The sequence below is a fragment of the Umezawaea sp. genome (genome assembly GCF_036375055.1).
In the GTDB taxonomy this organism is placed as follows: Bacteria; Actinomycetota; Actinomycetes; order Mycobacteriales; family Pseudonocardiaceae; genus Umezawaea.
On the sequence record NZ_DASUSQ010000038.1, the window covers coordinates 1 to 56394 of the forward strand.

The 56394-nt window shown below is 71.8% G+C and carries 54 protein-coding genes (1 of these 54 only partly in view); 14 read left to right on the forward strand and 40 right to left on the reverse strand.

Translation table 11 applies throughout. The features are described from left to right. Window positions 1-864 precede the first annotated feature (864 nt). Window positions 865-3117: a SulP family inorganic anion transporter gene (locus tag VFZ92_RS11365; RefSeq protein ID WP_330875816.1), complete on the forward strand. Its 2253-nt coding sequence runs from the start codon at window positions 865-867 to the stop codon at window positions 3115-3117. 200 nt (window positions 3118-3317) lie between these two features. Here VFZ92_RS11365 and VFZ92_RS11370 read toward each other — a convergent pair whose 3' ends face one another. Next, window positions 3318-3818 (reverse strand): winged helix-turn-helix domain-containing protein, encoded by a 501-nt coding sequence (locus tag VFZ92_RS11370; protein WP_330875817.1) that lies wholly within the window; start codon window positions 3816-3818, stop codon window positions 3318-3320. A gap of 56 nt (window positions 3819-3874) precedes the next feature. Between VFZ92_RS11370 and VFZ92_RS11375 the strand changes: the two genes are divergently transcribed. Continuing rightward, complete coding sequence (locus VFZ92_RS11375; protein WP_330875818.1) at window positions 3875-4756, forward strand: S41 family peptidase; 882 nt, start codon at window positions 3875-3877, stop codon at window positions 4754-4756. A gap of 42 nt (window positions 4757-4798) precedes the next feature. On the opposite strand, the gene dacB is transcribed toward VFZ92_RS11375, so the two are convergent. The 3 genes from dacB to VFZ92_RS11390 all read right to left on the reverse strand — a co-directional run bounded on the left by dacB (window position 4799) and on the right by VFZ92_RS11390 (window position 8826). Further along, window positions 4799-6352: a D-alanyl-D-alanine carboxypeptidase/D-alanyl-D-alanine endopeptidase gene (gene dacB / locus VFZ92_RS11380; protein WP_330875819.1), complete on the reverse strand. Its 1554-nt coding sequence runs from the start codon at window positions 6350-6352 to the stop codon at window positions 4799-4801. 380 nt (window positions 6353-6732) lie between these two features. After that, window positions 6733-8169: an NADP-dependent phosphogluconate dehydrogenase gene (gndA, locus tag VFZ92_RS11385; protein WP_330875820.1), complete on the reverse strand. Its 1437-nt coding sequence runs from the start codon at window positions 8167-8169 to the stop codon at window positions 6733-6735. 57 nt (window positions 8170-8226) lie between these two features. Further along, window positions 8227-8826 (reverse strand): LysE family translocator, encoded by a 600-nt coding sequence (locus tag VFZ92_RS11390; RefSeq protein ID WP_330875821.1) that lies wholly within the window; start codon window positions 8824-8826, stop codon window positions 8227-8229. 59 nt (window positions 8827-8885) lie between these two features. On the opposite strand from VFZ92_RS11390, the gene VFZ92_RS11395 reads away from it, so the two are divergent. Beyond that, entirely contained in the window at window positions 8886-9392 is a 507-nt protein-coding gene (locus tag VFZ92_RS11395; protein ID WP_330875822.1) for an Lrp/AsnC family transcriptional regulator, read from the forward strand. A gap of 7 nt (window positions 9393-9399) precedes the next feature. Here the strand turns inward: VFZ92_RS11395 and VFZ92_RS11400 are convergent, their stop codons facing one another. The 3 genes from VFZ92_RS11400 to pyk are packed head-to-tail and all read right to left on the reverse strand — an operon-like array spanning window position 9400 to window position 12410. Then, window positions 9400-10050, reverse strand: coding sequence for a 50S ribosomal protein L11 methyltransferase (locus VFZ92_RS11400; protein WP_330875823.1), 651 nt, complete (start codon window positions 10048-10050; stop codon window positions 9400-9402). After that, window positions 10047-10976, reverse strand: a complete 930-nt coding sequence (gene tesB / locus VFZ92_RS11405) for an acyl-CoA thioesterase II (RefSeq protein ID WP_414719867.1) — start codon at window positions 10974-10976, stop codon at window positions 10047-10049. Before tesB ends, VFZ92_RS11400 begins: the two co-directional genes overlap by 4 nt. A gap of 9 nt (window positions 10977-10985) precedes the next feature. Then, window positions 10986-12410: a pyruvate kinase gene (gene pyk / locus VFZ92_RS11410; RefSeq protein ID WP_330875824.1), complete on the reverse strand. Its 1425-nt coding sequence runs from the start codon at window positions 12408-12410 to the stop codon at window positions 10986-10988. A gap of 106 nt (window positions 12411-12516) precedes the next feature. Between pyk and VFZ92_RS11415 the strand changes: the two genes are divergently transcribed. Beyond that, window positions 12517-12858 carry a VanZ family protein gene (locus VFZ92_RS11415; RefSeq protein ID WP_330875825.1) on the forward strand — a complete coding sequence of 114 codons (342 nt, stop codon included), beginning with the start codon at window positions 12517-12519 and terminating at the stop codon, window positions 12856-12858. Here the strand turns inward: VFZ92_RS11415 and VFZ92_RS11420 are convergent. After that, the gene (locus tag VFZ92_RS11420; protein WP_330875826.1) at window positions 12836-13489 is read right to left on the reverse strand and encodes a DUF2461 domain-containing protein; all 654 of its coding nucleotides are present in this window, start codon (window positions 13487-13489) and stop codon (window positions 12836-12838) included. The two genes, VFZ92_RS11415 and VFZ92_RS11420, sit on opposite strands and share 23 nt — an antisense overlap. 93 nt (window positions 13490-13582) lie before the next feature. On the opposite strand from VFZ92_RS11420, the gene VFZ92_RS11425 reads away from it, so the two are divergent. Further along, on the forward strand, window positions 13583-15586 hold the full coding sequence (locus VFZ92_RS11425; RefSeq protein WP_330875827.1) for a helicase-associated domain-containing protein: 2004 nt from the start codon (window positions 13583-13585) through the stop codon (window positions 15584-15586). Window positions 15587-15701: 115 nt separating this feature from the next. On the opposite strand, the gene VFZ92_RS11430 is transcribed toward VFZ92_RS11425, so the two are convergent. The 3 genes from VFZ92_RS11430 to dctA all read right to left on the reverse strand — a co-directional run bounded on the left by VFZ92_RS11430 (window position 15702) and on the right by dctA (window position 23645). Beyond that, complete coding sequence (locus VFZ92_RS11430; RefSeq protein ID WP_330875828.1) at window positions 15702-17207, reverse strand: glutamate synthase subunit beta; 1506 nt, start codon at window positions 17205-17207, stop codon at window positions 15702-15704. After that, entirely contained in the window at window positions 17200-21738 is a 4539-nt protein-coding gene (gene gltB / locus VFZ92_RS11435; RefSeq protein ID WP_330875829.1) for a glutamate synthase large subunit, read from the reverse strand. The genes VFZ92_RS11430 and gltB overlap by 8 nt, the downstream gene beginning before the upstream one ends. A gap of 524 nt (window positions 21739-22262) precedes the next feature. Next, complete coding sequence (gene dctA / locus VFZ92_RS11440; RefSeq protein ID WP_330875830.1) at window positions 22263-23645, reverse strand: C4-dicarboxylate transporter DctA; 1383 nt, start codon at window positions 23643-23645, stop codon at window positions 22263-22265. 156 nt (window positions 23646-23801) lie between these two features. Here dctA and VFZ92_RS11445 point away from each other — a divergent pair, with 156 nt between their 5' ends. After that, window positions 23802-24728: a TAXI family TRAP transporter solute-binding subunit gene (locus VFZ92_RS11445; protein WP_330875831.1), complete on the forward strand. Its 927-nt coding sequence runs from the start codon at window positions 23802-23804 to the stop codon at window positions 24726-24728. Between the two features lie 21 nt (window positions 24729-24749). Here VFZ92_RS11445 and VFZ92_RS11450 read toward each other — a convergent pair whose 3' ends face one another. The 11 genes from VFZ92_RS11450 to VFZ92_RS11500 form a co-directional block, all read right to left on the reverse strand. Continuing rightward, window positions 24750-26108, reverse strand: coding sequence for a HAMP domain-containing sensor histidine kinase (locus tag VFZ92_RS11450; protein WP_330875832.1), 1359 nt, complete (start codon window positions 26106-26108; stop codon window positions 24750-24752). Further along, window positions 26108-26773 (reverse strand): response regulator transcription factor, encoded by a 666-nt coding sequence (locus VFZ92_RS11455; RefSeq protein WP_330875833.1) that lies wholly within the window; start codon window positions 26771-26773, stop codon window positions 26108-26110. The genes VFZ92_RS11450 and VFZ92_RS11455 overlap by 1 nt, the downstream gene beginning before the upstream one ends. An 18-nt stretch (window positions 26774-26791) precedes the next feature. Continuing rightward, the gene (lgt, locus tag VFZ92_RS11460) at window positions 26792-27928 is read right to left on the reverse strand and encodes a prolipoprotein diacylglyceryl transferase (protein WP_330875834.1); all 1137 of its coding nucleotides are present in this window, start codon (window positions 27926-27928) and stop codon (window positions 26792-26794) included. Window positions 27929-28000: 72 nt separating this feature from the next. Next, window positions 28001-28453 carry a type II toxin-antitoxin system PemK/MazF family toxin gene (locus VFZ92_RS11465; RefSeq protein WP_330875835.1) on the reverse strand — a complete coding sequence of 151 codons (453 nt, stop codon included), beginning with the start codon at window positions 28451-28453 and terminating at the stop codon, window positions 28001-28003. A 263-nt stretch (window positions 28454-28716) separates the two neighbouring features. Beyond that, on the reverse strand, window positions 28717-29022 hold the full coding sequence (locus tag VFZ92_RS11470; RefSeq protein WP_330875836.1) for a hypothetical protein: 306 nt from the start codon (window positions 29020-29022) through the stop codon (window positions 28717-28719). Between the two features lie 541 nt (window positions 29023-29563). Next, window positions 29564-30346 carry an NAD(P)-dependent oxidoreductase gene (locus VFZ92_RS11475; RefSeq protein ID WP_330875837.1) on the reverse strand — a complete coding sequence of 261 codons (783 nt, stop codon included), beginning with the start codon at window positions 30344-30346 and terminating at the stop codon, window positions 29564-29566. A 209-nt stretch (window positions 30347-30555) separates the two neighbouring features. Then, window positions 30556-31347, reverse strand: coding sequence for a tryptophan synthase subunit alpha (gene trpA / locus VFZ92_RS11480; RefSeq protein ID WP_330875838.1), 792 nt, complete (start codon window positions 31345-31347; stop codon window positions 30556-30558). After that, window positions 31344-32594, reverse strand: coding sequence for a tryptophan synthase subunit beta (gene trpB / locus VFZ92_RS11485; RefSeq protein WP_330875839.1), 1251 nt, complete (start codon window positions 32592-32594; stop codon window positions 31344-31346). The genes trpA and trpB overlap by 4 nt, the downstream gene beginning before the upstream one ends. 18 nt (window positions 32595-32612) lie before the next feature. Next, window positions 32613-33422: an indole-3-glycerol phosphate synthase TrpC gene (gene trpC / locus VFZ92_RS11490; protein WP_330875840.1), complete on the reverse strand. Its 810-nt coding sequence runs from the start codon at window positions 33420-33422 to the stop codon at window positions 32613-32615. A gap of 232 nt (window positions 33423-33654) precedes the next feature. Next, window positions 33655-34128, reverse strand: coding sequence for a Trp biosynthesis-associated membrane protein (locus VFZ92_RS11495; RefSeq protein WP_330875841.1), 474 nt, complete (start codon window positions 34126-34128; stop codon window positions 33655-33657). A gap of 16 nt (window positions 34129-34144) precedes the next feature. Beyond that, the gene (locus tag VFZ92_RS11500; protein ID WP_330875842.1) at window positions 34145-35692 is read right to left on the reverse strand and encodes an anthranilate synthase component I; all 1548 of its coding nucleotides are present in this window, start codon (window positions 35690-35692) and stop codon (window positions 34145-34147) included. Between the two features lie 107 nt (window positions 35693-35799). Here VFZ92_RS11500 and VFZ92_RS11505 point away from each other — a divergent pair, with 107 nt between their 5' ends. Then, window positions 35800-36414: a TetR/AcrR family transcriptional regulator gene (locus tag VFZ92_RS11505; RefSeq protein ID WP_330875843.1), complete on the forward strand. Its 615-nt coding sequence runs from the start codon at window positions 35800-35802 to the stop codon at window positions 36412-36414. On the opposite strand, the gene hisI is transcribed toward VFZ92_RS11505, so the two are convergent. Genes hisI through hisF form a run of 3 tightly spaced genes read right to left on the reverse strand, consistent with a single transcriptional unit; the run spans window position 36411 to window position 37902 of the window. After that, window positions 36411-36755, reverse strand: a complete 345-nt coding sequence (hisI, locus tag VFZ92_RS11510; protein ID WP_330875844.1) for a phosphoribosyl-AMP cyclohydrolase — start codon at window positions 36753-36755, stop codon at window positions 36411-36413. The two genes, VFZ92_RS11505 and hisI, sit on opposite strands and share 4 nt — an antisense overlap. Further along, entirely contained in the window at window positions 36752-37132 is a 381-nt protein-coding gene (locus VFZ92_RS11515; protein ID WP_330875845.1) for a hypothetical protein, read from the reverse strand. Before VFZ92_RS11515 ends, hisI begins: the two co-directional genes overlap by 4 nt. Continuing rightward, window positions 37129-37902 carry an imidazole glycerol phosphate synthase subunit HisF gene (gene hisF / locus VFZ92_RS11520; RefSeq protein ID WP_330875846.1) on the reverse strand — a complete coding sequence of 258 codons (774 nt, stop codon included), beginning with the start codon at window positions 37900-37902 and terminating at the stop codon, window positions 37129-37131. The genes VFZ92_RS11515 and hisF overlap by 4 nt, the downstream gene beginning before the upstream one ends. A 278-nt stretch (window positions 37903-38180) precedes the next feature. Here hisF and VFZ92_RS11525 point away from each other — a divergent pair, with 278 nt between their 5' ends. Both VFZ92_RS11525 and VFZ92_RS11530 read left to right on the forward strand, forming a co-directional pair. Next, window positions 38181-38561 carry a PPOX class F420-dependent oxidoreductase gene (locus VFZ92_RS11525; RefSeq protein ID WP_330875847.1) on the forward strand — a complete coding sequence of 127 codons (381 nt, stop codon included), beginning with the start codon at window positions 38181-38183 and terminating at the stop codon, window positions 38559-38561. 32 nt (window positions 38562-38593) lie between these two features. Next, window positions 38594-39331 carry a Clp protease N-terminal domain-containing protein gene (locus tag VFZ92_RS11530; RefSeq protein ID WP_330875848.1) on the forward strand — a complete coding sequence of 246 codons (738 nt, stop codon included), beginning with the start codon at window positions 38594-38596 and terminating at the stop codon, window positions 39329-39331. A gap of 196 nt (window positions 39332-39527) precedes the next feature. On the opposite strand, the gene priA is transcribed toward VFZ92_RS11530, so the two are convergent. The 5 genes from priA to VFZ92_RS11555 are packed head-to-tail and all read right to left on the reverse strand — an operon-like array spanning window position 39528 to window position 43022. Further along, on the reverse strand, window positions 39528-40274 hold the full coding sequence (gene priA / locus VFZ92_RS11535) for a bifunctional 1-(5-phosphoribosyl)-5-((5-phosphoribosylamino)methylideneamino)imidazole-4-carboxamide isomerase/phosphoribosylanthranilate isomerase PriA (protein WP_330875849.1): 747 nt from the start codon (window positions 40272-40274) through the stop codon (window positions 39528-39530). 10 nt (window positions 40275-40284) lie between these two features. Next, complete coding sequence (gene hisH, locus VFZ92_RS11540; protein WP_330875850.1) at window positions 40285-40917, reverse strand: imidazole glycerol phosphate synthase subunit HisH; 633 nt, start codon at window positions 40915-40917, stop codon at window positions 40285-40287. Between the two features lie 9 nt (window positions 40918-40926). Then, the gene (locus tag VFZ92_RS11545) at window positions 40927-41439 is read right to left on the reverse strand and encodes a hypothetical protein (protein WP_330875851.1); all 513 of its coding nucleotides are present in this window, start codon (window positions 41437-41439) and stop codon (window positions 40927-40929) included. A 9-nt stretch (window positions 41440-41448) separates the two neighbouring features. Then, window positions 41449-42345: a transketolase gene (locus VFZ92_RS11550; RefSeq protein WP_330875852.1), complete on the reverse strand. Its 897-nt coding sequence runs from the start codon at window positions 42343-42345 to the stop codon at window positions 41449-41451. Next, window positions 42342-43022: a thiamine pyrophosphate-dependent enzyme gene (locus VFZ92_RS11555; RefSeq protein ID WP_330875853.1), complete on the reverse strand. Its 681-nt coding sequence runs from the start codon at window positions 43020-43022 to the stop codon at window positions 42342-42344. Before VFZ92_RS11555 ends, VFZ92_RS11550 begins: the two co-directional genes overlap by 4 nt. A gap of 53 nt (window positions 43023-43075) precedes the next feature. Here VFZ92_RS11555 and soxR point away from each other — a divergent pair, with 53 nt between their 5' ends. Then, window positions 43076-43537 carry a redox-sensitive transcriptional activator SoxR gene (gene soxR / locus VFZ92_RS11560; RefSeq protein WP_330875854.1) on the forward strand — a complete coding sequence of 154 codons (462 nt, stop codon included), beginning with the start codon at window positions 43076-43078 and terminating at the stop codon, window positions 43535-43537. A gap of 62 nt (window positions 43538-43599) precedes the next feature. Further along, window positions 43600-44148, forward strand: coding sequence for an RNA 2'-phosphotransferase (locus VFZ92_RS11565; protein ID WP_330875855.1), 549 nt, complete (start codon window positions 43600-43602; stop codon window positions 44146-44148). Here VFZ92_RS11565 and VFZ92_RS11570 read toward each other — a convergent pair. The 4 genes from VFZ92_RS11570 to hisD are packed head-to-tail and all read right to left on the reverse strand — an operon-like array spanning window position 44145 to window position 47312. Beyond that, window positions 44145-44300, reverse strand: a complete 156-nt coding sequence (locus tag VFZ92_RS11570) for a hypothetical protein (RefSeq protein WP_330875856.1) — start codon at window positions 44298-44300, stop codon at window positions 44145-44147. The genes VFZ92_RS11565 and VFZ92_RS11570 overlap by 4 nt on opposite strands. Then, window positions 44300-44899: an imidazoleglycerol-phosphate dehydratase HisB gene (gene hisB, locus VFZ92_RS11575; RefSeq protein ID WP_330875857.1), complete on the reverse strand. Its 600-nt coding sequence runs from the start codon at window positions 44897-44899 to the stop codon at window positions 44300-44302. Before hisB ends, VFZ92_RS11570 begins: the two co-directional genes overlap by 1 nt. Then, a complete protein-coding gene (locus tag VFZ92_RS11580) occupies window positions 44896-45999 on the reverse strand; it encodes a histidinol-phosphate transaminase (protein ID WP_330875858.1) in 1104 nt (367 codons plus the stop codon). The genes hisB and VFZ92_RS11580 overlap by 4 nt, the downstream gene beginning before the upstream one ends. After that, window positions 45996-47312, reverse strand: a complete 1317-nt coding sequence (hisD, locus tag VFZ92_RS11585) for a histidinol dehydrogenase (protein ID WP_330875859.1) — start codon at window positions 47310-47312, stop codon at window positions 45996-45998. The genes VFZ92_RS11580 and hisD overlap by 4 nt, the downstream gene beginning before the upstream one ends. A gap of 156 nt (window positions 47313-47468) precedes the next feature. Here hisD and VFZ92_RS11590 point away from each other — a divergent pair, with 156 nt between their 5' ends. Further along, complete coding sequence (locus VFZ92_RS11590; protein ID WP_330875860.1) at window positions 47469-48755, forward strand: M14 family metallopeptidase; 1287 nt, start codon at window positions 47469-47471, stop codon at window positions 48753-48755. Here VFZ92_RS11590 and VFZ92_RS11595 read toward each other — a convergent pair. Genes VFZ92_RS11595 through VFZ92_RS11605 form a run of 3 tightly spaced genes read right to left on the reverse strand, consistent with a single transcriptional unit; the run spans window position 48736 to window position 52188 of the window. Beyond that, window positions 48736-49923: an aminotransferase class V-fold PLP-dependent enzyme gene (locus VFZ92_RS11595; RefSeq protein WP_330875861.1), complete on the reverse strand. Its 1188-nt coding sequence runs from the start codon at window positions 49921-49923 to the stop codon at window positions 48736-48738. The genes VFZ92_RS11590 and VFZ92_RS11595 overlap by 20 nt on opposite strands. After that, window positions 49908-51482 carry an ABC transporter substrate-binding protein gene (locus tag VFZ92_RS11600; protein WP_330875862.1) on the reverse strand — a complete coding sequence of 525 codons (1575 nt, stop codon included), beginning with the start codon at window positions 51480-51482 and terminating at the stop codon, window positions 49908-49910. Before VFZ92_RS11600 ends, VFZ92_RS11595 begins: the two co-directional genes overlap by 16 nt. 34 nt (window positions 51483-51516) lie before the next feature. After that, entirely contained in the window at window positions 51517-52188 is a 672-nt protein-coding gene (locus tag VFZ92_RS11605; protein ID WP_330875863.1) for a DUF2848 domain-containing protein, read from the reverse strand. A 44-nt stretch (window positions 52189-52232) separates the two neighbouring features. On the opposite strand from VFZ92_RS11605, the gene VFZ92_RS11610 reads away from it, so the two are divergent. Further along, the gene (locus tag VFZ92_RS11610; RefSeq protein ID WP_330875864.1) at window positions 52233-53564 is read left to right on the forward strand and encodes an MFS transporter; all 1332 of its coding nucleotides are present in this window, start codon (window positions 52233-52235) and stop codon (window positions 53562-53564) included. On the opposite strand, the gene VFZ92_RS11615 is transcribed toward VFZ92_RS11610, so the two are convergent. Beyond that, window positions 53525-54154, reverse strand: a complete 630-nt coding sequence (locus tag VFZ92_RS11615; protein WP_330875865.1) for a GntR family transcriptional regulator — start codon at window positions 54152-54154, stop codon at window positions 53525-53527. The genes VFZ92_RS11610 and VFZ92_RS11615 overlap by 40 nt on opposite strands. Before the next feature lie 29 nt (window positions 54155-54183). On the opposite strand from VFZ92_RS11615, the gene VFZ92_RS11620 reads away from it, so the two are divergent. Further along, window positions 54184-54963, forward strand: coding sequence for a carbon-nitrogen hydrolase family protein (locus tag VFZ92_RS11620; RefSeq protein WP_330875866.1), 780 nt, complete (start codon window positions 54184-54186; stop codon window positions 54961-54963). Window positions 54964-55023: 60 nt separating this feature from the next. Here the strand turns inward: VFZ92_RS11620 and nadC are convergent, their stop codons facing one another. Both nadC and VFZ92_RS11630 read right to left on the reverse strand, forming a co-directional pair. Then, window positions 55024-55848 (reverse strand): carboxylating nicotinate-nucleotide diphosphorylase, encoded by an 825-nt coding sequence (nadC, locus tag VFZ92_RS11625; RefSeq protein ID WP_330875867.1) that lies wholly within the window; start codon window positions 55846-55848, stop codon window positions 55024-55026. Further along, window positions 55845-56394: the end of an L-aspartate oxidase gene (locus tag VFZ92_RS11630; RefSeq protein ID WP_330875868.1), read on the reverse strand. Its footprint extends 1070 nt past the window's final position; the window shows 550 of its 1620 coding nt (coding positions 1071-1620); its start codon lies beyond the right edge, outside the window; it ends in the stop codon at window positions 55845-55847. The genes nadC and VFZ92_RS11630 overlap by 4 nt, the downstream gene beginning before the upstream one ends.

Genomic DNA, 56394 nt, shown 5'->3' on the forward strand with positions numbered 1-56394 from the left:
GACCGCACGACCGCACGACCGCACGACCGCACGACCGCACGACCGCACGACCGCACGACCGCACCGAGGATCGGACCACGCTCGCCAGCGACCCGAACCCGCGCCCGTGTCGTGCCCCGCGCCCGAAGACCACAACACCCCGATTCCCCGGACGACGCTTCTTCCCCCACCCCTTCGGCGTCGTTCGGCACCGACCGTGGCGGAACCGACCACGACCCCCCGACCGGGGTCGGTTCCGCCACGGTCCCTCCTCGGTCTCCGCGCGCCAGTGCCACTACCTGGCGTGACCTCACTCTGATGATCGACACGTCCGGTTGAAACCCGTGTCGATTTCCCCACACCATCGTCCATCATGGACAGGACGCGACCTCCCGATCACGGATCGGGAAGTCCCGACGCGGGTTGTGCCGACACGTCCACGGTGCCGACACGGAGGTGCCTCTTGGCGTCCCATACTCACCGCGCCGAGGCCGAGTCAGCACTCGCCGCCTTCCGGCAGCACCTCGTGCTGCCTTCAGCACGCGGCGTCCCCTTAACGGCGCGCTAGCCGACACCGCCGCAGCGCGAAAACCGCACCGCGCCGACCACCACCGTCGCGCACCCCGCTCCGCCACCGACACCGAATCGCCGCCCCACCAACAACATCCCGCGCGATGCCGGCTCACCACAGCACCGCGAAACAACACCCGCGCACCCCGCCACCCCCACACCGCCCGCCCCGGACAGCTCGGCCAACTCACGCCGCCGCCCCACACCACTCAACCCACTCCACCGGCCCGCACCGCTCGCCCGCGCGGCCGCCAATCCACACCGCTCGACCCGCGCCACCGCGCGAACAACCACCACACCGCCTGAAGGGTCACCATGAACCGCCCCCGCTCCAACAAGTCCCACGCAGGTGAACACACCACGGCCGGCCCTCCGCTCCGCTTCCCCGCGTCGCTCCGGTTCGACCTCCCCGCCTCGTTCGTGCTCTTCCTCCTGGCCGTCCCGCTGTCCCTCGGCGTCGCGGCGGCCACGGGTGCGCCGCTCATCTCCGGACTCATCGCGTCCGTCGTGGGCGGCGTCGTCGCCGGACTGTTCGGCGGCGCTCCCCTCCAGGTCAGCGGTGCCGCGACCGGTGTCATGGTCGTCACGGCCGGACTGGTCCTCGACTACGGCTGGGCCGCCACGGCGGCGATCACCCTGGCCGCCGGCCTGGTGCAGATCGTCCTGGGTGTGACGAAGGTGGCCAGGCTGGCGCTGTCCCTGTCGCCCGCCGTGGTGCACGGGATGCTGGCGGGCATCGGCATCAGCATCGCCCTGGGGCAGCTGGTGATCGTGCTCGGCGGTCACGTCCACGCGACGACGCTGGCGAACCTCGCCGAACTGCCCGCGGAACTGCGCGGCTCCCACTTCGGCTCGGTCGTCGTGGGTGCCGTCGCCATCGCCGTGATGCTGATGTGGCGCAGGATCCCCCGCGCGGCCCTGGTGCCCGCCCCGCTGGCGGCGGTGCTGGCCGCGACCGCGACCGCCATCGCCCTCCGACTCGACGTGTCCACAGTGGACCTCCCCGACGCACCCCTGACCGACGTCGTCCTCCCCCGCCTGCCGGACGGCAGCGTCGGTGGCGTGGCGCTCGCGGTGGTGACCGTCGCGCTCGTGGCCAGCATGGAGTCGCTGCTGTCCGCCGTGGCGGTGGACAAGCTGCACGACGGCCCGCGCGCCGACCTGGACCGCGAACTCGTCGCGCAGGGCGCGGCGAACGCCGTGTCCGGCGCGCTCGGCGGCCTGCCGGTCAGCGGTGGCATCATCCGCGGTTCGGCGAACGTGGCCGCGGGCGCGCGCACGCGTGCCGCGACCGTCCTGCACGGCTTCTGGATCGTCGTCTTCGTGGTCGCCCTCGGCGGACTGCTGGAACTGATCCCCCTCGCGGGTCTGGCCGGTGTCCTCCTCGTGGTCGGTCTGCGCCTGGTGAGCCGCAACCGGGTGCGCAAGCTCGCCCAGCACGGCGAGATCACGCCCTACGTCGGCACGGTCGCGGGCGTGCTCGTGTTCGGCCTGGTGGAAGGCGTCCTGATCGGGATGGCCATCGCCGTGCTCAGGTCGCTGTACCGGTTGACCCACAGCACCGTGCGCGTCGACGAGGAGCCCGACGGCTGGCGGGTCTCGATCCGCGGCTCACTGGTGTTCCTCGGGGTGAGCAGGCTCGTGCGCGAACTCCGCCGCATCCCGCTGGGCAAGCGCGTCGTCCTGGAGCTGCACATCGACTTCATGGACCACGCCGCGTTCGAGGCGATCGACGACTGGCGCGGCGGCTACCAGCGGCTCGGCGGCCAGGTCGACGTCGACGAGGTGCACGACACCTGGTTCCGCAAGGCCATCGGCGGCAAGCCCGGTCTTCGCAAGACTCCCCCGTCTCCGCTGCCGCGCTGGTTCGCGCCGTGGTCGCACTGGCAGCGCACCCGCCCCGGCGACGCCGCCGACGTGGTGCTCCCGACGCAGCGCGGCGACACCGACCCGATGATCCGCGGCATGCACGAGTTCGAGCGGAACTCCGCGCCGCTGGTCCGCCCCTTCCTCGCCGAGCTGGCGGCACGCGGCCAACGCCCCCAGCAGCTGTTCATCACGTGCGCCGACTCGCGCGTGGTCCCGAACCTCATCACCAGCAGCGGCCCCGGCGACCTGTTCTGCGTCCGCAACATCGGCAACCTCGTCCCGGCCAGCGGCACCGAGGACTCGGTGGGCGCCGCGATCGAGTACGCCGTCGACGTGCTGGGGGTCGGCACGATCGCCGTCTGCGGCCACTCCCACTGCGGCGCGATGAGCGCGCTGGTCAACGGCGGCACCCGGCCCGGCACCGCGCTGACCTCGTGGCTGCGCCACGCCGACCCCAGCCTGATCCGCTTCCACGAACCCGCCGGGTCCCACGACCTGCCGGTCGTGGAACGGCTCAGCGTCGCCAACGTCGCCCAGCAGCTGGACAACCTCCTCACCTACCCCTCCGTGCGCGAAGCGGTCAACGCGGGCGCGCTCCGCCTGGTCGGCATGTACTTCGACATCTCCGCGGCCCGCGTCTACCTCGTGAACCCGGACCGCAACGCCCTGGAACCGCTCCGCACCCCCGCGAACCACTGACGTCGCGGGGATCGGGTCGCGCGGCGGGGAACCGGCGCGCGACCCACGGGGAACCGCCGGAAGCGCTGCGGCGCGCAGGCCGGGCGACGTGGCCCGGCCAGGGCGCGGTGGCGTGAGCGGGCGACGTGGTGCGGGCGGCGAAGGCTGCGGTGGGCATGGTCGAGACGGTACGGACGGGGTCTGACAATTTGTGAGCGGACCTACTCCGACCTGCGGTAGAGCGCCACGAGAACGCCGTGGACGGCCTCCTGGTCGCCCCCGTCCTCAGCCTCGTCGAGCAGGCGTTGCAGCTCGACGCCGAGCCGTTCGGCGGCGGAGGCCGTCAACCTCAGGTGGCGCAGCGAGACCAGCGGTTCCGACGCGCGGCTCACCTCGTGGGCCATCGCGGCGAACACGGCGGCGTTGTGCTCGGCCGGGGCCTCGTGGACCACGAGCTTGCGCGCGGTCCGCTGGTAGAGCTGCTCGGTGCCGCCGCGCACCTGGCGCGTCTCGGCGACCCTCACCATGCCCGCGTCGCGCAGCACCTTGAGGTGGTGCCCCACCGATCCCTTGTGGACGGCCAGCGCCGCGGCGAGTCCGCTGATCGTGGCGGGCTCCTGCCCCAGCGCGAACAGCAATCGTTGCCGCGTCGGGTGCGAGAGGGCCTTGAACTGCTCGGGGGTGCCGATCTCCAGGACTTCCCCAGGGGGCGGATCGCTCATGACGAAAGTGTCTAATTCTCTTGACGCTTTCGCAACCCCGACCCGAGACTGGGCTCATGGACACCGCCTCGATCGTCACGGAGATCCGCGCGCTCCTCGTGGAGCACTACGTCTTCCCGGAGGTCGCCGCCGAGCTGGACGCGGTGCTGCACAAGCGGAACACCGAGGGCGCCTACGCCTCCGCCGACACCGCGGAGGAACTGGGCAGGCTCGTCACGGCCGACCTCCAGTCCGTCAACGGCGACCGCCACCTGCGGCTCAAGCACCACACCGACGTGATCCCGGACGGCGACGACGCCGCGGCGATCCAGGAGATGACGAGGGAGGCCAAGCTCTCGCTCAACGGCGTGCCGCGGCTGCGCGCGCTGGACGGCGGGGTCGCGCACCTGGAGCTGGCACCGCTGCTGTTCCCGGTCGAGGTGTCCGGCGGAGCGGTCGCCGCCGCGCTCACCCTCGTGGCCGGAGCGGAGGCGCTGATCCTCGACCTGCGGGAGAACCGCGGCGGCGACCCGGCGACGGTGGCGCTGGTCTGCGGCTACCTGCTGGACGAGCCGACCCACCTGAACACGATGTACTTCCGCGACGGCGAGACCTACAGCCAGTCGTGGAGCCCCGCGCACGTGCCGGGCGAGCGGTTCGGCGGCACCAAGCCGATCTACGTGCTCACCAGCCCCCGCACGTTCTCCGGCGCCGAGGAACTGGCCTACGACCTGCAACAGCTCGGCCGCGCGACCGTCGTCGGCGAGCGGACCGGCGGGGGCGCGCACCCGCGGCGGGGGTTCAGGGTGCACCCGCACCTGGAGGCGACCGTCCCGACCGGGCGGGCGATCAACCCGGTGTCGGGCACCAACTGGGAACTGGTCGGCGTGGGCCCGGACATCGAGGTCCCCGCCGAGGACGCGCTGGACCGCGCGCTCCACGAGGCCCTGGCGCGATGAGGGGGCCCGCCGCGAACGACGGACCCCCTCCAACGGCCTAGGTCAGCAGGACTTGGTCCAGCTGCACTCCAGGTCCGTCCTGCGGTCCCCCTTGGTCGGGGCGGGCGCCTGGCGCTTCGACTGCACCTGCGGCTGGGCCTGACCGGCCTTGTCCGACGCGAGCCGGACGGCGATGGCGTCCTCGATGTCACGCGGCGGACCCGACACGAAGTCGTTCTGCATCAACGAGAACACCAGCTTGCGGCCGTCGGCGTTCGTGACGTAGCCGGACAGCGCCGTCACGCCCGTCATCGAGCCGGTCTTGGCGTGCAGGTTGTTCGCGGCGGCCGTGCCGCCCATGCGGTTGCGGAGCGTGCCGCCGACGAACCGGTCCTGCACGCCCGCGATCGGCAGCGCGCTGTACCAGTCCTGGAACCACGGCTTGCTGCGCGCCTTGCGCAGCACCGACACGAACAGGTCGGGCGAGAGCAGGTCCATCCTGGACAGTCCGGAGCCGTCGAACAGGTTCATCGTCAACGGGTTCGCGTCCAGGCCGGGCAGCGCCGCCTCCAGCGCGCTGATGCCCGCCGCCCAGGTGCCCTGGCCGGAGACCTTGCGGCCCATGGACTTGATGAGCGTCTCGGCGTGCAGGTTGTTGCTGAGCTTGAGGAACGGGATCAGCAGCTGGCGCAGGGTCATCGACTGGTGTTCGACCAGCACCTTCGCGGTCGAGGGCGCCGCGCGGAACTCGGTGCCGCCGGTGACGGTGATCCCGTGCGCCGCCAACGACTTGCGGAACAGGCCCGCGACGAGCGTGGTCGGGTCGTTCATCGAGATGTACTCGTAGTACGCCGCCGCACCGGGCGCGAGCGAGCCGCCGACGTTGACGACGTTCGTGCCGTGCGAGCGGTGCACGAAGACGCCGCTGTTGGTGCTGGTCGTGGCGTTGTTGCGGATCGTGAGGTCGACCGGCGGGATCAGGGTGACCTGCGCGGGCTGGCCCGCGGCGGCGCCGGGGCTCACCTTGACCGCGACCGAGCCGGAGTCGAAGTCGGTGTCCGGCGCGATGGTCAGCGCGGAGGTCTGCGCGCTGTAGTAGTACGGCTCGTCGTCCCACGCCCAGCCGGTGCCGAGCGGGATCGAGTCGAACCAGCTGTCGTCGGCCACCAGCGCGCCGCGCACCGTGCGCAGGCCGGTCGCGGCGAGCTTCGCCGCCAGGTCGTCGTAGTCGGCGGCGAGCATCGTCGGATCGCCGGTGCCGCGCAGGAACAGGTCGCCGACCAGCTCCGTGCCCTGGACGGTCGCGGACGAGCGCAGGTCGGTCGTCCAGCGGTGGTCGGGGCCGAGGGTGTCGAGCGCCGTGGCGGAGGTGATCAGCTTGGCCGTGGAACCGGGCTGGAAGCGGGTGTTGCCGGATCTGGTGTAGACGTTCTCGCCGGTGTCGGCGTCCTTCACCACCAGTCCCACGGTGGCTCCCACGAGGCGGGAGTCGGAGAGGATGCGGTCGAGGTCCGCGGCGAGCGGGTCGGCGTCCACCGCTGTCGCGGCACCGCCGGAGAGACCGAGCACGAGCGTCAGGGACGCGAGCAGGGCTAGCAGTCGTGGCCTTCGGATCATGAACCGATTGTGCCGCTACCCGGGGGGCGGGTGTCATGAGGGTCACTCACATCGCCACGGAACCTCCCCACCTCGTCCACACTCGGATCATGACGGGAACGCTCGTGGAGTTCGGTGGTCTGCCCGGCGCCTGGGGCTGGTCGGCTGCGAGTCCCAGCGGATGTATCGGCTGCGAGTTCCAGCGGGGTGTGGCCGATTTGACCTGGGGACCCCTCATTTGACCCTTTGTCGGGCCAAAACGGCAGGTGGTGAAGCTTGCCGCCCGACTAATTGCAAGGGTCAAATCCCCAAGTCAAATCGGCCACGTTCTCAAGCGGTGGCTGTCAGTTCCGTCGTGGTTTGGTTTTTTTCTTGCTCTTGTTGCTCTTGTTGTTGTTTGGTCAGGCGTCGACCTGGCTGCGGTCGCCGGACCAGAGGGTGTGGAAGCTGCCGTCGCGGTCGGTGCGGCGGTAGGTGTGGGCGCCGAAGAAGTCGCGCAGCCCCTGGATCAGGGCGGCGGGGAGGCGCTCCGAGCGCAGGCCGTCGTAGTAGGCCAGTGCGGAGACGAAGCCGGGGACCGGGACGCCTGCCTGGACGGCGCCCACGACCACTCGGCGCCAGGCCGCCTCGGCGTTCTGGACGGCTTCGCGGAAGTAGTCGTCCACGAGCAGGGACGCCAGTTCCGGGCTGCCGTCGTAGGCCTCGCGGATGCGGTCGAGGAAGCGGGCGCGGATGATGCAGCCGCCGCGCCAGATCGTGGCCATGGCGCCCAGGTCCAGGTCCCAGCCGTACTCCTTGCTGGCCGCGCGCATCTGGTCGAAGCCCTGGGCGTAGGCGACCACCTTGGACGCGTACAGCGCCTGGCGGACGTCGTCGACCAGGCCGTCGGTCACGGTCTTGGCCACCTCGGACGCGCCGAAGGCGTCGCGGACGGCCTTGCGCTGGTCCACGCGGCCCGACAGGGAGCGGGCGAAGACGGCCTCGGCGATGCCCGTGACGGGAACGCCCAGCTCCAGGGCCTCCTGGACGGTCCAGCGGCCGGTGCCCTTCTGCTCGGCCTCGTCGGCGATGACCTCGACGAGCGCCTTGCCGCTGTCGGCGTCCACGTGGGACAGCACGTCGGCGGTGATCTCGATGAGGTACGACTCCAGGTCGCCCTCGTTCCACTCGCGGAACACGTCGGCGATCTCGGCGGGCGTCTTGCCGCCCGCGCGCAGCAGCAGGTCGTAGGCCTCGGCGATGAGCTGCATGTCGGCGTACTCGATGCCGTTGTGCACCATCTTCACGAAGTGGCCCGCGCCGTCCGGTCCCACGTGGACGCAGCACGGGGTGCCGTCGACGACGGCCGCGATGCTCTCCAGCACCGGGCCGAGGTGGACGTAGGACTCCTTGGAGCCGCCGGGCATGATGCTGGGGCCGTTGAGCGCGCCCTCCTCGCCGCCGGAGATGCCCGCGCCGACGAAGTGCAGGCCCTTCTCGCGCAGCGCGGCTTCACGGCGGCGGGTGTCGGCGTAGTGGGCGTTGCCGCCGTCGATCACCATGTCGCCCTCGTCGAGCAGCGGCGTCAGCTCGTCGATCACCGCGTCGGTGGGCGCGCCCGCCTTGACCATGATGATGATCTGGCGGGGCTTCTGGAGGCTCGCGACGAGTTCTTCCGCGGTCTCGGCCGGGACGAAGTCACCCTCGTGGCCGTGCTGTTCGATCAGGAGCTTGGTCCTGCTGTAGGACCGGTTGTGGACGGCTACCCGGTGTCCGTGCCGGGCGAGGTTGCGGGCCAGGTTGCTGCCCATCACAGCGAGTCCGGTTACCGCGATCCGTGCCGTTGCCTCGGTTGTCATCTGCACAGCCTGCCTAAAATCCGGCCGCAGTGCGAGGGGACGAGCGTCATAGCGCCGTCACGCCGCCAGAACCGTGGCAGCCATGCCGATGAGGGTCGCGCCGCACAGCCGTTCGAACACCGGCCGGACCCCCGGCCTGGCCAGCACCACGGCCAGCCTCCCGGCCAGCGGCACCACCAGCGCCCAGAACGCGGCGAACACGCCGACGGTCACCGCCGACAGCAGCGCGGCCTGCGGCAGCGGCGGCGCGGACGGGTCCATGGCCTGCGGGATCAGGCTCAGGAACGTCAGCATGACCTTCGGGTTGAGCAGGTCGCACAGCACGCCCCTGAGGAACGCCGACCGGCCCGACACCGCCTTGGGGCTTGCCGTGAGCGTGCCGTTCCTGGCCGCGCGCAGCGTCATGACGCCGAGGTGGGCGAGGTAGAGGGCACCGACCACCTTGATCGCCAGCAGGGCCGCGGGCACGGCCACCACGAGCGCCGACACGCCGAGCGTGGCGAGGGCGCCGTGGACGAGCAGCCCGCACACGACGCCGAGCGCGGTGAGGGCGCCGAGCCGCACGCCGCGGACGGCGTTGCCGGTGACGAGGACGAAGTCCGGACCCGGCACGATCGCGATCACCGCGAGCGCGAGCAGGAAGGAAGTGAGGTGCACGCGGGGATCATCGGCTTCCGGTTCGGCGGGAAACCAGCGGAAACCTAGGATGTTCGGTTGTGAGAGAAACAGCCGAACTGGATTCGGTGGACTGGCGGATCCTGGAGGAGTTGCAGAACGACGCGACCCTCCCCAACCGCACCCTCGCCGAACTGGTCGGTCTGGCGCCGTCGAGCTGCCTGCAACGCGTGCGCCGCCTCCGCGAACTCGGTGTCATCACGGGCTTCCACGCCGTGGTGGACCCGCGCACCACCGGCCTGTCGCTGGAGGCCGTCGTCTCGGTCAACGTCCGCCCGCACACCCGGCCCGTCGTGGCCGCGTTCCGCCAGTTCCTGATGGCGCAGCCGGAAACGCGGTCGATCTTCCACGTGAGCGGGCAGGCGGACTTCCTGGTGCACATCGCGGTCACGGACAGCACGCACCTCCAGGCGTTCCTGATGGACAAGGTCGCGTCCAGGACGGAGGTGCGGAACCTCACCAGCTCGGTGGTGCTCGAACGGGTGGAGACCCGCGCCCTCACACCGCCGACGGGCGTGAAGGCGCGTCGGCGGCGGGTGGAGCCCTGACGCGGGTTTACCCCGCGGAGCGGTCGAACGCCCAGACCGAGACCTTCGCCTCCTCGGCCTGGACCAGCGGCAGCCACGACGGGTGCACCGGCAGCGAGGCCGTGGCGAGGCGGCGGGGTGCGCGGCGGAGGGTTTCCAGCGGCAGGACGTCGGCCGCGGTGGTGCGGACCTCGTGGCAGCGGGCGTGGTCGAGGACCAGGCGGAGGCCGTCCAAGCCGTCCCGACCGCCGCCGTCGTGCAGGTGGCGGTCCTCCGGTTCCACGGCGTCGAGCAGGTGCGACGGGCGTTGGGGCGGGTTGACGGCCAGCACGTCGGCGTCCAGGACGCCCAGCTGGGTGAAATCCGCCTGCCACAGCGACAGCCGGTCACGGGCCGAGGCGCCCAGCAGCCGTTCGACGTTGGCGGCCGTGTCGCGCAGCGCTGCCTCGTCGCGGTCCAGCGCGACGACGTGGGTCGCGCCCGCCGACAGGGCCGCGACGGTGATCAGACCGGCGCCGCACCCGGCGTCCAGGACGGTCCGGCCCCACACGTCGCTCAACGTCGACGCGAGCAGGCCGGAGAACTCCGTCGGGCGGTGCACACCGGGGCTCGCGGTGAGGGTGGTACCGAGCCGGTGCCACGCGGTCCAGGCGGCGCCGGGAAGGGGGACGTCGGTCACGAGACGACCCGCAGCAGCCCCTCCTGGACCACGGTGGCGACGAGCCTGCCGTCCTGGCTGAAGAACCTGCCGGTCGCGAGGCCGCGCCCTCCGGAGGCGCTGGGGGACGCGCAGTCGTAGAGGAACCACTCGTCGGCGCGGAACCGGCGGTGGAACCACATGGCGTGGTCGAGGCTCGCGCCGAGGACCTTGTCCGTGCCCCAGTAGACGCCGTGCTTGACCAGGATCGAGTCCAGCAGCGTCATGTCCGAGGCGTAGGCGAGCACGCAGACGTGCAGCAGGGCGTCGTCGCCGAGCTTGCCGTCCGCGCGCATCCACACCTGGCTGCGCGCCTCGCCCGGACCGTCCTCGCGGGACTCCCACGGCGGCTCGGTGACGTACCGGACGTCGATGGGCCTCGGCAGGCGCGTGTGGCCGAGCTGGTCGTGGTAGCTCTTGGACGCCTCGGCGTAGGTCGGCAGCGACTCGGGGTCCGGCACGTCCGGCATCGGCTCGGCGTGGTCCATGCCGGTCTCGTCCTTCTGGAACGAGGCGGACAGGGAGAAGATCGCCTTGCCGTGCTGGATGCCGACGACGCGCCTGGTCGTGAACGAGCGGCCGTCGCGGATGCGGTCGACCTCGTAGACGATCGGCACGGTCGGGTCACCGCCGCGGATGAAGTACGAGTGCAGCGAGTGCACGTGGCGCTCGGGCGGCACCGTCCGGCCCGCCGCGACGAGCGCTTGCCCCGCGACCTGCCCGCCGAACACCCGGACCGGGGATTCGGCGGGGCTCACGCCGCGGAAGATGTTCTCCTCGATGCGTTCGAGGTCGAGCAGCGCCACGAGCCGGTCGAGCACGGGCTGCCCGTGCGGGACCCCGTCGCTGTCCAACGGGGCGTCCTGGGCCGCGAAACGCGCGGCCGCGGCACGGGCAGCCTCTGTCAACGTCTTCTCCTAGGCGTGGTCGTCCTCGCCCAGGCGGTGCACCCGGATGAGGTTCGTGGAGCCTACGGTCCCCGGAGGGGAGCCTGCCACGACGACCACCAGGTCGCCCGCCTGGTAGCGGCCGATGTCGAGCATGGAGAGGTCCACCTGGCGGACCATCTCGTCCGTCGACTCCACCTTCGGCACCAGGAACGTCTCGGTGCCCCACGTCAGCGAGAGCTGCGCGCGGACCTCCTGCTCGGGCGTGAACGCGAGCAGCGGCAACGGGGTGTGCAGGCGGGCGAGCCGCCGCACGGTGTCGCCGGACTGGGTGAACGCGACCAGGGCCTTGGCGTTGAGGCGCTCGCCGATGTCGCGGGCCGCGTAGGAGATCACGCCGCGCTTGGTGCGCGGGACGTGCGTCAGCGGCGGCACGACGGTCGACTCGGTCTCGACGGCCACGATGATGCGGCTCATCGTCTGCACGGACTCGATGGCGTAGCGGCCGACGCTGGTCTCACCGGAGAGCATGAGGGCGTCGGCGCCGTCCAGCACCGCGTTCGCGACGTCGGACGTCTCGGCGCGGGTCGGGCGGGAGTTGGTGATCATCGAGTCGAGCATCTGGGTCGCCACGATGACCGGCTTGGCGTTCTCGCGGGCGATCTGGATCGCCCGCTTCTGCACCAGGGGCACGTGCTCCAGCGGCAGTTCGACGCCGAGGTCGCCGCGGGCGACCATGACGCCGTCGAAGGCCAGGACGATGGCCTCCAGGTTGTCCACGGCTTCCGGCTTCTCGATCTTCGCGATCACCGGGAGGCGCTTGCTGCCCACGCGGTCCATGACCTGGTGGACCAGGTCGATGTCGGCGGGCGAGCGGACGAAGGACAGCGCGATGAAGTCCACGCCGAGCGACAGCGCGAACTCGAGGTCCTCGACGTCCTTCTCGGACATGGCGGGCACGGAGACGTCCATGCCCGGCAGGGACAAGCCCTTGTTGTTGCTGACGGGACCGCCTTCGGTCACCTCGCAGACGACGTCCGGGCCCTCGACGTCGGTGACCACGAGGCCCACCTTGCCGTCGTCCACGAGCAGCCGGTCGCCGACCTTGGCGTCCTTGGCGAGTTCCTTGTAGGTGGTGGAGACCCGGTCGTGCGTGCCCGACACGTCCTCGACGGTCACGCGCACGATGTCACCGGTGCGCCATTCCACGGGACCGGCTGCGAACCGGCCCAGGCGGATCTTGGGGCCCTGGAGGTCCGCCAGGATGCCCACCGCACGCCCCGACTCGTTCGCGGCTGCGCGAACGGTGTCGTAGACCTGCTTGTGGTCGGCATGGCTGCCGTGGCTGAAGTTCATCCTCGCCACGTCCATACCGGCCGCTACGAGCTCGCGCACCTTCTCAGGGGACGAGGTAGCGGGGCCCATGGTACAGACGATCTTTGCGCGTCGACTCACGTTGGGAGAGGATAGTCCCCTTTACTGGACCGATCCCGAACTACCCGTCGGTAAGTTGCTCACAGGCACGATATTCAGGGGTAACACGGGGGACATAGGGGTGCTGGTGCGCAAATATCTTCCGTTCGTGGTCGCGATGTCGCTCAGCGTCATCGTGCTGTTCACCCCGGAGTCGGGCGTGCCGAGCTCACCGCCCGGCACGGACAAGGTCGTCCACTGCCTGCTGTTCGCCCTGCTCGCGTTCACCGGCCTGCTCGCCCGGCCGCGGTGGATCCTGCTCGCGCTCGTCGGCTACGCGGCGCTGTCCGAGGTGCTCCAGGAGCTGATCACCCCGCTCCACCGCAGCGGCGACGTCCTGGACGCGCTGACCGACGTCGTCGGCATCGGACTCGGGTGGGGCGTGGCGGTGCTCGTCGCGCGCCGGGTCAGCGCCAGGGCTTCTCGCTGACGCCCACGTGGTCGACGCACCACTCGTTGAACGCCTTCAGCTCCCGCCAGGACGTCAGGACGCGCTCGCCGCAGCCCGGCTCGTGCAGGGTGTCGTCCGGCGGCCACACCTTGGCCGCGTAGACCGTCCGGTGCTTGAGCAGTTCGAGCCTCGGGTGCTCCGGGTCGACGCCGCGGGGCTTGGTCTTGAGCCGGTCGCCCCGGACGTCCCAGCCGGACTTCTCCAGCTTCGCCAGGATCTTCTCCAGCTCGCGCCCGCGCCGGTCGTCGTCCACGGCCGTGCGGAACCGCGCGAGCTGGTCGGACGCCATCGCGAACGACCCGCCGCCGACCAGCAGCCCTTCGACGCCGACCTGGACGTAGAAGGCACCGCCGCCGCGACCCTGTTCGACGACACCGCCGCAATGCGTCTTGTAGGGCGTCTTGTCCTTGCTGAAACGAACGTCCCGGAAAGGCCGGAACACCTTGCCCTCGCCGAACTCCGGCGCGAGGTCCGCGAGCAGCGCCACCATCGGCGCGCGGACGTCCTGCTGGTAGGTGGCCTTGTTGGCCTCCCAGTACACCTTGGAGTTGTCCGCTTCCAAGCCGTCGAAGAAGTCGATCGCGTGTTCCCCGAATCCGCTGAATTCCACGCCGTACAGCTTACGTTCCCCCATTGGTGGCATATTCGTTCGGCGTGTCGGAATCACCTCTTCGGCGCCCGAGGGATGTGCATAATCAGCTGAGTGGCCAGGAGATCCGCGCTCGCGACGTGGTTGCACCAGCTCGACCCCGCCGACCTCGAGAAGATCCTCCTGCGCCGCGCGGACGCGGCCGAGACCCAGCCGCACACGCTGCGCAGGCTCGCCGACGAGCTCTCCGTCGTCTCCTCCGTCCGCCGCGCCGTGGACGCGCTCGACCAGGGCTGCCTCGACGTGCTGAACACCGCGCTGCACCTGGGCGAGGGCATGTCCGTGGAGGTGCTGGCGAAGGCGCTGCGGGTGGCGCGCCAGGACCGCGGCTTCACCCGCGCGCTGGCCAGGCTCCGGGAGTCCGCGCTGCTGTGGCCGATCGGCGAGGGGTGCCTGCGGACGATCGGCGGTCTGCGGCCGATCGACGCGCCGCCGGAGCGCATCACGCCCGCGCCGCCGCCCGCGCGGCGGTCGGACCGGGTGGGGACGTGCGTCGAGGACTCGGCCTCCGCCCCAGCGTCGTCCACTGTGGACGGCGTCACCCGGCTCGTCGAGCTGTGCGACGCCCAGGCCGTCGCGGTCCGGCGGTACGGCGGCGGCATCGGCATCCGGGAGCTGCGGCGGATGGCGTCGGTGCTGCACGCCGACGAGCAGCGGGTGCGGCTGTGGGTGGAGCTGGCCGTCCACGCGGAACTGCTGGCCGTGGAGGAACCGGACCGGCGGGCGCTGGTGAACGGCGGGGAGACGCCGCAGCACCTGCTGCCGTCGACGACGTCGGACGACTGGCGCGCGGCCCCGCCCGCGCGGCGGCTGGTCGACCTCGTGCGGGCGTGGCCGCGGATGAACTGGGCGCCCGCCACGGCGAAACCCCGGTCGGCGCTGGCCGACCAGGTGTCGGACCTCGGTGCCGCGATCCGAGCGGGCGTGCTGACCCGGTTCGCCGAGGAGCCGGACACGGTGGTGGTGAACGTCGGGGACGTGGTGGCCGAGCTGTCGTGGCGCGTGCCCGCCGTGCACAACACCGCGTGCACGGCCGCGGCGGTCGCCGAGGCCGAGGCGCTCGGGCTGGTGTCGCTGGGGTGCCTCACCGAGCTGGGGCGCGCGCTCCTGGTCGACGAGGGGGTGGAGGAGGCGGCCGACCGGCTGATCCCACCCGCCACCGGTGTCGCGCGGTTCCAGGCCGACCTGACCGCCGTGGTGAGCGGGCTGCCCACGGCGCCGCTGAGCGCGCTGCTGGACTCGGTCGCGGAGTCCGACGAGCGGGACACGGCGTCGGTGTGGCGGTTCTCCGCCGAGAGCGTGCGGCGGGCGCTGGACGGCGGGCGGGACGCGGACCGGTTGCTGGCCGAGCTGGCGGCGGTCGCGGAGAACGAGCTGCCGCAGCCGTTGACGCACCTGGTGCGGGACGTGGAGCGGCGGCACGGGCAGGTGACCGTCACCCCGGTGGCCTGCTGCGTGCGGACCGCGGATCCGGGGCTGTTCGACGAGATCGCGCAGCACCGGTCGCTGCGCTGCCTGGAGCTGGTCGTGCTGGGGCCGGGGGTGCTGGCCTCGTCGAAGTCCGCCGAGGAGACCCTGGACGCGCTGCGGGCGGCGGGGTACGCGCCCACGTCGTCCGACCCCGCGGGCGCCCCGATCATCGGCCGGGTGGAGCGGCGGCGGATCGTGCCCAACAGACCGAAGCCGGTGGCGGGTCGGCCGCACCGGCGCACACCGCTCACGCGGACGGAGGCGTCGCGGCTGGCGGCCGACCTGATCCAGCGGGAGCAGCCCGAACCACCACCCCCGCCCAAGCAGGCCGAGTCGCGGCGGATCAGCACGGCCAGGACGCTGCGGGACCAGTCGCTGTTCCTGCCGGACGCGGAGGTGGTCCTGCTGGCCGAGGCCCTGGTCGCGGGGACGTCGGTGGAGATCCAGGTGGCCAGCGGGCCGCGGCGGACGGTCGGGCACGTGATCACGCCGGTCGGGCACGCGTCCGGGAACCTGACGGCCACCACCGACGGCGGGCCGCGCGAGTTCCCCGTCAGCCACATCCGGTCGGTGCGGGCGCTCGGGTGATCCCCCGCGGTCAGCCGCCCACCTCGTCGAGGACGTCGAGCACCACGCCGGCTCGCCACCGTGGCGGTGAGGCACTGTCCGGCCGCGACTCCGTTGTCGCGGCCGGACAGCGGGTCTACACGACCGCCAGCGGGATCAGGTTCGGGATCACCGGGGACGGCAGGTCGGAGGAGCCGGTCAGGAAGCGGTCGACCGCGTTCGCGACCGAGCGGCCCTCCGCGATGGCCCACACGACCAGCGACGCGCCGCGGTGGGCGTCGCCGCAGACGAAGACGCCGGGCGCCGTGGTCTGCCAGTCGGCGCCGCACGAGATGGTGCCGCGCGGGGTGAGGGTGATGTCCAGGTCGTCCAGCAGCCGCATGTGCTCCACGCCCTCGAAGCCGATGGCCAGCAGCACCATGTCGGCGGGCAGGACCTCGACCTCCTCGGACAGCGGCACGACCTGGCGGCGGCCGTTGGCGTCCTTCTCCACCCTCACCTTGCGGAGCTTGATCTCGCGCACGTGGCCCTCGGCGTCGCCGACGAAGCTCTCCACCGCCACGGCGAACCTCCGCTCGCCCGCCTCCTCGTGGGCGGCGTAGGTGCGCAGGATCCACGGCCACACGGGCCACGGGGAGCGCTCGTCGTCGCGCTGCGACGGGGGCATCGGGTACTGGTCGAGCTGGAGCACCGACGCCGCGCCCTCGCGGACGGCCGTGCCGTAGCAGTCGGCCCCGGTGTCGCCGCCGCCGATCACCACCACGTGCTTGCCCGCCGCGGACAGGGGGGACGGGCCGTCGCCCTCCACCGCGCGGTTCGCCGGGACGAGGTGGTCCATCGCGAGGTGCACGCCGTCCAGCTCGCGGCCGGGGGTCGTGGTGTCGTCACGGCCGCGCAGCGCGCCCACGGCGAGCACGACGGCGTCGAACGCGGCGCGCAGCTGCTCCACGGTGAGGTCCACGCCGACCTCGACGCCGGTGACGAACTTGGTGCCCTCCTTGCGGAGCTGCGCCAGGCGCCGGTCGAGGACCTTCTTCTCCATCTTGAACTCGGGGATGCCGTAGCGCAGCAGTCCGCCGAGCCGGTCGTCGCGTTCGTAGACCGTGACGTGGTGGCCCGCGCGGGTGAGCTGCTGGGCGGCGGCCAGACCGGCCGGACCGGAACCGACCACGGCGACCTTCTTGCCGGAGGAGACCGTGGACTGGCTGGCGTGCACCAGGCCCTGCTCCCACGACACGTCGGCGATGGCCTGCTCGACGCGCTTGATCGCGACCGCTCCCCCGGCGTCCGGGGTGATCGCCAGGACGCACGCCGCCTCGCACGGGGCGGGGCAGAGGCGGCCGGTGAACTCGGGGAAGTTGTTGGTCGCGTGGAGCCGGTCCGACGCCAACTCCCAGTCACCGCGGCGAACCAGGTCGTTCCACTCCGGGATCAGGTTGCCCAGCGGGCAACCCGCGCTGCCGGAGTGGCAGAACGGGATGCCGCAGTCCATGCACCGGCTCGCCTGCGTGCGGACCTGCTTGTCGCGGGCCTCCGGCTCGGGCGTCTGGTAGACCTCGCGCCAGTCCTGGACGCGCTCGTCCACGGGCCGCTTCTTCGCGTCGGCCCTGTCGTGCTTGAGAAAACCCTGCGGGTCAGCCACGGGAGGCCTCCATGATCGCCGTGTCCACGTCCCGGCCTTCGGCGCGCGCGAGCCTCATCGCTTCGAGCACGCGCGCGTAGTCGCGGGGCATGACCTTGGTGAACGACGCGGAACGGCGGGGCCAGTCGCCCAGCAGGGAGGCGGCCACCGCGGATCCGGTGAGCTGGTGGTGCCGGGTGACGATCTCCTTGAGCCAGCGGAGGTCGTCGGGCGACGGGCGCTGGAGTTCGACCATCGCCTTGTTCACGTCGGCGGGGTCGAGGTCCAGCAGGTAGGCGATGCCGCCGGACATGCCCGCGGCGACGTTGCGGCCGGTCGGGCCGAGCACCACCGCGCGGCCACCGGTCATGTACTCGAACGCGTGGTCGCCGACGCCCTCGGAGACGGCCACCGCGCCGGAGTTGCGGACGCAGAAGCGTTCGCCGACCCGGCCGCGCAGGAAGATCTCGCCGCTGGTGGCGCCGTAGCCGATCACGTTGCCCGCGATCACCTGGCGTTCGGCGGCGAACGCCGAGTCCTCGTGCGGGCGGACGACGACGCGGCCACCGGACAGGCCCTTGCCGACGTAGTCGTTGGCGTCGCCGACCATGTCGAGGGTCACGCCGGAGGGCAGGAACGCGCCGAGCGACTGCCCCGCGGACCCGGTGAGGGTCACGTGGATCGTGTCGTCCGGCAGGCCGTCGCCGCCGAAGCGGCGGGTGACCTCCGCGCCCAGCAGCGTGCCGACGGTGCGGTTGACGTTGCGCACCGGCAGTTCCAGGCGCACCGGGATCGCGTCCTCCAGCGCACCCTCGGCGAGCTGGAGCAGCGTGCGGTCCAGCGCGTGCTCCAGGCCGTGGTCCTGGTCGCGGACGCGGCGCTTCGCCGACGGGTACCGGGTCTCCGGCACCGCGAAGACCGGCGACAGGTCGAGCCCGTCGGCCTTCCAGTGGTCCATGGCGGGCGCGGTGTTCAGCAGCTCGGCGTGGCCGACGGCCTCGTCGATCGTGCGGAAACCCAGTGCCGCCAGGTGTTCCCGGACCTCCTGCGCGACGAACTCGAAGAAGTTCACCACGTGGTCGGCCTGGCCGGTGTACCGCTCGCGCAGCACCGGGTTCTGCGTCGCCACGCCCACCGGACAGGTGTCCAGGTGGCAGACGCGCATCATCACGCACCCGGCGACGATCAGCGGGGCGGTCGCGAAGCCGAACTCCTCCGCGCCGAGCAGCGCGGCCACGACGACGTCGCGGCCGGTGCGCAGCGCGCCGTCGACCTGGACCGTGATGCGGTCGCGCAAACCGTTGAGCAGCAACGTCTGCTGCGTCTCGGCGAGCCCGATCTCCCACGGCGTCCCGGCGTGCTTGAGCGAGTTCAACGGGGACGCGCCGGTGCCGCCGTCGTGGCCGGAGATCAGGACGACGTCCGCGTGCGCCTTCGCCACGCCCGTCGCGACCGTGCCGACGCCGATCTCGCTGACCAGCTTCACGTGGACGCGGGCCTGCTCGTTCGCGTTCTTCAGGTCGTGGATGAGCTGCGCGAGGTCCTCGATGGAGTAGATGTCGTGGTGCGGCGGCGGCGAGATGAGGCCGACGCCCGGCGTGGAGTGCCGGGTGCGCGCGATCCACGGGTACACCTTGTAGCCGGGCAGCTGCCCGCCCTCGCCGGGCTTCGCGCCCTGCGCCATCTTGATCTGGATGTCCGTGCCGTTGACCAGGTACTCGCTGGTCACGCCGAACCGGCCGGACGCGACCTGCTTGACCGCCGAGCGCCGCTCGGGGTCGTACAGGCGCTCGCGGTCCTCGCCGCCCTCACCGCTGTTGGACCGGCCGCCGAGCCGGTTCATCGCGATGGCGAGCGTCTCGTGGGCCTCGGCCGAGATGGAGCCGTAGGACATGGCGCCGGTGTTGAAGCGCTTGACGATGGAGCTGACCGGCTCGACCTCGTCGATCGGCACGGGCTGGCGGCCCTCGGTGAGCAGCTCGAACAGGCCGCGCAGCGTGCCGCCCTCGCGGGCGAGGCGCTCGACCTCCTCGGTGTACTGGCGGTACACCTCGGCCTTGCGGGTCTTCGTGGCGTGCTGGAGCAGGAACACCGTCTCCGGCGTGAACAGGTGCAGCTCGCCCTCGCGGCGGTAGGAGTACTCGCCGCCGACCTCCAGCCGCCGGTGCGAGCGGTCGGTCGGGTTGTCCGGGAACGCCCGGCGGTGCCGGATCGCGACCTCCTCGGCGAGCACGTCGAGGCCGACGCCGCCGAGCTTGGACACGGTGCCGGTGAAGTACTCGTTGAGCACGTCGTGCGACAGGCCGACGGCTTCGAAGACCTGCGCCGCGGTGTACGCGCCGACCGTCGAGATGCCCATCTTGGACATGATCTTCAGGACGCCCTTGACCAGCGCGGACACGTACTGCCGCACGGCCTTGCGCGGCTCGATGCCGGTGATCGCGCCGGTGTTGACCAGGTCCTCGATCGTCTCGAAAGCCAGGTAGGGGTTGATCGCCGCCGCGCCGTAGCTCAGCAGCGCCGCGATGTGGTGCACCTCGCGGGCGTCGCCGGTCTCGACGACGAGCGCGACCCGCAGGCGCTCCTTGGTGCGCACCAGGTGGTGGTGCACCGCGGAGACCAGCAGCAGCGACGGGATCGGCGCCATCCGGTGGTCGGAGTCGCGGTCGGACAGGACGAGCGTTCGAGCGCCGTTCGCGATGGCCTCCGACGCCTCGCGACGCATCCGCTCGATCGCCGCCGCCAGCGCTTCGCCGCCGCCGTCGACCTCGTAGAGGCCCGACAGGACCGTGCAGGCGAAGCCCGGCAGGTCACCGTCGTCGTTGATGTGGATGAGCTTGGCCAGCTCGTCGTTGTCGATCACCGGGTAGTCGAGCTGGATGTGCCGGCAGGACACCGGTGACGGGTCGAGCAGGTTCTGCTCCGGGCCCATCACGCGCGACACCGACGTGACGATCTCCTCGCGGATCGCGTCCAGCGGCGGGTTCGTGACCTGCGCGAAGTTCTGCACGAAGTAGTCGTAGAGCAGCCGGGAGCGCTTCGACAGCGCGGCGACCGGGGTGTCCGTGCCCATCGAGCCGAGCGGCTCCATGCCGCCGATCGTCATGGGCGCGAGCAGGATGCGCAGCTCCTCCTCGGTGTAGCCGAAGGTGAGCTGGCGGCGCACGACCGACTCGTGGCTCTGCACCACGTGCTCGCGGTCGGCGAGGTCGTCGAGCTGGAGCAGGCCTGCGTGCAGCCACTCGTCGTACGGGTGGTCGTCGGCCAGCCCGGACTTGATCTCGGCGTCGTCGACGATCCGGCCCGCCTCGGTGTCCACCAGGAACATGCGGCCCGGCTGGAGGCGGCCCTTGGCCACGACCTGGCTCGGCGGCACGTCCAGCACACCGGTCTCGCTGGCCAGCACCACGCGGCCGTCGGCCGTCTGCCACCAGCGGGCGGGGCGCAGGCCGTTGCGGTCCAGGACCGCCCCGACCAGCGTGCCGTCGGTGAACGTGACGCACGCGGGCCCGTCCCACGGCTCCATCAGGCTGGCGTGGAACTGGTAGAACGCCCGCTGCGCGGGGTTCATCGAGGCGTGGTTCTCCCAGGCCTCGGGGATCATCATCATGACCGCGTGCGGAAGCGACCGACCGCCCAGGTGCAGCAGCTCCAGGACCTCGTCCATCGACGCCGAGTCAGAGCCCTCGGGGTCGCAGATCGGGAACAGCCTGGTCAGGTCGCCGGGGATCAGGTCGGACCGCAGCAGCGCCTCACGGGCGCGCATCCGGTTCCGGTTGCCGCGCACGGTGTTGATCTCGCCGTTGTGGGCCACGTACCGGAACGGGTGCGCGAGCGGCCACGACGGGAACGTGTTGGTCGAGAAGCGGCTGTGGACGAGCGCGATGGCGGACGCCAGGCGCTCGTCGCGCAGGTCGGGGAAGAACACGGGCAGCTGCCCGGTCGTGAGCATCCCCTTGTAGACGAGCGTGCGGGCCGACAGCGACGGGAAGTACGCGCCCACGTTCGCGGACGCGGTCTCGCGCTCGACCCGCTTGCGCAGGCAGTACGTGAGGCGGTCCAGCGCGACGCCCTCGTGGCCGTCCTCCGACCTCACGAACAGCATCGCGAAGTGCGGCACGACGGAGAGCGCGGTCGGTCCGACGTCGGCGGCCAGGGGGTCGACGGGCACGTCCCGCCAGCCCAGCACGACCAGGCCCTCCTCGACCGCGATCCGCTCGGCCATCGCGACGGCCTTCGCCCGGTCGTCGGGGTCGAGCGGGAGGAACGCGATACCGGCGGCGTAGCCGTCGCGTTCCGGCAGCTCGAAGTCGACCACGGCCCGCAGGAACGCGTCCGGCAGCTGGAGCAGGATGCCCGCTCCGTCACCGCTGGTCGGCTCGGCCCCGGCGGCGCCCCGGTGCTCCAGGTTGGCCAACGCCGTCAGCGCGTCGTTCACGATTCCGTGCGAACGCCGACCAGCGATGTCGGCCACCATCGCCACACCGCAGGCGTCACGCTCCGCAGTGGGGTCGTAGAGCCCCTGGGGGGCCGGGATGGCGGAGAAGATCACAGCGCAGACCTCCTTCGTCGTCCTGTAGCAGAACGATGTCCTCGTGCTCAGACCTGTCGAACGGTCTCTGGGCACGGGACGACGGTGGCCCGCGTGTTGACGCGACCTTAACAGCCGCGAAACGTGGAATCACCCTCCAATGGGTGGTCCTGCTCATGATCGCGTAACGATTCGTGCTGTCGGAACGACAGTGGGCCTACACCTCGAAACCGGTTACAACAGCGCAGCATATCCGAGGGTTCGGACGCCCGCGCGTCGGTGAGAGGTTGCCGACACGTGGCCGCACAGGGGCTAGCGGGACAACCGTACTGGTCAGGGCGTGTGCGGCCCTGTTAGTGGGCGGTAACAGGACCGATCGGTCGAGCGGGTAGCGCAGCGTCACGGACGGCGAGGCGCGGAGGACGGTCCACGGTCGGCTGTAGACAAAAAACAGGGCCGCCCGGAGGCGGCCCCGTGGAGAGCGAGCCCCGCCGCCGCGCTGCGTGGGTGGGGTGTGCGCGGCGGCGGGACTCGCGGCCGGTTGGTCAGTGGGCGCCCGCCACGGCGGGTGCGCGCTTCTCGTCCTCGTCGACGTCGTCACCGCTCTGCTGGTCGATCAGGTGGTCGACGTCCACGCTGGACGGGTTGTCGAGCACCTCGCGCAGCCGGTCCCGGTCCAGCTGGCCCTGCCAGCGGGCGACCACGAGGGTGCCGACACCGTTGCCGATGACGTTCGTGATCGCACGGGCTTCGGACATGAACCGGTCGATGCCGACGATGAGCGCGATGCCGACCGCGGGGATGGCGCTGTTGGCCTCGAACGCCTGGAGGGAGGCGGCCAGGGTGACCAGGCCCGCGCCCGTGACGCCCGCCGCGCCCTTGCTGGCGAGCAGCATGAACAGCAGCAGGCCGATCTGGGTGCCGAGGCCGACGTCCGTGCCGGTGGCCTGGGCGATGAAGAGGGCGCCCATGGTCAGGTAGATGCACGTGCCGTCGAGGTTGAACGAGTAGCCGGTGGGGATGGTGAGGCCGACGACGGACTTCTCCGCGCCCGCCGCCTCCAGCTTGACGAGCATGCGCGGGAGGACGGTCTCGCTGGACGACGTGCCCAGCACGATCAGCAGCTCGTCCTTGATGTAGCGCAGGAACTTGAAGATGTTGAACCCGGCGTACCAGGCGACGCCGCCGAGGACGACGAAGACGAACAGCACGCAGGTGACGTAGAACGACCCCATCAGCCAGGCGAGCTTGCCGAGGATGCTGCCGCCGAACTTGCCGATCGTGTAGGCGATGCCGCCGAACGCGCCGATCGGGGCCGCGTACATGACGATCTTGATGACGCCGAACATGACCTTGGCGAACGTGTCGAGCGCGGACACGACCTTCTCGCCGCGCTTGCCCATGCCCGCCACGGCGACCGCGACGAGCACGGCGATCACGAGGACCTGGATCAGCTGGCCGTCGGTGAAGGCGCCGACGAACGACTTCGGCACGAGGCTGAGCACGAAGCCGGTGATGCCGGTGTCGGCGCTCGACGCGTCCTGGAGGGTCTTGTCGGCGACGCCGTCCTTGATCGGGATGGTGGCGCCGTGGTGTCCGGGCTGGACCAGGTTCACGACGACGAGGCCGATGGCCAGCGCGACCGTGGTCATGGCGGTGAAGTAGAGGATCGTGCGGAGCGCCAGCCCGCCCGCCTTGGCCAGGTTCCCGAGTCCGGCGATGCCGACGACGATCGTGCAGAAGATGGTGGGCGCGATGACGACCTTGACGAGCGCGACGAACAGGTCCGCCAGCCACTTCATCTCGCTGGCCTGGGCGGGGAAGGCGTAACCGACGATGACACCGAGGACGATCGAGACCAGCACCCAGAAGTAGAGGTGCCGGTAGAGCGGCTTGCGTACTGCTGCTCCGGGTGGGCTGGCTGCCACGTCTCCTCCATGGGGGGCGGACGGCGGGATTGGTTGGTTCGTGATCCTGGGCACAGGCACCCCGTACAACAAGGACTCCCGAGGAAACTTGGGATTCATCTGACGTAACGAGTCCGGCACGCGCCGTTCACCCAGACCTCGGCGTACGCTCCGTCCGTGCCGCTCAGCCGTCGAACCGCGCTGCTGGCCGCCCTCGCGGCAGGTCTGCCGGTCGCCGCGTGCACGTCGACCGACACCCCGGAACTGGCCGAGCTGGTGCTCGCGACGGGCCCGGCGGGCGCGGTGTTCCGCGAGATCGGCGGAGCGCTGGCCGAGGCGCTGGCCGACCAGCTCCCGAACACGAGGGTGGTCGCCAGGGACACCAGCGCGTCGGTGGAGAACCTCCGCCTGCTGAAGGCGGGCGAGGCCCACCTCGGACTGTCCTCTTTGGACTCGGTGACGCACCTGGAGGACCTGGACGGGATCAAGGCCATCGGCAGGCTCTACGACAGCTTCCTGCACCTGGTCGTCCCGGAGGCGTCACCGATCCGGACGTTCGCCGACCTGGCGGGCCACCGGGTGTCCCTCGGACCGGTCGAGTCCGGCACCGAGTTCACCGCGGTGCGGCTCCTGCGGCTGCTGGGTGTGCGGGCGGTCGACGTGCGCATGGCCCACGCCGATTCCGCCAAGGAGCTGGAGAAGGGCACGATCGACGCGTTCATGGCGCTCACCGGCATCCCCACGCCCGCGATCAGCGGCCTGGTGGCCAAGGAGTTCCCGATCCGCCTGGTGCCGCTCGCCCAGGAGGCGCAGGCGCTGACGGTCGAGTTCCGCGGCCCCTACGTCCCCGCCACGATCCCGGCCACGACGTACGGCGACGTCGCCGCGAACGACACGGTCTCGGTCCCGAACCTGCTGCTGGCCATCGACTCCCTGTCCGACGACGTGGTGGAGGTGGTGACGCGCACCGTGTTCACCGAGTCCGCGCGCATCGCCGCCGAGCACCCGGAGGCGGGCAGGATCAACGTCCGCACCGGCATCGCCACGGGCCAGGTGCCGCTGCACCCCGGCGCCGCGCGCTGGTTCCGCTCGGTCAAGCGCTGACCGCCTCCCGGCGCGGGAGGGTCAGGCGCGCAGGCGGACCACCGCGTCGACGCCGTGGGGCTCGGCCGCGTCCAGGCGGAACTCGCCGCCCGCCGAGGTGATCAGCTCGGCGCAGATGGAGAGGCCGAGGCCGGTGCCCGCGATGTTCTGGTGCCGGGTGGAGCGCCAGAAGCGCCGGACCGCCTCGGTGCGCTCCTCGGCGGACAGGCCGGTGCCGTCGTCGGTCACGTGGAGTTCCACCCAGGGGCCCCCCGGCCGAGCGGCGATCGTCACGGCGGTGCCGCCGGAGAGCTTGACGGCGTTGCCGACGAGTTCGTCCAGGACGCTGCCCAGGCCGCCGGGGGGCGCCTGCACGACGAGACCCGAGGGCACGTCGACCCGCAACGAGACGGAGGCCTGACCGGCGAGCGCCCTCCAGGCGGGCACGTGCGTGACCATCAGGGCGTCCAGTTCGACCGGCTCGGCCGCCGAGGCGCTGTCGAGCCGGGTCGCGGCGAGCAGCGAGTCGAGGACGCGGCCCATCTCCTCGGCCTCGTCGACGGCGATCCGCTGTGCTTCCAGGCCGTCGCCGGACACGTGCGGCGCGAGGTTGTCGACCGCGAGCCTGAGGCTGGCCAGCGGGTTGCGGAGCTGGTGGGAGGCGTCGGAGACGAAGTCGCGCTGCCTGCGCAGGGCGCGGCTGACGACGTCGACCATCGTGTTGAACGAGCGCGCCAGCCGCCGCAGCTCCGGCGGACCGCCCACCTCGTCGGCACGGGTGTCCAGGCGACCGCCCGCGACGGCGGCGGTGGCCTCGTCCAGGCGCCGGACCGGACGCAGCACCCAGCGCGACATGGGCCACGCGACCAGCACGACACCCATCATCGGGATCAGCCCGAGGAGGCCGAGGATGCCCCACTGGCGGAGCACCGAGGAGCGCAGCCGGTCGGTCGGCGAGACCGTGACGACCGCCGCGACGACCTCGCTGTCCCGGCCGACGGGTTCGACCACGACCAGCCGGGTGTCCTCCCACGGCCACACGGTCTGGTCGGTGTCGCCGCGGAAGCCGCCGAACGCCGCTTTCAGCCCGTCGTCCAGGGTCGGCTGGGACAGGTCGATGGGCGTGCCGGAGTCGGCGATGACCCTGTTGTCGGTGCCGACCAGCGCGACCGCGATGCCGTACAGCTCGTCGTAGCGCTCCAGCTCGCCGCGCAACGCCGTCAGCCGGTTGGACGCGAGCGCGTTCTCCGCGAGGGACGCGAACCGGCTGGCGTCGCCGAGCCGGTCCAGGTAGGTCTCCTGCGTCTCGCCCTGCACCACCGCGAACGCCAGCGGCACGCCCAGGGCCGCGACCAGCGCGACCAGCAGCGGCACGATGAGGACCAGCAGCCGCCGCAGCATCAGGCCTCGGCCACGCGGTAGCCGACACCGCGGACGGTCTCGATCCGCACCCCGTCACCGAGCTTGCCGCGCAGCGCGGCGATGTGGGTGTCCAGCGTCCGCGACGGCGCCTCCCAGTGGGACTGCCACACCTGGTCGACGATCAGGTCGCGGCTGACCACCGCACCGGCCCGGCCGACGAGCAGCGCGAGCAGGTCGAACTCCTTGCGCGTCAACGAGACCGGCACGTCCCGCAGCGTCACGACGCGGGTCGCCGCGTCGAGGACCAGCGGCCCGAACCGCAGAGACCGCTCCGACCCCGACGACGCCCGCGCGGTGCGGGTGCGCCGCAGCACGGCCTCGATGCGCGCCAGCAGCTCGGCGGTGCCGAAGGGCTTCACCACGTAGTCGTCCGCTCCGGCCCGCAGCCCGAGCACGCGTTCGCGCTCCTCGCCCCTGGCGGTCACGGTGATCACGGCCGTGCCCTCGCGGCGACGCAGTTCGCGCAGCACGTCCAGGCCGTCGCCGTCGGGCAGGCCGAGGTCGAGCAGCACCACGTCGGCGGCGGGCGCCTTCACCGCGGCAGCGGCCGTGCCGACCCGGTGGACCTCGTAGCCCGCGTGCCGCAGAGCGGTGAGCAACCCACGAGCCACCCGGTCGTCATCTTCGACGACGAGGATGCGCATGGGGGGATGGTAGGCGCGTTACTCCGACTTCTCCGCCGACGGCATGTCCTCGGAGGGCCTCTCCTCGGACTTCGCGACCGGCTCCGGCTTGGTGTCCGGCACCGTCACGGCTTCCTGGTCGGCCTTCACGACCGGCTCGCCGTGCGCCTTCTCCGCCAGGTCGGCGTCGGTGGGGTCGGCGACGGTCCCGTCCGCGGTCTCGTCCGTGATCTTGTGCGTGGTCTTGTGCGCGGTCCTGCGCGTGGACGCGGCGGCGGACTTGTCCGCGTCGAACGCCGGGATCAGCGTCAGGTCCTCGCGCGGACCGCGGCTCTTCGCCAGGACGAACGCGACCACCGCGCCGATGAACACGAGGACGGACACCCACACGTTGATCCGCTGGCCGAACACCAGGGTCGCGGGGTCGGTCCGCATCAGCTCGATCCAGAACCGGCCCGCCGTGTAGCCGGCGACGTAGAGCGCGAACACCCGCCCGTGGCCGAGCCGGAACTTCCGGTCCGCCCACACGATCAGGATGGCGACGCCGACGTTCCACAGCAGCTCGTACAGGAACGTCGGGTGCACGATGTCGATCGGGGTGTGGTCGATCGCCACGCCGGCCAGGTCGTCCCTGATCTTGGTCACCGGGTCGACGCGCTCGTAGATCTCCAGACCCCACGGCAGCGTGGTGGGACCGCCGTAGAGCTCCTGGTTGAAGTAGTTGCCGAGCCTGCCGATGGCCTGCGCCAGCACGATGCCGGGCGCGAGCGCGTCCGCCATCGCGGGCAGCGGGATGCCCCGCCTGCGGCACGCGATCAGGGCACCGACGGCACCGAGCGCGATGGCGCCCCAGATGCCGAGGCCGCCCTTCCAGATCGCGAGCGCCTCCAGCGGGTTCTTGCCCTCGCCGAAGTACTTCGGGTAGTCCGTCGCCACGTGGTACAAACGGCCGCCGACCAGGCCGAACGGCACCGCGAACACCGCGATGTCCGTCACCGCGCCCGCGGGACCGCCCCGCGCGACGAACCGGCGCTCGCCCCACCAGATCGCCACGATGATGCCCGCGATGATGCAGAGGGCGTAGGCCCTCAGCGGAATCGGGCCGAGCTGCCAGACGCCCTGCGAAGGGCTCGGGATCGTCGCCAGGAACGTGCTGGCCGCGTACGTCGTCACCACGGCGACCACCGTAGCCGGTAGCGCGTCAGGACCACGTCAGAGTCCCCATTCGTTATCGCCGTGGTGCCTTCGTCAGCGCGCCCAGCCGGTGGGGTGCTGGTCGCGGACTGTCTTCCACGAGGTCGAGGCGATGCGACCGGCCTTGCGGGTGAAGGCGCGGTCGGCGAGGCGGAACGGTTCGGAGAGGTCCACGAAGCTGTCGTGGGTCGCTTTCGGGTCCCAGGACCTGGTCGGGATGCGCAGGTGGTCCAAGCGGTCGCTCTTGTCCTGGCTGGTGATGCGGAGGACGTCCACGCGCCTGGGGTAGGTGCGGAGGACCACGCACGGGCGGACCTTGGCCCCGTCGCCGTCGCGGAAGGGGACGTCGGCCCACCAGATGTCACCCGGTTGCGGTCTGGTCAGCCACGAGTCGTCCGGGGGTGAGGACTGGAGCGCGCCCGGCCCGCGGGTCCTGCGGACGAGGAGGGCGGCGAGGAGGGCCGCGGCGGCCACTGCCGCTGCCGCGAGGAGGTACCAGGGGGTCATCGGTGCTCCGCTGTCCGGGTGCTGGTGGGGACCGGGGCCAGTCTGGCCGTTGGACGGGCGGCGCACCGATCGGCGGGGGGTCTGGTGCTCTGGAACCCGGTGTGCACCCCGTGCGGGCCGCGACCGGACCGGGGGTGGTCGAACGCGCCGGGCGCGGTGCGGCCGCCCCCGAGGCGCTCGCTGATCACCGGCAGACCTGCCACGGTCAGCACACCGGCGGGCAGCGGGCGGCGGCGTGGCAGGCCTGTCGAGGAAACCGGTGATCAAGGAATGATCAGCACGTCCGGGTGGGCGGCCCGGTCGAAGACCGCGGTCTGCCTGCCGCGCAGGTGCAGGTCGAAGAACGCCGCGATGTACACCCGCTGCGCGGCGAGGCTGCGCTCCGGATCGATGGTGCCGATCATCGCGGTGGCGTCGCGGCCGAGTCGGGGCAGCAGCGCCTGCGCGTCCGTGAAGCTCATGTGCTCGGCGTCGGGGAGGTAGACGTCGCGCCGCCAGCCGGTCGACGCCGACCAGAAGGCACCCCAGTCGTCGCTGTGGGCGTGGTTGTGCGGAAGTCCGCTGCTCAAGCCGCCGCCCATCAGCAGACCCGGTTGCGTGCGGCCCCGCTTGAGCGGTGGTTCGGTTGCGGTGGGTAGGCAGCCGCTGTGCGAGCAGGTAGGTGAGCGGGCACAAGCAGGCAGGTAAACGGGTAGGTGGGTAGGTGGGTAGGTGGACGGGTAAGCGAGCGCTGTGCGAGCAGGCAGACAGGCCGGCCGGCTGGCGAGCGAGCAGGCAGGCGGGCGGGCGGGCAGGCAGGAGGATAGGCGGGGCGGGCGGGTAGGTAGGTAAGCAGGCGAGTAGGCATCTGGGCGAGTAGGCGGGCGGGCCAACTGGGCTAGCAGGCGGGCTGGCTGGCTGCGCGAGCAGGCAGGCGTGCGGCTGGGTTCTGTGCCGTCGCTTGGTGGCTGTTCTCGCTTCGCTTCGGCGGTGTTGTGCTGGCCCGCGCCCGTGCCCGTGCCGGGTGGTGGGTGCCGGGTGGTGGGCGGGTGGTGGTGGGTGCGGGTGGTGGGCGGGTGGGTGCCGGGTGGTGGGTGCCAGGTGGCGGGTGGTGGTGGAGTGGGTGTTGGGTCAGCTGTGGTTCAGGTGGGGCAGGGTGTAGGTCTTTCCCGCGTAGGTGCCGCCTTGGACGCCCTCGAACTCGCCTTCGATGCCGTACGTCTCGGCGTTGTCGACCGGCGTGTAGCCGAGTGTTGGTGAGAGTTCCCAGAAGCGGTTGGTGTTGGCCGAGACCGCGTACGCCGTCTCGAAGTGCAGGTTCGGGGTGGTCAGGGCGGCGTTGATGAAGCCCGTGCAGTCCCTCGGGCTCAGCCAGGTCGCTCGGTGGCGGGGTTCTGATGGTTCCGCCTCGAAGCTGCCGATGCGCAGGCAGACCACGGAGACGCCGAACTTGTCCGCGTACAGCCTGGCCAGGGCTTCCACCGCTACCTTGCTGACGCCGTACAGGCCGTCCGGGCGTGGGGTGTCGGTTGGGGAGACCACCTGCGTCGTCGGGTAGAAGCCGGTCAGCCTGTTGCTGCTCGCCAGCACCACGCGGCGCAGGCCGTGGAGGCGGGCGGCCTCCAGGATGTGGTGGGTGCCCAGGACGTTGCTGGTCAGCAGGTCAGGTAGCGGTGCCTCGTCCGGGATGCCGCCCAGGTGGACCACGGCGTCCGCTCCCGCCAGGGCCGCGACCACCGCCGCCTCGTCGCGCACGTCCAGGACCAGGGACTCCTCAGCTTCCCCAAGGCCTGCGACCTCCGCCAGGTCGGCCAGCACGACCCGGCTCGCCACGCCGTGCAGTCCGGCTCGGACCGCACGGGCTACCTGGCCTGCCGCTCCCGTCACCACGACGGTTCCCAATTCGGTGTTCACGGCCCGAACCCTTCCAGCCGCGCAGCAGGAGGAGGAAGGGGACCAGGATCAGCAGGAGCAGGGGTGTGGTGGTCATGGGTCCACTGTCCGCAGGGGTACCGACAATTTCGGGAGCTTTTGCGGCCTGCTCGTGGCTGTTCACCCGATCGGGGTTCAGAAATGCGAGAACGCCGCCCCTCGTTCACACGTGGGACGGCGTTCTCCGCTGGTCAGGCTGGTGCTACCGCGCTGCGTACGCCCGTGGCCAGGTCTTCGGTCAGGGCGCGCACCGCCGCCGGGCTGTCCGCCGCGGCCGTGACGAACGCCGAGCCGACGATGACGCCGTCGGCGAACGCGGCCAGTTCCGCCGCCTGCGCGCCCGAACGGACGCCCAGGCCCACTCCCACCGGCATGTCAGTGTGCTCACGCACGCGCTTGACCAGCGCGGGAGCGAGGTTGGAGACGACGTCACGGGCTCCGGTCACGCCCATGACCGAGGTCGCGTAGAGGAACCCGCGCGAGGACTTCGAGGTGAGGTCGATCCGCTCCTCCGTGGACGAGGGCGCGACGAGGAAGATCCGGTCCAGGTCGTGCTCCTCCGCGGCGGCGATCCAGTCCGCGGCCTCGTCGGGCACCAGGTCGGGCGTGATCAGGCCCAGGCCGCCCGCTGAGGCCAGGTCGCGGGCGAACTCGGCCACGCCGTAGCGCAGGACCGGGTTCCAGTACGTCATGACCACGGCCCTGCCGCCCGCCGCCGCGACCGACTCGACGACGCCGAACAGGTCGCGCACCCGGAAGCCCGCGCGCAGCGCCTGCTCCGCGGCCACCTGGATGGTCGGGCCGTCCATCACCGGGTCGGAGAACGGGAGACCCACCTCGACCAGGTCGCAGCCGGAGTCGACCATCGTGCGGAGGGTGTCCTTCGAGCCCTCCACGGTCGGGTAGCCGGCGGGCAGGTAGCCGATCAGGGCGGCGCGGTCCTCCGCGCGGCACTGGTCGAAGACCGGGGCTAGCCTGCTCATTCCGTCTCCCCCTCGACGCCGAGGCCGAACCACTTCACGGCGGTGTCCATGTCCTTGTCGCCGCGGCCGGACAGGTTGACCAGGATGACGGCGTCCTCGCCCAGCTCCTTGCCGAGCTGCATCGCACCCGCGAGGGCGTGCGACGACTCGATGGCCGGGATGATGCCCTCGGTGCGCGAGAGCAGGGCGAACGCCTCCATGGCCTCCGCGTCGGTGACCGGCCGGTACTCGGCGCGGCCGATGTCCTTGAGGTGGGAGTGCTCGGGGCCGACACCGGGGTAGTCCAGACCGGCCGAGATCGAGTGCGCCTCGGTGATCTGGCCGTCCTCGTCCTGCATGACGTAGGACATGGCGCCGTGCAGCGAACCGGGCAGGCCCTTGGTGAGCGTGGCGCCGTGCCGGTCGGTGTCGATGCCGTCGCCGCCGGGCTCCAGGCCGACCAGGCGGACCGACGGGTCGTCGATGAAGCCGTGGAAGATGCCGATCGCGTTGGAGCCGCCGCCGACGCACGCGGCGACGACGTCCGGCAGCCGGTCGATCTGCTCCAGGATCTGGGCGCGCGCCTCGATGCCGATGATCCGGTGGAAGTCGCGCACCAGCAGCGGGAACGGGTGCGGGCCCGCCGCGGTGCCGAGCAGGTAGTGCGTGTCGTCGACGTTGGCGACCCAGTCGCGCAGCGCCTCGTTGATCGCGTCCTTCAGCGTCCGCGACCCGGTCTTGACCGGGATGACCTCGGCGCCGAGCAGGCGCATCCTGGCGACGTTGAGCGCCTGCCGCTCGGTGTCGACCTCGCCCATGTAGACGACGCAGTCGAGGTCCATCAGCGCGCACGCGGTCGCGGTCGCGACGCCGTGCTGGCCCGCGCCGGTCTCGGCGATCACGCGCTTCTTGCCCATGCGCTTGGTGAGCAGCGCCTGGCCCAGCACGTTGTTGATCTTGTGCGAGCCGGTGTGGTTCAGGTCTTCCCGCTTGAGGAAGACCCGCGCGCCGCCCGCGTGCCGCGAGAACTTCTTCGCCTCGGTCAGCAGCGACGGACGACCCGCGTAGTCCTTGAGCAGCCTGGCGAACTCAGCGAGGAAGTCCGGGTCGACGCGCGCCTTCTCGTAGAAGACGGCGAGCTCGTCGACCGCGGCGATGAGCGCCTCCGGCATGTACCGACCGCCCCAGGGGCCGAAGTGCCCCCGCTCGTCGGGATCGTGCGGCGTGGGCGCGAACTGACCGCTGCCCACGGTGCCGGTTGGCGACATGCCATCCTCCAGGGTTGCTTAGCGACTCGGGCGCGGACAGGCGGGGTGCGAACCCGCCGTCACGAGCTTGTTCACGGCGACCTTCGGGTCGGGCGCGGTGACCAGACCCTCGCCGACCAGCACCGCGTCGGCCCCGTGGCCCGCGTACGACATGAGGTCGCCCGGCCCGCGCACACCGGACTCGGCGATCTTGATCGTCTCGAACGGGAGCCCCGGCGCGATGCGCCCGAACGTGTCCCGGTCGACCTCCAGGGTGTGCAGGTTGCGCGCGTTGACGCCGATCACGCTCGCGCCCGCCTCCAGCGCGCGGTCGGCCTCCTCGGCCGTGTGCACCTCGACGAGCGCGGTCATGCCGAGCGACTCGACCCGGTCGAGCAGCGCGATCAGGGCGTTCTGCTCCAGCGCGGCCACGATCAGCAGCACCAGGTCGGCGCCGTGCAGGCGCGCCTCGTGCACCTGGTACGGGCTGACGATGAAGTCCTTGCGCAGCAACGGGATCTTGACCGCCGCGCGCACCGCGTCGAAGTCCTCCAGCGACCCGCCGAAACGACGGCTCTCGGTCAGCACGCTGATGACGCTGGCGCCACCGGCCTCGTAGGCCACGGCCAGGTCCGCGGGCTCCGGGATGGCCGCCAGGTCACCCTTGGACGGACTGCGCCGCTTCACCTCGGCGATCACGCCGACGGCCGGAGCACGCAGGACGGACATCACGTCCTGGGGCGGCGCGACCTTCGTGGTGCGCGCGCGCAGCTCGGGAAACGGAAGAGCGGCCTCGCGGACGGCGAGGTCCTCACGAACGCCTTCGATGATCGATTCGAGAACGGTCACCCGGACACCTCGCACTTGCTCGCCGGCCCGGTACTCGGTGCCTCACTGCCAACTACATCGGTCGCAAGTTCGCACACGTCACGATCCCCTTCCCGCCGCAAGGATGCTAACCCCGCCGGACAACCCGACCGGCCACCGGGGTGGCACGATCGGGGCTGCTCCGCGAGGCACCCACGGGTACGACGTGCGCGAACGTGCGGCGCAGGCGTGTCAGCACCTCGTCAGCCACGGGTCAGCCCCGATCGGTGGGGTCGTCGCCGCGTTCCAACGCACGCCACAGGTCCTTGTCCGGGTCCGTGGAGCGCTTCGCCGCGGCGGGCGTCTGGTAGCTGCCGCCCAGGCGCGGCATGGCCTGCCCGCGCACCAGCAGCAGCACGCCCGCGGCGACCACGAGCAGCGCACCGAGCACGACCAGCCCCTTGGGCACCGGGCCGCCCGGCGCCGCGAGCGCGAACCACACCGCGCCGAGGCCGGTGACCAGCACGATCCCGCCCAGCACCCGCCGAACCCAGCCCGAGAGGGCCACCACGGCGGCGACGGCGGCCGCGCAGAGCACGGCCAGCGGCACCAGCTCGGGCACTACGTCGGCCCCGGACCTGTCGACCGCGGTCGCCGCGGCTCCGGGGCGCTGCACCGACTCGGTGACCCAGGTCAGGCCGGAGGCCCCCCACAGCGCGAGCGCCCCCAGCAGCAGGAGGAGCACCACGATCCACAGTGGACGCCTAAACACTCGTCGGACTCGCGGCGGGCTTCATCGTCTGCGCGGTGGCGATGGCGGCCAGGACGGCCCCGGCCTTGTTCAGGCACTCGTTGTCCTCGGAGACCGGGTCGGAGTCGGCCACGATCCCGCCGCCCGCCTGCACGTACGCCACGCCGTCGCGCACCAGCGCGGTCCGGATGGCGATGGCGGTGTCCGCGTCGCCCGCGAAGTCCAGGTAGCCGACGACGCCGCCGTAGAGGCCGCGCCGGGTCGGTTCCAGCTCCTCGATCAGCTCCATCGCGCGCGGCTTCGGCGCGCCGGACAGGGTGCCCGCCGGGAAGCAGGCCGCGACCGCGTCGTACGCCGTCTTCCCGTCCGACAGTTCACCCGTCACGGTGGACACGATGTGCATGACGTGGCTGTACTTCTCGACCTTGAAGAACTCCACGACCGTCACGGAACCCGGCCTGCACACGCGGCCGAGGTCGTTGCGGCCGAGGTCGACGAGCATGAGGTGCTCGGCGCGCTCCTTCTCGTCGGAGAGGAGGTCCTTCTGGAGGACGGCGTCCTCCTCCTCGTCCACGCCCCTCCAGCGGGTGCCCGCGATCGGGTGGGTCGTCGCCTTGCCGTCGCGGACCGTCACGAGCGACTCGGGGCTGCACCCGACGATGTCGAAGCCCTCCAGGCGCAGCAGGTACATGTACGGGCTGGGGTTGGACGTCCGCAGCACGCGGTAGATGTCCAGCGGGTCGGCGTCCGTGCGCATCTCGAACCGCTGCGACAGCACGACCTGGAACGCCTCGCCCGCGCGGATCGCGGCCTTGGCCTTCTCGATGACGTCGTGGTGCTCCTGGGGCGTGCGCCTGCGGGTGAACTCCGGTCGCTGGCGGGTGAACACAGCGGCCGTCGCGGGCGCCGGGTTCTGCAGGTCCAGCGTCATCTGTTCGAGGCGGGCCACGGCGTCGTCGTAGGCCGCGTCGATGTTGTGCGTCGAGTCGTCCCAGTTCAGGGCGTTCGCGATGAGCGTGACGGTGCCCTCGTGGTGGTCGAGCGCGGCCAGGTCGGTGGCCAGCAGCATCACCAGTTCGGGGACCTTCAGGTCGTCCTCGGCCAGCGTCGGCAGCTTCTCCAGCCTGCGCACGGCGTCGTAGCCGATGTAGCCGACCATGCCGCCGGTCAGCGGGGGCATGCCGGGCATGCGGTCGGTGCGCAGCACCTCGATGGTCTCGCGCAGCGCCTGGAGCGGGTCTCCGCCCTCGGGCAGGCCGACCGGGCGCACGCCCGTCCAGTAGGCCTCGCCACCGGTGGCCGTGAGCGCGGCCGAGGAGCGCGCGCCGACGAACGACCAGCGCGACCACGACCGGCCGTTCTCGGCGGACTCCAGCAGGAACGTGCCCGGCCGGTCCCCCGCGAGCTTGCGGTAGAGGCCGACGGGCGTCTCCGCGTCGGCGAGGAGCCGTCGGACGACCGGGATGACCCGGCGATCGGCGGCGAGCTCGCGGAATTCCTCACGGGTGGGGCTGATTTCGCCCAGACCCGAGCCTGCACCGGCTCCGATGACGCTGACCATTCGGCCATTCTGCCGTGAAGACCTATACGAGCCCTCTTCAGGGCTTCGGGCAGACGCAGATTTCATCGCTTGTTGAAATTTGGTCCGGACGGCGGGATGATGGTGCCGTGACCACAGCGAGCGAGCAGGCGGAGCCCAAGCGCCGCGGGCGGCGGGCGGGCGGCGAGGACACCAGGACCGTGCTGCTCGACGCGGCGCGCGAGGTGTTCATCGCCCGCGGGTACGAGGGTGCCACCGTGCGGTCCATCGCCGCCAGGGCGGGGGTCGACGCCGCGATGGTCAACCACTGGTTCGGCGGCAAGGAGAACCTGTTCGCGCAGGCCGTCCTCAAGCTCCCGTTCGACCCGACCGTGCTGGTCGCGCGCCTGCTCGACGGGCCGCCGGAGCAGATCGGCGAACGGATCGCGCGCAACTTCACCACCATCTGGGACGCCACCGGCGGAGGCCCGTTCGCCGCGATCGTGCGCAGCGTGACCAGCCACGAGGGCGTGGCGAACGCCCTGCGGGAGTTCTTCCTGCACAACGTGTTCGGCAGGATCACCGAGGGTCTCGACGTCGACCGGGTCGACCTGCGGGCCTCGCTGTGCGCGTCGCAGGTCATCGGCATGGGCATGGTCAGGTACGTGGTGAAGTTCGAACCGCTCGCCTCGGCCGACGTCGACACCGTCGTCGCGGCCGTCGGGCCGACCCTCCAGCGCTACCTGACCGGCGACATCGACTAGTCCTCCAGCAGCACGTCCGCGTCGAAGCAGGTGCGGTCGCCGGTGTGGCAGGCCGCGCCGGTCTGGTCGACCACGAGCAGCAGGGCGTCGCCGTCGCAGTCCAGGCGCACCTCGTGCACGTACTGCGTGTGGCCGGACGTGTCGCCCTTGCGCCAGCGCTGCTGCCTGCTGCGGGAGAAGTACACCGCCTGCCGGGTCGTCAGCGTCTCGTGCAGCGCGGCGTCGTCCATCCACGCCACCATCAGCACCTCGCCCGTGCCGCGCTGCTGCGCGACCGCGCACACCAGCCCGTCGGCGGTGCGCTTGAGCCTGGAGGCGATGGCGGGGTCGAGTTCGGTCACCGGTTTCCTCCGCGTTTGAGGTGGATCAGCGCCGGGGCCGTGTTGAGCAGCACCACGCCGTAGACGTGCGCGGCCGACAGGACGCCCGTGATGACGCGCGCCCACACCGGGCCGTCGTTGAGCGTGGCGAGCAGGTGGACCAGCGCGAGCAGCAGGAACAGGATGATCGCGGTGACCCGCGCCGGCCGGAACCCGATCACGAGACCGGCCGCGACGACGAGTTCCAGCGCGGCCACGACCGCCGGGAACCGCACCCAGACCACGTCGCCGTCGACCTGCCACTTCACGACGCCCACCAGCAGGAACAGCAGCGCTCCACCGGCCGCGACGGCCGCCGAGATGAGCACCTCCGGCGGCGCGGAGGGGTTCCGCGTCACCGGACCACCACCCCGGCCGCGCGCAGCCCGTCCTTGACCTCGGAGATCCTCAGCTGGCCGAAGTGGAACACGCTCGCGGCGAGCACCGCGTCGGCCCCGGCCTCGACGGCGGGCGGGAAGTGGTCAACCGCGCCCGCGCCGCCGCTCGCGATCAGCGGCACGTCCACGACCGCGCGGACCAGGCGCAGCAGCTCCAGGTCGAACCCGACCTTGGTGCCGTCGGCGTCCATGGAGTTCAGCAGGATCTCGCCGACCCCCAGCTCCTGACCGCGCGCGGCCCACTCGACGGCGTCGATCCCGGTGCCCTTGCGCCCGCCGTGGGTCGTCACCTCGAACCCGGACGGGGTCGGCCGCTCCCCCTCCGGCACGCGCCGCGCGTCCACGGACAGCACGATGCACTGCGCCCCGAACCGCTGCGACAGCTCGCCCAGCAGCTCCGGCCGCACGATCGCCGCCGTGTTGACCCCGACCTTGTCCGCGCCCGCGCGGAGCAGCTTGTCGACGTCGTCGGGGCTGCGGACGCCGCCGCCGACCGTGAGCGGGATGAAGACCTGCTCGGCCGTGCGGCGGACGACGTCGAACGTCGTCCCGCGGTCCGAAGAGGACGCCGTGACGTCCAGGAAGGTCAACTCGTCCGCGCCTTCGGCGTCGTAGGCGCGAGCCAGCTCGACCGGGTCTCCCGCGTCGACGAGGTTGGTGAAGTTGACGCCCTTCACCACCCGGCCTCGGTCGACGTCGAGACAGGGGATCACACGGACAGCGACGGACATGCCGACCAGCCTACGGTCAGGCGGACGGCAGGTCGGTGAGGGCGGGTACGAAGTCCTCCAGGTCCGGACCGACCGAGGGGTCACCCCCGCGAAGACCGGGGACGGCGACCACCGCGACGCCCGGTTCGTCGAGTGGACCGGGCGCACGACTGCGCGGAGCGACGACACCGCCCGCGACGTCGTGCGGATCGCACAGGGGTCGCCCTTGGGGACAGTCGTGGCGGGAGAACCGGTTTCACCACCGTCCCGAGGTCCGGGGTGCCACTAGTGTCCGAGGGGTGATCGGTGACCTCGGTGATGGCAAGTACCTGTTGTTGACGACGTTCCGCAAGGACGGTCGGGCCGTGCCCACCCCCGTGTGGGTGGTGCGGGACGGGGACGGGCTGGCCGCGTGGTCCGCCACCGACAGCGGGAAGGTGAAGCGGATTCGGCGGGACGGGAAGGTGCTGGTCGGGCCCTGTGACATCCGGGGGAACCCGACCGGGGAGCCGGTGGGGGCGCGGGCCTCGCTGATGGACCAGGAGCAAACCGACCGGGTGCGTGGGTTGATCGGCAAGAAGTACGGCGTCGCCGGGAAGTTGACGCTGTGGGGCAGCAAGCTCAGGCGTGGACGCACCGGATCGATCGGCATTTCCATCGTGACGTCAACCGAGGGTTGACGAGGATTCATCCGTCAACCTAGAGTTGACGGATGATTGCGGCACCCGTTCAACTCACGGATCTCATCGTCACCGTCGCGTCGGAGCACACGGCGGTGCTCGACCGGTTGACGACCGCGGTGCTGCTGAGCCGCCAGCTCGACGAACTCGGTGATCACCTGATCGGGCACTTCGTGGACGAGGCGCGGCGGTCGGGGGCCTCGTGGACGGACATCGGCGAGAGCCTGGGCGTGAGCAAGCAGGCGGCGCAGAAGCGGTTCGTGCCGCGGGAGTCGCCCGACGTCGAGGCGCTGTCGAAGCCCTCGTTCGACCGGTACACCGAGCGGGCGCGGCGGGTGGTGGTGCTGGCTCGGCACCACGCGCGGTTCAGCGAGACCATCGGCACCGAGCACCTGCTGCTCGGGCTGCTCGACGAGTCGCACGGGCTGGGCGCGAAGACGATCCACCACCTGGAGGCGTCGGAGGGCACCACGCGGATGACCCTGCTGCTGAAGCTGGACAAGACCAGCAAGCAGCCGTCCGAGCAGCAGCCGTTCACCACGCACTGCAAGAAGGCGCTGGAACTCGCGGTGCGGGAGGCGCTACGGCTCGGGCACACCTTCGTCGGGACCGAACACCTGCTGCTCGGCCTGCTGGCCGAAGGCGCGGGAACCGCGGCCGAGGTGCTGGCGGGGACCGGGGTCGAGCGCAAGGCGGCTGAGGTCCACATCGTCGGGGAGATCGACGCGGCCATCAGCCGTGCGCGGCAGCGGCCGCTTCCGGGAGCCTGAGCAGTCGGTCACCACCCACCCGCCCCGCGGTCGGAGGGGAGGACCGGGTGTGCGCGGTCGGGGCTGCCGGACCCGGTGGCCAGAACCGCGGAGGTGGGGAGAGGCATGTCCTCACGGTGGCGAGAGGACCGCTCAACGGACAACATCCCGTGGGATGGTCGAAAACCATCCCACGGGATGACAACTGCCGGACGGGTCAGATCTCGGCGGAGGCGCGCACCGCGGCGAGGGCTTCCGGCAGGGTGAAGTTGCCCGCGTACAGGGCCTTGCCGATGATCGTGCCCTCGACGCCGTCGCGGGACAGCGAGGCGAGCGCGACCAGGTCGTCCACACTGGACACGCCGCCGGACGCGATGACCGGGGCGTCGGTGCGGGCGCAGACGTCGCGCAGCAGGTCGATGTTCGGGCCCTGGAGCATGCCGTCGCGGCCGACGTCGGTGACGACGTAGCGGGCGCAGCCGTCGCGGTCCAGCCGCTCCAGCACCTCCCACAGGTCACCGCCGTCGGTGGTCCAGCCCCGGCCGGACACGCGGTGGCCGCGCTCGGTGATGCGCAGGTCCAGGCCGACGGCGATCTTCTCGCCGTGCTCGGCCACGACCTTCGCGCACCAGTCGGGGTTCTCGATCGCGGCGGTGCCCAGGTTGACCCTGGCGCAGCCGGTCGACAGCGCGGCGGCGAGCGACTCGTCGTCGCGGATGCCGCCGGACAGCTCGACGTTCACGTCGAGTTCGCCGACGACCCTGGCCAGCAGCTCGCGGTTGCTGCCGCGACCGAAGGCGGCGTCGAGGTCGACCAGATGCACCCACTCGGCGCCGTCGCGCTGCCACGCGAGGGCGGCGTCGAGCGGTTCGCCGTAGTTGGTCTCGGTGCCGGCTTCGCCCTGGACGAGCCGAACGGCACGGCCGTCCACCACGTCAACGGCCGGGAGCAGCGTGAATGTCACGCCATTCAGCCTAGTTGAAGGTGCTCAGCCAGTTCTCCAGCAGGTGCGCGCCCGCGTCGCCGGACTTCTCGGGGTGGAACTGCGTCGCCCACAGAGGGCCGTTCTCCACCGCCGCCACGAAGTCCGTGCCGTGCTCGGCCCACGTGACCAGCGGCGGGCGGATGACGTCGGACGGCTCCAGCTCCCACTTGCGCACGCCGTAGGAGTGCACGAAGTAGTAGCGGGTGTCGGCGGGCAGGCCGGCGAAGAGCTTCGTGCCCTCGACCGGGCGGACGGTGTTCCAGCCCATGTGGGGCACGACCGGCGCGTCCAGCCGCTCGACCGTGCCGGGCCACTCGCCGCAGCCCTCCGTGAGGACGCCGTGCTCGATGCCGCGGTCGAACAGGATCTGCATCCCGACGCACACGCCGAGCACCGGACGCCCGCCCGCGAGGCGTTCGCCGATCATCCGGCCGCCGCGGATCGCGTTGAGCTGCTCCATGCACGCCGCGTACGCGCCGACGCCGGGGACGAGCAGGCCGTCGGCTTCGCGCACGGCTGTGCGGTCGGCGGTCACCTCCACGTCGGCGCCGACGCGCTGGAGCGCGCGCTCGACCGAGCGGAGGTTGCCGGATCCGTAGTCCAATACGACGACTCGTGCCACGTGTCCAGGTTAGGTCAGCGGCGGTTCGGGCGGCGCCGCGCCCTGCGTGACCGGGATGACAGGCAGCAGGGTGTTGATCGGCAGGTCGGCGAGGCGGCTGCGCGCCGAGGGCAGCCCGGCCACGTGGGTGTCCGCCCTCCCCTCGTCGACCAGGCCCACGACCTGGGTCACGTCGGCGGTGAGGTCGGCCTCGCCGCGCTCCCGGCCCTTGAGCAGCCACCACGTGACCGGGCCGACCAGCCTCATCGCCGAGAGCGGGGAGCCGCGGTAGGTGGTGCGCACGCCGTCGGACCCGACCCGCGTGGCACCCGCCCACCGCAGCACCAGCGCCGTGCCCCCGATCTCGCGGCACCTCGCCGCCAGTCTCATCGCCGCCGCGAAACCGCCCTGCCGCGCGGGCAGCAGCACGGTGCCGGAGGTCACCGGCACCAGCGCGGCAGGGCCGGAGCCCTCCCGGTGCAGGGCGCGTTGCAGTTCCGCCGTGGGTGCTGCGGTCCAGATCAGGGTTCTCGGCACTCTCACGGGACTAGATCATGCCTGACCCCCGTGGCCGAACATCCGCCGCACGGCCGCCGCGACGCCCAGCGCGTCGAGGTCGTGGGCGGCGTCGTGGTCCTCCGCCGTGCCGTACGCGCGCAGTTCGGCTTCCCGTTGCACGCCAAGGGATCTCACCCGTGCGGGCAGGTCGGCCAGCGCCTCGGTCACCAGGTGGGTCGACGTGCCCTCCAGGTACGGCTCGACCAGCAGCACGTCGGCGTGGTCGGCGGCGCGCACGGCCCGGCGCAGGCCCTCGGCGTCGAACGGCCGGACGGTGGCCGCGTAGAGCACCGTCACGTCGGTGTCGGCGGTCGCCTCCAGCACCCGGTCGAGCATCGGCCCGACGGCCACCACGACGCCCAGCCTGCCCCCGCGGACCTCGGTGAACCCCTCCGCCACCGGGTACGCGCGGGTGTTGGTGCGCAGCGACAGCCGCAGGTAGACGCGGTCGTCGCCCGCGAGGGCGGGCCGCAGCAGCGGTTCCACCTCGTCCGGGTGGCCGGGGACGTGCACGGTCCACCCCGGCAGCGTGTCGATCAGCGCCACGTCGCCGGGCGCCTGGTGCGTCCGGCCCCAGCCGGGGTCGTCGTAGGAGCCGCCGACGCTGACCAGGACTCCCCCGACGTCCTGGTGCCCGAAGTCGAGCTTGATCTGCTCGAACGGCCGCTCCACCAGGAACGGCGCGTAGCTGTGCACGACGGGCCGCAGCCCGGACAGCGCCAGCCCCGCCCCCACGCCGACCATGGCCTGTTCGCGGATTCCGACGTTGATCACCCGATCGGTCACCGGGAAGACGTCCCGCGAGATCTCCGCGAGCACGACCACCACCCTCGGGTCGGTCTCCATCGCGTCGGTCACGGTCCTCACGAACGCCTCGCGCATGGTGCTCATCGGACCTCCGCCACGACCGCGAGGGGCGTGCCGACGTGCGGGGTGAGGAGCGCCTCGTGCAGCGCGTCCTGGTCCCGGCCGTCCACCGTGATCGCCTCCCAGCCCTCGACCGCGAACCGGGCCGCGACACCGCCGGGCCAGCCGTGCGTGCCGGACCTGTTGTCCACCACCACGACGGTCAGCCGCTCCAGCCCCATCCGGCTCGCGAACGCGATGGCCTCGTGGTTGCTGCCCTCGTCCAGCTCACCGTCGCCGATCAGCACGACCACGCGCTGCCGCCCGCCCTGGAGCCCCAGGCCGATCGCCGTGCCCACGCCGATCGGCAGCCCGTGGCCGAGCGAACCGCTGCCGATCTCCACGCCGGGCACGAGGACGCGGTCCGGGTGCAGGCCCAGCGGCGAGTCCCACCGGGTCCACGTGTCCAACAGGGACGGATCCAGGAACCCCTTCGCAGCCAGCACCGCGTAGTACGCCATCGGCCCGTGCCCCTTGGACAGCAGGAAGCGGTCGCGGCTCGGGTCGTCGACCCGGTCCGGCGCCACGTCCAGCACTCGGTCGTAGAGCACCCACAGCACGGGCAGCGTGGACGCCGAGGCCCACTCGTGCTTCTCGTCGCCCGCCATCCTCCCGTAGAGCGCGGGGATGTCGGCGAAACCCATTTCCCTCGTCACCGTCATGCCCCCACCTTTCAACCTCGACCATGGTGGAGGTCAAGAAGTAGGGTGGACCCGTGACCAAGTTGCCGGAGAACCTGACCATCGGACAGGTGGCCGAGCGCAGCGGCGTACCCCACACCGCGCTGCGCTTCTACGAGGAGCGCGGGCTGATCGCGTCGCACCGCACGGCGGGCAACCAGCGCCGGTACGCGCGGTCGGTGCTGCGGCGGCTCGCGTTCATCCGCACCGCGCAGCGGGTCGGCCTGAGCCTGGAGGAGGTGCACGCCGCGCTGGCGACGCTGCCGGACGGCCGCACCCCGACCAAGGCCGACTGGAGCAGGCTGTCCCAGTCGTGGCAGGAGGAGCTGGACGCGCGGATCGACGCCCTCAACCGGCTGCGGGACCGCCTGACGTCGTGCATCGGCTGCGGCTGCCTGTCGCTGCGGAGCTGCTTCCTGCACAACTTCGACGACGCGCAGGCCGTCGACGGCCCCGGCGCGCCGAAGCTGAAGGCCGCGGCCGAGGGCGGCACCTGAGCCGCTCGGCGGTCGTGGAAAGCGGTGGCGGGGCCGGTGTTCGACGTGCTGAGGTGTGCTCCATGCACGAGAAGGACGTCATCCGCTTGTCCAAGCGGCTCTCCAAGCACCTCAGACACTCCCCCGAGGCCATCGGCCTGCGCCTGGACGCCGCGGGCTGGGTCGACATCGACGACCTGCTGGCCGCGCTCGGCCGGGGCACGACCCGCGCCCAGCTGGAGGAGGTGGTCGAGCGCAACGACAAGAAGCGCTTCGCGATCGAGGGCGACCGCATCCGGGCCAGCCAGGGCCACAGCGTCGAGGTGGACCTCGACCTGCCGGTGGCCGAACCACCCGCCGTGCTCTACCACGGCACCGTCGGCCGCGTGCTGCCCGAGATCCACCGCGACGGGCTGAAGCCGATGAACCGGCACGACGTGCACCTGTCCTCGACGGTCGAGACCGCCCAGCGCGTGGGGGCGCGGCGCGGCAAGCCCGTGGTGCTGGTGGTGGACACCGCCGCCATGCGGGCCGACGGCCACGAGTTCCGCGTCAGCGCCAACGGCGTGTGGCTGGCGGCGTCCGTGCCCCCTCGGTACCTGTCCGAGCTGCCGCCGACGCACGGGGCCTAGAGGAACCAGGCCACCGCTCCGCCGACGGCGACCAGCGCGAAGATCCCCAGCACGACGGCCACGGCCTTGGCCGTCTTCCACGTGCTGTAGACGCCACCGAGCAGGAAGCCCGCGAGGGCCAGCAGCCCGATGGCGACGTACTCCTCCGGCATTACAGGACACCCTTGGTGGACGGCACGCCCGCCACCCGCGGATCCGGCTCGACGGCCGCGCGCAGGGCCCGTGCGATGGCCTTGAACTGGGCTTCGGCGATGTGGTGCGGGTCGCGGCCGTACTCGACGCGGACGTGCAGCGCGATCTGCGCGTGGAACGCGAGCGAGTCGAACACGTGCCGGTTCAGCACGAACGGGTAGTTGCCGCCGATCGTGAAGGTGGTGAACTGCTCCGGCTCGCCGGTGTGCACGCAGTACGGCCGACCCGAGACGTCGACGGCGGCGTGCGCGAGGGTCTCGTCCATCGGGATCCAGCAGTCGCCGAAGCGGCGGATGCCCTTCTTGTCGCCCAGCGCGTCGCGCAGCGCCTGGCCGAGCACGATGGCGACGTCCTCGACGGTGTGGTGGGCGTCGATCTCGACGTCACCGGTCGCCCGGACGACGAGGTCGAAGCTGCCGTGCACGCCGAACGCGGTGAGCATGTGGTCGTAGAACGGGACCCCGGTGCCGATCTCGACCCGGCCGGTGCCGTCGAGGTCGATCTCGACGTACACCGACGATTCGCTGGTGGCGCGTTCCACCTTGCCGACCCGACTCACCGAAGAACCTCCTTGCTCGCCGCGAGGAAGGCGTCGTTCTCCTCGGGCGTTCCGATGGTGACCCGCAGGTGCCCTGCGATGCCGACGTCCCTGATCAGGACGCCACGCTCCAAATAGGACCGCCACGTCGCGTGCGCGTCGGTGAACCAGCCGAACAGCAGGAAGTTGGAGTCGCTCTCGACGACCCGGAAACCCAGTCCCGCCAACGACTCCGCGACCCGGTCGCGTTCGGCGGCGAGCTTCGCCACCGAGCCGAGCGTCTCGGCCGCGTGCCGCAGCGACGCCCGCGCGGCGGCCTGCGTGAGCGCCGACAGGTGGTACGGCAGCCGCACGAGCAGCAGCGCGTCGACCACGGCGGGCGCGGCGGCCAGGTAGCCGAGCCGCCCGCCCGCGAACGCGAACGCCTTGCTCATCGTGCGACTGACGATCAGCTTCTCCGGGAACTCCTCGATCAGCTCCACGGCGCTGCGGCGCGGCGAGAACTCCGCGTACGCCTCGTCCACCACGACCACGCCCGGTGCCGCCGCGATCAGCTCGCGGAGGTCGGACGGCGGCACGCTCTGCCCGGTCGGGTTGTTCGGGCTGGTCACGAACACCACGTCCGGCCTCCGGTCCGCCACGACCTCCGCGGCCCGCGCGGTGTCCAGCGAGAAGTCCTCGCGGCGGGGCGTCGGCGCCCACTCGGTGCGGGTGCCCGCCGCGATGATCGGGTGCATCGAGTACGACGGCTCGAACCCCAGCGCGGTGCGGCCGGGGCCGCCGAACGCCTGGAGGATCTGCTGGAGGATCTCGTTCGACCCGTTGGCCGCCCACAGGTTGCGCTCGGTCAGCGGCACACCGGTCGCGTCCGCGAGGTACGCGGCGAGGTCGGAGCGCAGCGCCAGCGCGTCGCGGTCGGGGTAGCGGTGCAGCTCGCCCGCGATCTCGGCGACCGCCGCCACCACGTCCGCGGCCAGCGCGGGCGTGGGCGGGTAGGGGTTCTCGTTGGTGTTGAGCCGGACGGGCACGTCCAGCTGCGGCGCGCCGTACGGCGTGCGGCCCCGCAGGTCCTCGCGCAGGGGCAGGTCGGACAGCTCGACGCGGTCGCCGACGGGCCTCATCGCCGGAACCTCGCCGTCACGGCCTGACCGTGCGCGGGCAGGTCCTCCGCGTTGGCCAGCGCCACGACGTGGTCGGCCACCTCGCGCAGCGCGTCCTCGGAGTAGTCGACCACGTGGATGCCGCGCAGGAAAGTCTGCACGGACAGCCCGGACGAGTGCCGGGCGCAGCCGCCGGTGGGCAGGACGTGGTTGGAGCCCGCGCAGTAGTCGCCGAGCGACACGGGCGAGTGCGGGCCGACGAAGACCGCGCCCGCGGACCGGACGCGGGCGGCCACGGCGGACGCGTCCGCGGTCTGGACCTCCAGGTGCTCGGCCGCGTAGGCGTTCACCACGCGCAGGCCGTCGTCCACGGAGGACACCAGGACCGTGCCGGACTGCGTGCCGCTCAACGCCGTCCGCACGCGCTCGTGGTGCTTGGTCTCGGCGGTCTGCCGGACCAGTTCCGCGTCGACCGCGTCGGCCAGCTCCACCGAGTCGGTCACCAGCACGCTCGCGGCGGCCGGGTCGTGCTCGGCCTGGCTGATCAGGTCGGCCGCCACGTGCACGGGGTCGGCGGTCGAGTCCGCGAGGACGGCGATCTCCGTCGTGCCCGCCTCGGCGTCGATGCCGATGAGGCCGCGCAGCATCCGCTTCGCGGCCGTCACGTACAGGTTGCCGGGCCCGGTCACCAGGTCGACGGGCTCCAGCTCGCGGCCGTCGGTGTCGACACCGCCGTAGGCCAGCAGCGCCACGGCCTGCGCGCCGCCGACGGCCCACACCTCGTCCACGCCGAGCAGCGCGGCGGCGGCGAGGATCGTCGGGTGCGGGAGGCCCGCGAACTCCTCCTGGGGCGGTGAGCAGACGACCAGGGACTCGACCCCGGCGGCCTGCGCGGGGACGACGTTCATGATGACGCTGGACGGGTAGACGGCGAGGCCGCCGGGGGCGTAGAGGCCGACGCGGGCGACCGGCACCCAGCGCTCGGTGACCGTGCCGCCGGGCACGACCTGGACGGTGGTGTCGGTGCGGCGCTGCTCGGCGTGGACCTTGCGGGCCCGCGCGATGGACTCCTCCAGCGCCGCCCGGACGGCCGGGTCGAGCGCGGTCAGCGCGGCGGCCACCTCGGCCGCGGGCACGCGGACCGAGGCGGGGCGCACCCCGTCGAAGCGCTCGGAGTACTCCTGGGCGGCCTCGGCACCGCGGGCGGCCACCGCCTCGACCACCGGCCGGACCTGATGCAGCACCGCGTCCACGTCCTCCTCGGCACGCGGGAGGACCGCGCGGAGTTCGGCTGACGACGGGACACTGCCTCGCAGGTCGATGCGGTTGAGCATGCCCCCAAGCCTAGGGGAAGCGGAATTGTGTCAACTGTCAGCCCGGTGCGGAGCACGGCGAACCCGGCGAACGGCGCTACCTGACCACCGAGGAGCGCGCGACCCTGCAATGAGCACCACTCCGTCGCAAAACCCCTGCTGATGATGGAGACGCACATGTTCGCAAAACGACGTGGCCTGGTCGCCCTGGCCTGTCTGGCCGTCATGGCCACCGCGGCCCCCGGATACGCCGAACCCACGGCCGTCCAGGGCGAGCGGACCGTCTACGAGGTCACCGCGGTCAACGCCGAGGCCCGCACGAAGGTCGCCCGAACCGGGGTCGACGTGCTCGGCATGGACGGCGACAAGCTGACCGTGATCGCCGAGCGCTCCCAGCTCCGCGCCCTGCGCGCGACCGGGCTGGCGGTGAAGCCGAAGGGCGACGCCGACGAGCAGCTCGCCCAGCTGGGCTCGGCCGAGATCGGCACGATGGACTTCCCGTCGGGCTACACCGGCTACCACAACTACGCCGAGATGACGGCGGAGCTGAACCAGACCGTCACCGACCACCCGAACCTGGTCCGGCTGTCGTCGCTGGGCAACTCCTACCAGGGCCGGTCCCTGCCCGTCCTGAAGATCAGCAACAACCCCGCGGTGGACCAGGCGAAGCCGGAGGTGCTGTTCACCTGCAACCAGCACGCCCGCGAGCACCTGACCGTGGAGATGTGCCTGCACATCATCAAGCGCTTCACCGACGGCTACGCCACCAGCACCGCGATCAAGGCGCTGGTGGACAGCCGGGAGATCTGGGTCGTGCCGAGCGTGAACCCGGACGGCGCGGAGTACGACATCGCGGCGGGCACGCTGCGCGGCTGGCGCAAGAACCGGCAGCCGAACTCGACGTCCACGGGCACCGACCCCAACCGCAACTGGGGCTACCAGTGGGGCTGCTGCGGCGGTTCCAGCGGCACCGGGTCGAGCGAGACCTACCGCGGTCCCAGCGCGTTCTCCGCGCCGGAGACCCAGCGGGTGCGGGACTTCACGAACTCCCGCGTGGTCGGCGGCGTCCAGCAGATCAAGGCGCACATCGACTGGCACACCTACTCCGAGCTGATCCTGTGGCCCTACGGCTACACCTACAGCGACACCGCGACGGGCCTCAACGCCGACCAGGCGAACGCCTTCGGGACGCTGGGCAGGCAGATGGCGGCGCTGAACGGGTACACGCCGCAGCAGTCCAGCGACCTGTACATCACCGACGGCGGCATCAACGACTGGATGTGGGCCACGCACAAGATCTGGAGCTACACCTTCGAGATGTACCCCAAGTCGGGGACGGGCCTCAACGGCTTCTACCCGCGCGACACCCAGATCGCCACGCAGGTGGCGCGCAACAACACCGCCGTGGACCTGTTCCTCGGCTACGCGGACTGCGTGCCGCGGGTCATCGGCCAGACCTGCTGACCGCCTCGACCGCCTGGTCGACCTGCTCGGGTGAGACGAAGTAGTGCGGGGACGCCCGCACTACCTCGTCGAGCCCGCGCCTGCCCATGTCGATCCTGGTCGACCCGACGGAGCTGGTCGTCACCGTCACGCCCTCGGCGGCCAGCCGGGCCTTCACGTCCGGGGCGGCGACCCCGTCGACGGTGAACGTGACCAGGCCGCACCGCCGTTCGCCCAGGTCGTGGACCCGCACGCCGGGCAGGTCGGCCAACCCGGCGCGCAAGCGCTTGGCGCGGTCGCCGACCTCGGCCGCGATGGTGTCGACGCCGAGGGCCAGCGCGTACCGGGCCGCCTCGACGAGGCCGAGCTTGGCCGCGATCGAGCACTCCCACAGCTCGAACACCCGCGCGTCGTCGCGCAGCCCGTAGGCCGTCGGCGACGTCCACGAGCCGCTGTGCAGGTCGACCAGCCGGGGCCGCAGCCGGTGCAGGACCTCGCGGCGCACGGCCAGCAAGCCGGTGCCGCGCGGACCGCGCAGCCACTTGCGGCCGGTGCCGGACAGCACGTCCACCCCCAGGTCGTGCAGCCGGACGGGGATCTGGCCGATGGACTGGCACGCGTCCAGCAGCACCAGCGCGCCGACCTCGTGCGCGGCGGCGGCGACCTCGGCGACCGGGTTCACCAGGCCGCCGTTGGTCGGCACGTGCACCAGCGACACGAGCTTGACCCGCTCGTCCAGCAGCTCGCGCAGCGCGGCCACGTCGACCTGCCCGTGCGCGTCGGACGGCACGGCCTCGACCGTCGCCCCGGTCTCCTCGGCGCGGCGCAGCAGCGGCACGGCGTTGCCCGCGTACTCGACCTCGGTGACCAGCACCCGGTCACCCGCGGCGAGCGGCACGGCGTCGAACGCGCTCAGCCACGACCGGGTCGCGCTGTCGGAGAAGGCGATCTCGTCCGGCGCGGCGCCCAGCAGCTCGGCCAGGACGCCGTAGCCGGCCTCCAGGTCGTCGAACCGCTCGGCGGCGGCCAGGTAGCCGCCGACCTCGGCCTCGCGGCGCAGGTGGCCGATCTGGGCCTCCAGGACTGGTGCCGGGGGCAGGGAGGAGCCCGCGCTGTCCAGGAAGACCCGGTCCAGCGCGGCGGGGGTGTCGGCGCGCACGGCTCGCAGGTCCACTACTTGGGCGTCCACTTCTGGAGGTTCCACCACGGGCCCCACGACAGTCCGCCGTGGTCGGAGGGGTCGACCACCTGCTGGTAGCCGTTCCAGTTCTCGCGCACCACGTAGGTGTGCGTCACGAAGGCGAGGGTCACCATGCCGGGCGCGGCGAGGTACGCGCGCTGGAACTGCACGTACGCGGCCACCCGCTGGGCCGGGTCGAGCAGGGTGCGGCCCGCGTCGAGCGCGGCGTCGACCAGGGGGTTCGAGTAGCCGCCGGGGTTGTCCGCGCCAGCGGTGTGCAGCGTCCCGTGCAGCGCCTGGTCCGGGTCGAACGGGTCGCCCTCGCCGCCGAGGACGGCGTCCTTGCCGAGCCGCGGCACGATGGCCTCGCGGCTGAGCCCGGCGAGCTGCACGTCCACGCCCACGGCCCTGGCGTCGGCGGCGAACGCCGTCGCCAGGTCAACGCGCACGACGTCGCCGATCGGGTACATGAGCGTGAACGACGCGGCCACGCCGTCGCGCGAGCGCAGCCCGTCCGCGCCCTTGATCCAGCCCGCCTGGTCGAGCAGGGCGTCGGCCTGGGCCTTGTCGTAGCGGAACGCCGAGTCGGGGTCGACGAACTCCGGGAGTTCGGCGGGCACGGGGGTGCTCGCCGACGTGCCCTTGCCCGCCAGCAGGTTGTCGATCATCCCCTGGCGGTTGACGGCGGTGTTGAGCGCGAGCCGCATCGCCGGGTCGCCGGTCACCGGGTTCCCCGTGGGCAGCGTGATGGCCCTCAGGTCGGCGGTCTGGTGGTCGATGACCCGCATCCCGTTGGCCTGGGCGAACTTCGTGGCCAGCCGCGGCGGCAGGTCGGTGCCGTCGAACTCGCCCTTCTCCATCCGCTGGGCCCTGGTGTTGTCGTCCGGGACGAACACCACCGTGACCTTCTTGATCCTGGGGTCGCCCTCGACGTGCGAGGGGTTCGACTCCAGGACCATCTTGTCGCCCCTGGCCCACTCGGTCAGCCGGTACGGGCCGGTGCCGACGGGCGCGGTGTTGACCGGGCTGCTCGCCAGCGGGCCGCCCGCGGCCAGGGCCTCGCTCGGCAGGATGCCGAGCACCAGCAGGTTCGGGAACGGCGCGTACGGCTTCGACAGCGTGAACCGCACGTTCTGCGCGTCCAGCTGCTCGACGCCGGTCAGCATCGCGAACCTCGACCTCATCGTCGACCCGGAGGCCGGGTCGAGCAGCGCCCGGTAGGTCGCCACGACGTCCTCGGGCCCGAACGCCGTGCCGTCGGTGAACTTCACGTCGCCGCGCAGCCTCACCGTCCACGACAGGCCGTCCGCGGCGGGCTTCGGGGCCTCGGCGGCGAGCTGGGGCCGCAGCGTCCGGTTCGCGCGGTGCTCCACCAGCCCGTCGAAGATCTTCGACACGCCCTCCGACCCGTAGCCCAGCAACGGGTTCAGCGTCGCGGGCTCGGTCGCGTCGGCCAGGACGATCGAACTGTTGTCGTTCGTGCCCTCCGCGCTGGGCGTGGTCGTGCCGGTGCACGCGGAGGCAGCGACGGCGGCCACGAGCAGGACGGGGGGCAACAGGAAGCGCACGACACCCGACCCTAGTCCGTAGCCCCGAACGGCGTCAGCCGATCGGGGCGGGCAGTGGGCGCACCCGGTAGGCGAGGTCGATCGCGCCGCCGGTCTCGGGGTCGCGCAGCTCCACCCGCCAGGACGAGGCGAACTGGTTCACGCCCTCGCGCATCGGGATGGTGCCGGACAGCAGCACGGTGCCGGGCCTGAGCAGGTCACGGGCCCGCAGCACGTCCACCCAGTACGCGGGGGTGAGCAGTTCGGCGAGCGTGCCGACCTGGATCTCGACGTCGTCGGCCCACGCGGTCAGCTCGATCCCGTCGATCCGGTCGGCCACGTCGGAGAGCCGCCACGCACCGCGCCCCAGCACGTCCGGCCCGGCCTGCTTGCTCCACGCCACCCCGTGGGCCTCCAGCGCGCGGTCGGTGTGGTCGCAGGCGACGGTCAGCAGCACGTCGTCGTCGGTCACGACCAGAGCCCACTCGGCCTCGCCGGAGGTCCGGCCGTGCTGCACCGGCACGTCGTCGGTCTGCTGCGCCAGGTAGGGCGCGACCGGGTAGAGGCTCGGCGTCTCGGTCGGCGCGGGCACCCCCAGTTCGGCGAGTTCCCGCACGTGAGCGGCCACGTCGTCCTGGCTGCGGCCCGCGTAGCCGCCGTTGAGCAGCGTGGTCACGGTCACCGCGACCTGGGAGCCGTCGGGGAGGTCGAAACGCAGATTTGACATTCCACTCCTTGCGCATACGAGTTGTATACAGGCAGTATTACACGATGCCGCCAATCCAGACCACCGATGTGCGCAGGCCCGCGCTCATCCGCGCGTTCGCCGCGTCGCTCTCCGGCACCGCGTTGGAGTGGTACGACTTCGCCATCTACAACGTGGCCGCCGCCGTCGTGCTGGGCCCGCTGTTCTTCCCCAGCTCCGAGCCGCTGACCGCGACGCTGCTCGCGTTCTCCACCTACGCCGTCGGGTACCTGTCCCGACCGCTGGGCGGGTTCCTGTTCGGCAGGCTCGGCGACCAGCTGGGCCGCAAGCGCGTGCTCGTCACGACGCTGCTCATCACCGGCATCGCGACGATGCTGATCGGCCTGCTGCCCACCCACGCGGCCATCGGCGGTCTCGCGGGCGTGCTCCTCGTCGTCCTGCGGTTCGCGCAGGGCGTGGGCCTCGGCGGCGAGTGGGGCGGTGCCGTCCTGCTGTCCAGCGAGTACGGCGATCCCCGGCAGCGCGGGTTCTGGGCCTCGGCGGCGCAGATCGGCCCGCCGGCGGGAAACCTGATGGCGAACGGCGTGCTGGCGCTGCTGGGCTTGCTGCTCAGCGACGAGCAGTTCATGTCGTGGGGCTGGCGGGTCGCGTTCCTGCTGTCGGCGGTGCTCGTGGTGTTCGGCCTGTGGATCAGGCTGAAGCTGGAGGAAACGCCGGTGTTCAAGGCGATCCAGGAGCGCGGTGACCGCCCGACCGCGCCGATCAGCGAGGTGTTCCGCACCCAGCGCAGGCCGCTGCTGGCCGCCGTCCTGTGCCGCGTCGGCCCGGACGTGCTCTACGCGCTGTTCACCGTGTTCGTGCTCACCTACATCACCACCCAGCTCGGCCTGCCGCGCAACGCGGGCCTCACCGCCGTGCTGATCGCGTCGGGCCTCCAGCTCTTCCTGATGCCGCTGGCGGGCTGGCTGTCCGACCGGGTCAACCGGCGCGTCCTGTACGCGGGCGCGGCCGTCTGCGGCGCCGTGTGGCCGTTCGTGTTCTTCCCGCTCGTCGACACCGGGTCCCGACTGCTCCTGGTGCTGGGCATCGTGGTCGGGCTCGCGTTCCACGCGTTCATGTACGGCCCGCAGGCCGCGTTCATCTCCGAGCAGTTCACGCCGAGGCTCCGCTACACCGGCAGCTCGCTCGCCTACACCCTCGCGGGCGTGATCGGCGGCGCCGTGGCACCGCTGGTGTTCACCGCGCTGCTGGCGGCGTTCGAGACCTGGACCCTGGTCGCGGCCTACGTCGCCGTCGCCTGCGCGGTCACGCTGCTCGGCCTCTACCTGGGCCGCGACCCCGTGGACGAGGAGGTCGATCAGGCGCCGAGCAGCACCTTGAGCGTGGACTCCAGGTGAGAGCTGATCGCCGCGGTGGCCGCCTCGACGTCCCCGGACTCGAGCGCGGCCACGATGGCCTCGTGCTCCAGCAGCACCGCGTCCTGCCGCCCCGTCGCCCGGAACAGCGCGACCACACCCGCCCGCACCTGCCGGGCGCGCAGCCCCTCGTACATCTTCGTCAGCAGCTCGTTGCCGGTCGCCCGCACCAGGAGCGCGTGGAACTGCCGGTCGACGTCGATGAACTCCCGCGCGTCCGCCATGCCGCGCAACGCCGTCTGGCGCTCGATCGCCTCGCGCATCCGAGCGATCGGCGCCGTCCCGGCCTCGAGAACCCGTTCCGCGGCGAACCGCTCGACCATCCCGCGCAGCTCCACCAGCTCCGCCACCTGGCGGCCGGACACCGGCGCCACGTAGGCGCCCTTCTTCGGCACCAGCTGGACGAGGTCCTCGGCGGCGAGCAGCAGCAGCGCCTCCCGGATGGGCGTGCGGGACACACCGATCCGATCGGCCACGTCCTGCTCGCTGATGAACCGCCCCTGCATCTCGGGGTCGGCCAGAATGGTGTCCTTGAGGAACTCGTAGGCCTTCTCGCGACCGGACACCTGCATACTGTCTGTATACCAGAGGGGATCACGCCGTGCGCGCAGCGCTTTGCCAGATCAGCTCCACCACCGATCCGAAGGCCAACCTGGAACTGGTGCGCGACGGCGTCCGCCGGGCAGCCGCCGGAGGCGCACGCGTGGTGCTGTTCCCGGAAGCCACCCAGTGCCGGTTCGGGGTGTCGCTCAAGCCGATCGCCGAACCGCTCGACGGCCCCTGGGCCACGGCCGTGCGGGAGATCGCGACCGACCACGGCGTGGTCGTGGTGGCGGGCATGTTCACCCCCACCGCCGACGGCCGCGTCACCAACACGCTCCTCGTCACGAGCGCCGACACCCACCTCGGCTACGACAAGATCCACCTCTTCGACGCCTTCGGGTTCCAGGAGTCGAGCACCGTCGCACCCGGTTCCAAGCCGGTGACCGTCGAGGTCGACGGCACGACCCTGGGCATCGCCACCTGCTACGACATCCGCTTCCCCGAGCTGTTCCGCGCGCTGGCGGACCAGGGCGCCTCGGCGGTGCTGCTCGGCGCGTCCTGGGGCTCCGGGCCGGGCAAGGTGGAGCAGTGGGAGCTCCTGGTCCGCGCCCGCGCGCTGGACTGCACGTCGTGGGTGCTCGCCTGCGGCCAGGCGGACCCCGGCGACCTGGGGACCACGGCTCCGACGGGTGTCGGGCACAGCATGGCGGTGGGTCCGCTCGGCACTGTCGTGGGCGGTCTCGGGGGTGAGCCGGACCTGCTGCTCGTGGACATCGACGCGGAGACGGTCGAGGACGCCCGCCGCACGCTGCCGGTGCTCGCGAACCGGCGGCTCTGACCGGCGCCCGTGCGGGGCCTGCCGGGGTGACGGCGCCGGGGCCCGACGCCGTCACCCGGTTCAGCGCAGGTCCATCCCCAGGTCCAACGCGGGCGAGGAGTGGGTCAGCCCGCCGACGGCCAGGTAGTCCACACCGGTCTCGGCGTAGGAGCGGGCCACGGCCAGGGTGAGGCCGCCGGACGCCTCCAGCCGAACGCCCTTGGCCCGGCGAACGGCCTCCGCGCACATCTCGGGCGTGAAGTTGTCCAGCAGCACCAGTTCCGCCCCCTCGGCGACGGCCTCGTCCAACTGCTCCAGGCTGTCCACCTCGACCTCGCAGGGCAGGTGCGGAGCACGAGCGCGCACAGCCCGCAGAGCGGCCCCCACCGACCCGGCGGCCAGAACGTGGTTGTCCTTGATCAGCACGGCGTCGCCGAGCCCCATCCGGTGGTTCACCCCGCCACCGCACCGAACCGCGTACTTCTCCAGCAACCTCAACCCCGGCAACGTCTTCCGCGAGTCCCGCACCCGAGCCCCGGTCCCCGCCACGGCGTCCACCCACGCGGCCGTGGCGGTGGCGACGCCGGACAGGTGCGTGAGGAAGTTCAACGCCGTCCGCTCGGCCGTGAGCAGGTCCCGCACCCGACCCCGCACGACCAGCGCGGGCTCACCGGGCACCGCCTTCTCCCCGTCCTCGCGCCGGGACAGGACCTCCACCCCGGACCCGAACACCTCCAGCGCCACCGGGATCCCGGCCAGCACACCGGCGGCCCGCGGCGTCAGCTCGGCGACCGCCACCGCGTCCGCGGGGACGGTCGCCTCCGTCGTGGCGTCCGGTCCGTAGGCCAGGTCCTCGGCCAGCGCGACCGCGATGGCCCGACGTGCGTCTTCCAGGTCGAGAGTCATGCCGCTCCCCAAGCCATGAACGGATCCGCCAACACGGGCTGGCCGGACGGCGTGAGCCGGACGACCTGGCTGCGGTGCCACCGCACCTCGTCGCGCGCGGTGAAGTCCGTCCGCACGTGGCACCCGCGCGACTCCGTCCGCTCCGCCGCGGCCGCGATCAGCGCCCGAGCCGCCAGCGTCAGCGCCGCGTCCTCCACCAGCCGCCGGGTGTCCAGCACCCGGTCGACGGTCGACAGGTCCAGCACGGAGCCGACCACCGCGAGGCCTTCGGCGTCGCGCCCGATCGCCGCGTACCGGCTCATCACCCGTTGCAGGGAGTCGCGGTCCGCGACCGGCGCGGTGGGCAGCACCGGGTCCGACGCCGCCTTCGGATCGGCCAGCACACCCAGCGCCAGGTCCGCCGCGATGGCCTCGGCGGCCCGCGTGCCGACGACCAGTCCCTCCAGCAAGCTGTTGGAGGCCAACCGGTTCGCGCCGTGCAGCCCGGTCCGGGCGACCTCACCGGCGGCGTACAGACCGGTGACCGCGGTGCGCCCGTCCACGTCG

Excerpts from the sequence above, each read along its gene's own strand:
- VFZ92_RS11365 (WP_330875816.1), top strand. The coding sequence starts at position 865 with ATGAACCGCCCCCGCTCCAACAAGTCCCACGCAGGTGAACACACCACG.
- VFZ92_RS11370 (WP_330875817.1), bottom strand. The coding sequence starts at position 3,818 with ATGAGCGATCCGCCCCCTGGGGAAGTCCTGGAGATCGGCACCCCCGAG.
- VFZ92_RS11375 (WP_330875818.1), top strand. The coding sequence starts at position 3,875 with ATGGACACCGCCTCGATCGTCACGGAGATCCGCGCGCTCCTCGTGGAG.
- dacB (WP_330875819.1), bottom strand. The coding sequence starts at position 6,352 with ATGATCCGAAGGCCACGACTGCTAGCCCTGCTCGCGTCCCTGACGCTC.
- gndA (WP_330875820.1), bottom strand. The coding sequence starts at position 8,169 with ATGACAACCGAGGCAACGGCACGGATCGCGGTAACCGGACTCGCTGTG.
- VFZ92_RS11450 (WP_330875832.1), bottom strand. The coding sequence starts at position 26,108 with ATGCTGCGGCGGCTGCTGGTCCTCATCGTGCCGCTGCTGGTCGCGCTG.
- VFZ92_RS11455 (WP_330875833.1), bottom strand. The coding sequence starts at position 26,773 with ATGCGCATCCTCGTCGTCGAAGATGACGACCGGGTGGCTCGTGGGTTG.
- VFZ92_RS11465 (WP_330875835.1), bottom strand. The coding sequence starts at position 28,453 with ATGACCCCCTGGTACCTCCTCGCGGCAGCGGCAGTGGCCGCCGCGGCC.
- trpA (WP_330875838.1), bottom strand. The coding sequence starts at position 31,347 with ATGAGCAGGCTAGCCCCGGTCTTCGACCAGTGCCGCGCGGAGGACCGC.
- trpB (WP_330875839.1), bottom strand. The coding sequence starts at position 32,594 with ATGTCGCCAACCGGCACCGTGGGCAGCGGTCAGTTCGCGCCCACGCCG.
- VFZ92_RS11500 (WP_330875842.1), bottom strand. The coding sequence starts at position 35,692 with ATGGTCAGCGTCATCGGAGCCGGTGCAGGCTCGGGTCTGGGCGAAATC.
- hisF (WP_330875846.1), bottom strand. The coding sequence starts at position 37,902 with ATGTCCGTCGCTGTCCGTGTGATCCCCTGTCTCGACGTCGACCGAGGC.
- VFZ92_RS11530 (WP_330875848.1), top strand. The coding sequence starts at position 38,594 with ATGATTGCGGCACCCGTTCAACTCACGGATCTCATCGTCACCGTCGCG.
- VFZ92_RS11550 (WP_330875852.1), bottom strand. The coding sequence starts at position 42,345 with ATGAGCACCATGCGCGAGGCGTTCGTGAGGACCGTGACCGACGCGATG.
- VFZ92_RS11555 (WP_330875853.1), bottom strand. The coding sequence starts at position 43,022 with ATGACGGTGACGAGGGAAATGGGTTTCGCCGACATCCCCGCGCTCTAC.
- VFZ92_RS11565 (WP_330875855.1), top strand. The coding sequence starts at position 43,600 with ATGCACGAGAAGGACGTCATCCGCTTGTCCAAGCGGCTCTCCAAGCAC.
- VFZ92_RS11570 (WP_330875856.1), bottom strand. The coding sequence starts at position 44,300 with ATGCCGGAGGAGTACGTCGCCATCGGGCTGCTGGCCCTCGCGGGCTTC.
- VFZ92_RS11580 (WP_330875858.1), bottom strand. The coding sequence starts at position 45,999 with ATGAGGCCCGTCGGCGACCGCGTCGAGCTGTCCGACCTGCCCCTGCGC.
- hisD (WP_330875859.1), bottom strand. The coding sequence starts at position 47,312 with ATGCTCAACCGCATCGACCTGCGAGGCAGTGTCCCGTCGTCAGCCGAA.
- VFZ92_RS11590 (WP_330875860.1), top strand. The coding sequence starts at position 47,469 with ATGTTCGCAAAACGACGTGGCCTGGTCGCCCTGGCCTGTCTGGCCGTC.
- VFZ92_RS11605 (WP_330875863.1), bottom strand. The coding sequence starts at position 52,188 with ATGTCAAATCTGCGTTTCGACCTCCCCGACGGCTCCCAGGTCGCGGTG.
- VFZ92_RS11610 (WP_330875864.1), top strand. The coding sequence starts at position 52,233 with ATGCCGCCAATCCAGACCACCGATGTGCGCAGGCCCGCGCTCATCCGC.
- VFZ92_RS11615 (WP_330875865.1), bottom strand. The coding sequence starts at position 54,154 with ATGCAGGTGTCCGGTCGCGAGAAGGCCTACGAGTTCCTCAAGGACACC.
- nadC (WP_330875867.1), bottom strand. The coding sequence starts at position 55,848 with ATGACTCTCGACCTGGAAGACGCACGTCGGGCCATCGCGGTCGCGCTG.